At 70.7% G+C, this 55745-nt stretch carries 53 protein-coding genes and 1 riboswitch; of the genes, 24 read left to right on the forward strand and 29 right to left on the reverse strand.

Going from position 1 to position 55745, the window contains the following annotated elements; all coding sequences use genetic code 11:
* Positions 1-150: 150 nt before the first annotated feature.
* The gene (locus tag ABD714_RS21020; RefSeq protein WP_344814418.1) at positions 151-516 is read right to left on the reverse strand and encodes a hypothetical protein; all 366 of its coding nucleotides are present in this window, start codon (positions 514-516) and stop codon (positions 151-153) included.
* A 584-nt stretch (positions 517-1100) separates the two neighbouring features.
* The gene (locus ABD714_RS21025; RefSeq protein ID WP_344814419.1) at positions 1101-2843 is read right to left on the reverse strand and encodes a DUF2207 family protein; all 1743 of its coding nucleotides are present in this window, start codon (positions 2841-2843) and stop codon (positions 1101-1103) included.
* Between the two features lie 132 nt (positions 2844-2975).
* On the opposite strand from ABD714_RS21025, the gene ABD714_RS21030 reads away from it, so the two are divergent.
* Positions 2976-4085: a neutral zinc metallopeptidase gene (locus tag ABD714_RS21030; protein ID WP_344814420.1), complete on the forward strand. Its 1110-nt coding sequence runs from the start codon at positions 2976-2978 to the stop codon at positions 4083-4085.
* A gap of 24 nt (positions 4086-4109) precedes the next feature.
* Here ABD714_RS21030 and ispF read toward each other — a convergent pair whose 3' ends face one another.
* Both ispF and ABD714_RS21040 read right to left on the reverse strand, forming a co-directional pair.
* A complete protein-coding gene (gene ispF, locus ABD714_RS21035) occupies positions 4110-4610 on the reverse strand; it encodes a 2-C-methyl-D-erythritol 2,4-cyclodiphosphate synthase (protein WP_425562436.1) in 501 nt (166 codons plus the stop codon).
* Positions 4607-5092: a CarD family transcriptional regulator gene (locus ABD714_RS21040; protein WP_344814421.1), complete on the reverse strand. Its 486-nt coding sequence runs from the start codon at positions 5090-5092 to the stop codon at positions 4607-4609. The genes ispF and ABD714_RS21040 overlap by 4 nt, the downstream gene beginning before the upstream one ends.
* A 269-nt stretch (positions 5093-5361) precedes the next feature.
* On the opposite strand from ABD714_RS21040, the gene ABD714_RS21045 reads away from it, so the two are divergent.
* On the forward strand, positions 5362-5892 hold the full coding sequence (locus ABD714_RS21045; RefSeq protein WP_344814422.1) for a hypothetical protein: 531 nt from the start codon (positions 5362-5364) through the stop codon (positions 5890-5892).
* A gap of 49 nt (positions 5893-5941) precedes the next feature.
* Here ABD714_RS21045 and ABD714_RS21050 read toward each other — a convergent pair whose 3' ends face one another.
* The 3 genes from ABD714_RS21050 to ABD714_RS21060 all read right to left on the reverse strand — a co-directional run bounded on the left by ABD714_RS21050 (position 5942) and on the right by ABD714_RS21060 (position 9000).
* Positions 5942-6895 (reverse strand): ribose-phosphate diphosphokinase, encoded by a 954-nt coding sequence (locus ABD714_RS21050; protein ID WP_344814547.1) that lies wholly within the window; start codon positions 6893-6895, stop codon positions 5942-5944.
* A gap of 183 nt (positions 6896-7078) precedes the next feature.
* Positions 7079-7756, reverse strand: a complete 678-nt coding sequence (locus tag ABD714_RS21055; protein WP_344814423.1) for a response regulator transcription factor — start codon at positions 7754-7756, stop codon at positions 7079-7081.
* 5 nt (positions 7757-7761) lie between these two features.
* On the reverse strand, positions 7762-9000 hold the full coding sequence (locus ABD714_RS21060; RefSeq protein WP_344814424.1) for a sensor histidine kinase: 1239 nt from the start codon (positions 8998-9000) through the stop codon (positions 7762-7764).
* Positions 9001-9231: 231 nt separating this feature from the next.
* Here ABD714_RS21060 and phoU point away from each other — a divergent pair, with 231 nt between their 5' ends.
* On the forward strand, positions 9232-9897 hold the full coding sequence (gene phoU / locus ABD714_RS21065) for a phosphate signaling complex protein PhoU (RefSeq protein ID WP_344814425.1): 666 nt from the start codon (positions 9232-9234) through the stop codon (positions 9895-9897).
* A gap of 185 nt (positions 9898-10082) precedes the next feature.
* Here phoU and ABD714_RS21070 read toward each other — a convergent pair whose 3' ends face one another.
* The 5 genes from ABD714_RS21070 to ABD714_RS21090 form a co-directional block, all read right to left on the reverse strand.
* Positions 10083-10835: a phosphoglyceromutase gene (locus ABD714_RS21070; protein WP_344814426.1), complete on the reverse strand. Its 753-nt coding sequence runs from the start codon at positions 10833-10835 to the stop codon at positions 10083-10085.
* Between the two features lie 147 nt (positions 10836-10982).
* Positions 10983-11519, reverse strand: a complete 537-nt coding sequence (locus ABD714_RS21075) for a type III secretion system chaperone family protein (RefSeq protein ID WP_425562434.1) — start codon at positions 11517-11519, stop codon at positions 10983-10985.
* Positions 11498-13399 carry an alpha-amylase family protein gene (locus ABD714_RS21080; protein ID WP_344814427.1) on the reverse strand — a complete coding sequence of 634 codons (1902 nt, stop codon included), beginning with the start codon at positions 13397-13399 and terminating at the stop codon, positions 11498-11500. The genes ABD714_RS21075 and ABD714_RS21080 overlap by 22 nt, the downstream gene beginning before the upstream one ends.
* 83 nt (positions 13400-13482) lie before the next feature.
* Entirely contained in the window at positions 13483-14634 is a 1152-nt protein-coding gene (locus ABD714_RS21085) for a GTPase family protein (RefSeq protein ID WP_344814428.1), read from the reverse strand.
* Between the two features lie 117 nt (positions 14635-14751).
* A complete protein-coding gene (locus ABD714_RS21090) occupies positions 14752-15051 on the reverse strand; it encodes a hypothetical protein (protein WP_344814429.1) in 300 nt (99 codons plus the stop codon).
* 238 nt (positions 15052-15289) lie between these two features.
* On the opposite strand from ABD714_RS21090, the gene typA reads away from it, so the two are divergent.
* Complete coding sequence (gene typA / locus ABD714_RS21095) at positions 15290-17152, forward strand: translational GTPase TypA (RefSeq protein WP_344814430.1); 1863 nt, start codon at positions 15290-15292, stop codon at positions 17150-17152.
* A 200-nt stretch (positions 17153-17352) separates the two neighbouring features.
* A complete protein-coding gene (locus tag ABD714_RS21100; protein ID WP_344814431.1) occupies positions 17353-18099 on the forward strand; it encodes a L,D-transpeptidase family protein in 747 nt (248 codons plus the stop codon).
* A gap of 156 nt (positions 18100-18255) precedes the next feature.
* On the opposite strand, the gene ABD714_RS21105 is transcribed toward ABD714_RS21100, so the two are convergent.
* Both ABD714_RS21105 and ABD714_RS21110 read right to left on the reverse strand, forming a co-directional pair.
* Positions 18256-18960: a hypothetical protein gene (locus ABD714_RS21105; RefSeq protein ID WP_344814432.1), complete on the reverse strand. Its 705-nt coding sequence runs from the start codon at positions 18958-18960 to the stop codon at positions 18256-18258.
* Positions 18961-18962: 2 nt separating this feature from the next.
* Entirely contained in the window at positions 18963-19427 is a 465-nt protein-coding gene (locus ABD714_RS21110) for a helix-turn-helix domain-containing protein (RefSeq protein ID WP_344814433.1), read from the reverse strand.
* A gap of 413 nt (positions 19428-19840) precedes the next feature.
* On the opposite strand from ABD714_RS21110, the gene ABD714_RS21115 reads away from it, so the two are divergent.
* Positions 19841-21295 carry an APC family permease gene (locus ABD714_RS21115; RefSeq protein WP_344814434.1) on the forward strand — a complete coding sequence of 485 codons (1455 nt, stop codon included), beginning with the start codon at positions 19841-19843 and terminating at the stop codon, positions 21293-21295.
* Between the two features lie 247 nt (positions 21296-21542).
* On the opposite strand, the gene ABD714_RS21120 is transcribed toward ABD714_RS21115, so the two are convergent.
* The 4 genes from ABD714_RS21120 to ygfZ all read right to left on the reverse strand — a co-directional run bounded on the left by ABD714_RS21120 (position 21543) and on the right by ygfZ (position 26911).
* Positions 21543-24062, reverse strand: coding sequence for a glycoside hydrolase family 65 protein (locus tag ABD714_RS21120; protein WP_344814435.1), 2520 nt, complete (start codon positions 24060-24062; stop codon positions 21543-21545).
* Positions 24059-24790, reverse strand: coding sequence for an HAD family hydrolase (locus ABD714_RS21125; protein WP_344814436.1), 732 nt, complete (start codon positions 24788-24790; stop codon positions 24059-24061). The genes ABD714_RS21120 and ABD714_RS21125 overlap by 4 nt, the downstream gene beginning before the upstream one ends.
* Before the next feature lie 66 nt (positions 24791-24856).
* Positions 24857-25864 (reverse strand): asparaginase, encoded by a 1008-nt coding sequence (locus tag ABD714_RS21130; RefSeq protein ID WP_344814437.1) that lies wholly within the window; start codon positions 25862-25864, stop codon positions 24857-24859.
* Between the two features lie 54 nt (positions 25865-25918).
* Complete coding sequence (gene ygfZ, locus ABD714_RS21135) at positions 25919-26911, reverse strand: CAF17-like 4Fe-4S cluster assembly/insertion protein YgfZ (protein ID WP_344814438.1); 993 nt, start codon at positions 26909-26911, stop codon at positions 25919-25921.
* 192 nt (positions 26912-27103) lie between these two features.
* Between ygfZ and ABD714_RS21140 the strand changes: the two genes are divergently transcribed.
* The gene (locus tag ABD714_RS21140) at positions 27104-28102 is read left to right on the forward strand and encodes an ERCC4 domain-containing protein (RefSeq protein WP_344814439.1); all 999 of its coding nucleotides are present in this window, start codon (positions 27104-27106) and stop codon (positions 28100-28102) included.
* Positions 28103-28126: 24 nt separating this feature from the next.
* On the opposite strand, the gene ABD714_RS21145 is transcribed toward ABD714_RS21140, so the two are convergent.
* Together ABD714_RS21145 and ABD714_RS21150 are read right to left on the reverse strand one after the other, a co-directional pair.
* A complete protein-coding gene (locus tag ABD714_RS21145; protein ID WP_344814440.1) occupies positions 28127-28627 on the reverse strand; it encodes a heme-binding beta-barrel domain-containing protein in 501 nt (166 codons plus the stop codon).
* Positions 28628-28844: 217 nt separating this feature from the next.
* Entirely contained in the window at positions 28845-29321 is a 477-nt protein-coding gene (locus tag ABD714_RS21150) for a GNAT family N-acetyltransferase (RefSeq protein WP_344814441.1), read from the reverse strand.
* 48 nt (positions 29322-29369) lie between these two features.
* On the opposite strand from ABD714_RS21150, the gene ABD714_RS21155 reads away from it, so the two are divergent.
* The 3 genes from ABD714_RS21155 to dtd are packed head-to-tail and all read left to right on the forward strand — an operon-like array spanning position 29370 to position 31256.
* Positions 29370-30440 (forward strand): ketopantoate reductase family protein, encoded by a 1071-nt coding sequence (locus ABD714_RS21155; protein WP_344814442.1) that lies wholly within the window; start codon positions 29370-29372, stop codon positions 30438-30440.
* Positions 30437-30799 (forward strand): VOC family protein, encoded by a 363-nt coding sequence (locus ABD714_RS21160; RefSeq protein WP_344814443.1) that lies wholly within the window; start codon positions 30437-30439, stop codon positions 30797-30799. The genes ABD714_RS21155 and ABD714_RS21160 overlap by 4 nt, the downstream gene beginning before the upstream one ends.
* Positions 30800-30827: 28 nt before the next feature.
* Complete coding sequence (dtd, locus tag ABD714_RS21165) at positions 30828-31256, forward strand: D-aminoacyl-tRNA deacylase (protein ID WP_344814444.1); 429 nt, start codon at positions 30828-30830, stop codon at positions 31254-31256.
* 142 nt (positions 31257-31398) lie between these two features.
* Here the strand turns inward: dtd and ABD714_RS21170 are convergent, their stop codons facing one another.
* Positions 31399-31707, reverse strand: a complete 309-nt coding sequence (locus ABD714_RS21170) for a DUF1416 domain-containing protein (protein WP_344814445.1) — start codon at positions 31705-31707, stop codon at positions 31399-31401.
* 73 nt (positions 31708-31780) lie between these two features.
* Positions 31781-32629 carry a sulfurtransferase gene (locus tag ABD714_RS21175; RefSeq protein WP_344814446.1) on the reverse strand — a complete coding sequence of 283 codons (849 nt, stop codon included), beginning with the start codon at positions 32627-32629 and terminating at the stop codon, positions 31781-31783.
* Positions 32630-33424: 795 nt separating this feature from the next.
* Here ABD714_RS21175 and ABD714_RS21180 point away from each other — a divergent pair.
* Complete coding sequence (locus ABD714_RS21180; protein WP_344814447.1) at positions 33425-34105, forward strand: winged helix-turn-helix transcriptional regulator; 681 nt, start codon at positions 33425-33427, stop codon at positions 34103-34105.
* 78 nt (positions 34106-34183) lie between these two features.
* On the opposite strand, the gene ABD714_RS21185 is transcribed toward ABD714_RS21180, so the two are convergent.
* A complete protein-coding gene (locus ABD714_RS21185; protein ID WP_344814448.1) occupies positions 34184-34711 on the reverse strand; it encodes a hypothetical protein in 528 nt (175 codons plus the stop codon).
* Positions 34712-34822: 111 nt separating this feature from the next.
* Here ABD714_RS21185 and mshD point away from each other — a divergent pair, with 111 nt between their 5' ends.
* The 9 genes from mshD (at position 34823) to ABD714_RS21230 (ending at position 45805) form a co-directional block, all read left to right on the forward strand.
* Positions 34823-35818, forward strand: coding sequence for a mycothiol synthase (gene mshD / locus ABD714_RS21190; protein ID WP_344814449.1), 996 nt, complete (start codon positions 34823-34825; stop codon positions 35816-35818).
* 41 nt (positions 35819-35859) lie between these two features.
* Complete coding sequence (locus ABD714_RS21195; protein ID WP_344814450.1) at positions 35860-38004, forward strand: RNA degradosome polyphosphate kinase; 2145 nt, start codon at positions 35860-35862, stop codon at positions 38002-38004.
* 45 nt (positions 38005-38049) lie between these two features.
* Positions 38050-38940, forward strand: coding sequence for an NUDIX hydrolase (locus ABD714_RS21200; RefSeq protein ID WP_344814451.1), 891 nt, complete (start codon positions 38050-38052; stop codon positions 38938-38940).
* Positions 38941-39182: 242 nt separating this feature from the next.
* A complete protein-coding gene (pstS, locus tag ABD714_RS21205) occupies positions 39183-40292 on the forward strand; it encodes a phosphate ABC transporter substrate-binding protein PstS (protein WP_344814452.1) in 1110 nt (369 codons plus the stop codon).
* Between the two features lie 85 nt (positions 40293-40377).
* Entirely contained in the window at positions 40378-41388 is a 1011-nt protein-coding gene (gene pstC / locus ABD714_RS21210) for a phosphate ABC transporter permease subunit PstC (RefSeq protein ID WP_344814453.1), read from the forward strand.
* Positions 41388-42449 (forward strand): phosphate ABC transporter permease PstA, encoded by a 1062-nt coding sequence (gene pstA, locus ABD714_RS21215; RefSeq protein WP_344814454.1) that lies wholly within the window; start codon positions 41388-41390, stop codon positions 42447-42449. Before pstC ends, pstA begins: the two co-directional genes overlap by 1 nt.
* Positions 42450-42477: 28 nt before the next feature.
* Positions 42478-43257, forward strand: coding sequence for a phosphate ABC transporter ATP-binding protein PstB (gene pstB, locus ABD714_RS21220; protein WP_344814455.1), 780 nt, complete (start codon positions 42478-42480; stop codon positions 43255-43257).
* A gap of 125 nt (positions 43258-43382) precedes the next feature.
* The gene (locus ABD714_RS21225) at positions 43383-44645 is read left to right on the forward strand and encodes an MFS transporter (RefSeq protein WP_344814456.1); all 1263 of its coding nucleotides are present in this window, start codon (positions 43383-43385) and stop codon (positions 44643-44645) included.
* A 104-nt stretch (positions 44646-44749) separates the two neighbouring features.
* The gene (locus ABD714_RS21230) at positions 44750-45805 is read left to right on the forward strand and encodes a DUF2510 domain-containing protein (protein WP_344814457.1); all 1056 of its coding nucleotides are present in this window, start codon (positions 44750-44752) and stop codon (positions 45803-45805) included.
* A 126-nt stretch (positions 45806-45931) separates the two neighbouring features.
* On the opposite strand, the gene ABD714_RS21235 is transcribed toward ABD714_RS21230, so the two are convergent.
* The gene (locus ABD714_RS21235; protein ID WP_344814458.1) at positions 45932-47278 is read right to left on the reverse strand and encodes a glycoside hydrolase family 3 N-terminal domain-containing protein; all 1347 of its coding nucleotides are present in this window, start codon (positions 47276-47278) and stop codon (positions 45932-45934) included.
* Entirely contained in the window at positions 47275-48672 is a 1398-nt protein-coding gene (locus ABD714_RS21240) for a mycothione reductase (protein WP_344814459.1), read from the reverse strand. The genes ABD714_RS21235 and ABD714_RS21240 overlap by 4 nt, the downstream gene beginning before the upstream one ends.
* A 103-nt stretch (positions 48673-48775) precedes the next feature.
* Positions 48776-48887: riboswitch (SAM riboswitch) on the forward strand.
* A 13-nt stretch (positions 48888-48900) separates the two neighbouring features.
* On the opposite strand from ABD714_RS21240, the gene ABD714_RS23120 reads away from it, so the two are divergent.
* Genes ABD714_RS23120 through ABD714_RS21250 form a run of 3 tightly spaced genes read left to right on the forward strand, consistent with a single transcriptional unit; the run spans position 48901 to position 50015 of the window.
* Positions 48901-48984, forward strand: coding sequence for a putative leader peptide (locus ABD714_RS23120; RefSeq protein WP_425562437.1), 84 nt, complete (start codon positions 48901-48903; stop codon positions 48982-48984).
* 57 nt (positions 48985-49041) lie between these two features.
* Positions 49042-49554 carry a cysteine dioxygenase gene (locus ABD714_RS21245; protein ID WP_344814460.1) on the forward strand — a complete coding sequence of 171 codons (513 nt, stop codon included), beginning with the start codon at positions 49042-49044 and terminating at the stop codon, positions 49552-49554.
* Positions 49555-49556: 2 nt separating this feature from the next.
* Positions 49557-50015: a rhodanese-like domain-containing protein gene (locus ABD714_RS21250; protein ID WP_344814461.1), complete on the forward strand. Its 459-nt coding sequence runs from the start codon at positions 49557-49559 to the stop codon at positions 50013-50015.
* Here ABD714_RS21250 and ABD714_RS21255 read toward each other — a convergent pair whose 3' ends face one another.
* The gene (locus ABD714_RS21255) at positions 50016-51113 is read right to left on the reverse strand and encodes a HoxN/HupN/NixA family nickel/cobalt transporter (RefSeq protein ID WP_344814462.1); all 1098 of its coding nucleotides are present in this window, start codon (positions 51111-51113) and stop codon (positions 50016-50018) included.
* A gap of 128 nt (positions 51114-51241) precedes the next feature.
* Here ABD714_RS21255 and ABD714_RS21260 point away from each other — a divergent pair, with 128 nt between their 5' ends.
* Positions 51242-51586: an ArsR/SmtB family transcription factor gene (locus ABD714_RS21260; protein WP_344814463.1), complete on the forward strand. Its 345-nt coding sequence runs from the start codon at positions 51242-51244 to the stop codon at positions 51584-51586.
* Positions 51587-52193: 607 nt separating this feature from the next.
* On the opposite strand, the gene ccsB is transcribed toward ABD714_RS21260, so the two are convergent.
* Genes ccsB through ABD714_RS21275 form a run of 3 tightly spaced genes read right to left on the reverse strand, consistent with a single transcriptional unit; the run spans position 52194 to position 55699 of the window.
* A complete protein-coding gene (ccsB, locus tag ABD714_RS21265; protein WP_344814464.1) occupies positions 52194-53204 on the reverse strand; it encodes a c-type cytochrome biogenesis protein CcsB in 1011 nt (336 codons plus the stop codon).
* Positions 53201-54979 (reverse strand): cytochrome c biogenesis protein ResB, encoded by a 1779-nt coding sequence (gene resB / locus ABD714_RS21270; RefSeq protein WP_344814465.1) that lies wholly within the window; start codon positions 54977-54979, stop codon positions 53201-53203. The genes ccsB and resB overlap by 4 nt, the downstream gene beginning before the upstream one ends.
* A 9-nt stretch (positions 54980-54988) precedes the next feature.
* On the reverse strand, positions 54989-55699 hold the full coding sequence (locus ABD714_RS21275; protein WP_344814549.1) for a cytochrome c biogenesis CcdA family protein: 711 nt from the start codon (positions 55697-55699) through the stop codon (positions 54989-54991).
* Between the last annotated feature and the right edge of the window lie 46 nt (positions 55700-55745).

Raw genomic sequence — 55745 nt, forward strand, 5'->3', positions numbered from 1 at the left:
ACAAAGACCGTGGTCCACATCTCAACGAGCGAACCTGGTCCACTCCTGAACGAGCGTCGACAGTGAGAAAGCCCCACTCAGTGGTGCTGGCGTCCTCGGGGCTCTGGCGTCCTCGGGGTTCTGGCGACCGGCTCGTTCCGGTGACCTGGGTCAGGCGCTGGCCGGGCTCTTCGGGCTCACCGGGGACTTCGCGCTCACCGGGCTGGCCGGGGTCTTCGGGCTCACCGGGGACTTGGCGCTGACCGGGCTGGCCGGGCTGGCCGGGCTGGCCGGGGTGTTGGGCGTGTTGGGCGTCACCGCCGTGTTCGGGGTGTTGGGCGTGACCGCGGTCGGGTCGACCGCCGGGAGCACGCCCGCCGTGGCGTCGGCGGCCAGCGAACCGGCCTGCACGCTGCTCACCGAGCTCGAGGTCTGCTGGGTGGAGGTGGCGTCGAAGCCACTCGCGAACGCCGCTACCGGGGTCAGCGCCACTGCCGCCGCGCCGCCGGCCAGGATCCACTTGGTCTTGGTGAACATCGTCATCACTTCTCTCGGTTCGGGTCAGCGGCCCCTTGCTGCTGACAAGAACTAGGAAACCAACAGCAGATGAGGTGAACAGGAGCCGGCGATGAGAGCACTCTCACCCGCCGTACGGGCTCGCAAGACGCTCCAGAAACTGCCGAGAAGGAGGAACAGTCACGCTGGTGACACCCCCAGCGTGCCGGAACCTCCTTCTCGGCGCCGTGACCGGCGGGTCAGCTCACTGACGACGGTCGGAGCTGTCGGAGTCCTGGGATCACACTGTCCATCCACTGACGACTGTTCGGGCCCCCGAGCCGCGTCCGGCCGGGACTTTCCATCCACGGACGACTACTGAGCCCCCAAGCCGCGTCCTACCGGCACTTTCCATCCACGGACGACTACTCGGCCCCCCGAGCCGCTCTGCCCGGCACTCTCCATCCACAGGCGGAAATTCCGCCCCGAGCCGTGCTTCGTCCCGGAACTCCCCGGAGGCGCCGACGAGCCGCGTACGCCGAGGGGCACTTGTGGCAGCCGCCGGCCCGGCAGGGTGCCGTGACCTCGCACGCGCGATCGCGACCAGAGGCCGACAACCAGAAGTGCTAGCGGGAGAAGAGCTGACCCGAGACCGTGGTGATGAAGTTCTTGAGGGAGGCCGGGAGGTCGCGCAGGTGCCAGCCGGCCGGCCCGTGGTACCAGCCGAGGTCATAGCGGTCCTCGTCGGCGTCGTCGTCGCTGGCCACCATCGCGTCCAGCCAGCGCTGGTGCCCACCGAGCACGACCGCGTACGGCAGCAGCTCGGAGATCTCGCTCAGCTCCCGGCCGGGGGGCATCTGGTCGGTCGGGTGCGACATCAGGTCCGAGCGCAGCGCGCCGAGGCCGGCCAGCAGGGCCGCACCGTTCTTGGTTCGGGCGGGCATCTCCTGGGCCACGAACATCAGACCGAGGGCGAGGGCGATCAGAGCCAGACCGACCAGCCCGAACGTGGTGAAGGCGGCCAGCAGCGCCGTGAGCACGACAGCGCCGATCAGGGCACCGATGGCGGTCTGCGTCCAGCGGTTGCGGATGGCGTCGGGCCGCCGCTCGAACCAGCCGTTGGCCACGACCTCGTCGTAGAGCTTGTCCTGCACGCTGCCGACCGACTCGTAGACGCGGGACGACAGCTCGGAGACCTTGACCTGCTCGGGCCCGACCACGCCGTCCAGCAGCACGGTCTCGAAGGGATGCAGGTCGTCGGCGGAGCTGTCGGTGCGGGCCAGGGACCAGTCGGTGGCCGCGAAATCGCCCTCCCGCGGCAGCTCGGTGATGCGCAGGTGCCCGTGCACCGCCAGGTCGATCAAGGTGGCGGTGATGTCGATCGGATCGACCCGCTCGTCGGCCACCGTGCCGACGTGGCCCGGTCGCACGTCGCCGAGCACCCGGAACTCGCTCTGCCCGGCCCCGACCGGCACGAACTCGGCGGCGCGGGTCACCTCCGACCCGGTGCCCGCGTCCACGCCGGCCCGCCGGTGCAGAGCTACCAGCGCCGCGGCGCCGAGGATCAGCAGACCCAGGGCCAGCGCCAGCGGCAACGGCTTGGCCGAGAAGGCCCGGGCCAAGGTCCAGACCTCCTCGATCTGCTCGTTGGCGGCCAGCGCCCCGGCGGGGAAGCCGATGTGGACCTGGACGAACTCGCCCGGTCCGCGCGGGCCGTCCCGGAACGTCGGCTGCTGCGCGTCGTCGGTGCCCGCCGCGGCGAACTGGCACGGCACCTCGGAGTTCGGGGACCCCGCGTTGCACTCGATGAAGGAGAACGGCACCGGGATGGCCACGGTCGCGGAGAAGTCGGTCACCGTCGACTCGAAGCCCTGCAGCAGCGGCCACTCCAGCGCCGTGCCCTCCGGGGTGGCGATGACGGCCCCGACCACCGAGTACTCCAACGTCACCTGGTTCTGGCCGTTCGTCGGGAACGTCACCGCGGCGAAGCGGTCCTCGGTGGTCTGCACGTCCGGGGCGAACGGCTGGCCGCCGTTGGTGGCCTGGAAGCCGCCGATGTCGTACACGTAGCGCCGGTCGCCCAGCAGCTGCTTCTTGAGCTCGAAGGTCTGCTTGACCTCGGCCGGGGGTGTACCGGAGAAGGTGATGTCCTCACGGACCTTGAGCGTGCCGTCGAGCCCGAGGCTGGCCGTCACCACGAAGGTCGACGCCGTCCCCTCGGCGCGGGCGGTCAGGGCGTTGGGTCCGGCGCTCAGTCCCACCAGCACCAGCAGGGCGGTGAGGGCCAGCAGGACCGCCCGGGTGAGGGTCGGGAGCGCAGCGGCGCGACCAGTGACGCGGCGGCGGTCGGCGGTGAAGGTCTCCGGCACGGGCTAAGCCTCCCACAGGGGTGTGTCGTGCGGGCCGAGCCCGCGCCACGGCGATCGGAGGTGCTGTGAAGGGTCGTCATCCTCGGCAGCCGCCACCTCCGCCGGACACCCCCGCCGGTTAGGCTTCCGCTCGTGACGCAGCAGCAGTGGGGTGCGCCGAGCGGCCAGCGCCCGTACGGCAACCAGCCCCCGCCCGGCTGGGGTGGTCAGGGTTTCGGGCAACCTGCGTACGGCTTCGGTGGCCAGTCCCCGCAGCGACAGAACCCGCCCGGCGGCTTCGGCGGACCGCAGCCCGGGGTGCCGCACTACGGTCCCCCGACCCAGCGGCCCCGGAAGCGCAGCCCGCTGATGTCCCTGCTGCTCGGTCTGGTGTCGCTGAGCCTGCTGGCCATTGTCGGGCTGGTGCTGGTCAACGCGCTGACCAGCTCGTCGGACACCGCGTACCAGAACGACAACTACCAGGTGCCGCCGCCGGACAGCACCCCGCCGGAGATCCCGCTGCCGAAGACGTACGGCGAGGCCGAGGACCTGCTGGTCAACAACAGGTTCTACGCCCAGACCGCACCCATCCCGGTGCGCTGCGACAACCCGCCGATCAACGTGGCGAACGCCTCCGACTCCGACCTCGAGACCCACTTCAACGGCCAGGTCGAGTGCCTGATGCGGGTCTGGGACCCGCCGGTCACGGCCGCGGAGTTCCTGCTGCCCCGCCCTTCGGTGACGATCTACGGCGAGAAGATCACCACCAAGTGCGGCGAGTCCGGCGTGAACGCCTTCTACTGCAGCGCCGACCAGCAGATCTACTTCTCCAACCTGCTGCCCCAGGCGGTGCCGATCGTGCGGACCAACAAGTGGGCGGCCGACGTGGTGATGGCGCACGAGTTCGGGCACGCCCTGCAGGGACGGACCGGTCTGCTGATCAGCGCCCACGCGTTGGCCCAGAACGCCGGGTCCGAGCGGGAGTCGAACCAGCTCATCCGCCGGCTGGAGACCCAGGCCGACTGCTTCGCGGGGGTCTACATGCGGTCGGTGTCCCGGTCGTTGGGTGTGCAGCAGTCCGATCTGCGCGGCATCCAGGACACGTTCGTGGCGGTGGGCGACGACACCATCACCGGCGAGCCCAACGTCGAAGGCAACCACGGTCTGGCGCGGACCCGGGAGTTCTGGGGCACCACCGGCCTCGGCACCAGCGACATCGGCCGGTGCAACACCTTCACCGCGCCGGCCAACCAGGTGCGCTAGCGCCTGGTTGGCCACAAGCGGCTGTCAGTAAGCCGCGACCCGGTGGAGGAGCGCGGTGGCCAGCGCGGCCACACCCTCGCCCCGACCGGTGAGCCCGAGCCCGTCCGTCGTGGTGGCCGACACCGACACCGGGGCGCCCAGCACGCCGGACAACAGGCTCTCAGCCTCCGCCCGACGCGGCGCGAAGCGCGGCCGGTTGCCTATCAGCTGGACGGCCACGTTCGCGATCTCGTAGCCGGCCGCCCGGACGCGCACGGAGGTCTCGCGGAGAAAGGCGACCCCGCTGGCCCCCCGCCACTCCGGGCGGTCGGTGCCGTAGTTGCTGCCCAGGTCACCGAGCCCGGCCGCCGACAGGAGCGCGTCGCAGGCGGCGTGGGCGACGACGTCACCGTCGGAGTGTCCCTCCAGGCCCGCGGGCTCGTCGGAGAACAACAACCCGGCCACCCACAAGGGGTGGCCGGGTGTCAGTCGATGCACGTCGACGCCGATCCCGGTGCGGAACGGTGCCGGCTGGAACTGGCTCAGGAGGCGAGAACCTCGTCGAGCAGCACCTCGGCCTTGTCCTCCGCCACGCGCTCAGCCAGAGCCAGCTCGGAGACGAGGATCTGTCGTGCCTTGGCCAGCATCCGCTTCTCTCCTGCGGACAGGCCTCGCTCACGCTCACGTCGCCACAGGTCACGGACGACCTCGGCGACCTTCATGACGTTCCCGGAGTGCAGCTTCTCCAGGTTGGCCTTGTAACGGCGCGACCAGTTGGTCGGCTCCTCGGTGTGCGGAGCCCGCAGCACGCTGAACACGCGCTCGAGGCCCTCCGCGTCGACGACGTCGCGCACGCCGACGAGGTCGAGGTTGCAGGCCGGGACCCGAACGATGAGATCGGTCTGGCCCACGATCCTCAAGACGAGATAGAGCTTGTCCTCGCCCTTGATCTGACGGGTTTCGATGTCCTCGATCACGGCGGCCCCATGATTCGGGTAGACCACTGTTTCGCCGACTGTGAAGGTCATATTTTCTTGTACCCCTTTCGCGGGATCCCAGTCTACCACGCTGAGAATCCACAGAATCCGGCGTTTGCGCTAGCCAGAGGGCACATCGAGACGCTGACGGGCCTTGACAAACATGGCCGCGCTATGCCTTTCGGGGCGTCTCGGCGCCGTCGCGGCGCAGCGTCCGACGACCGACGCGCCCCCTCGAGGGTACGCGGCTCCACGGTCAGGCGCCGGATCGCTAGAGTTGGCGCCACTTGCCCCCGCACGCCCCATCAGGAGTCGAGACCGTGACCCAGCCCTCGCGAGCCCGCGCGAACCGTACGCTCGTCGCGACCCTGCTCAGCGCCCTGCTGCTCCTGGTCTCCGCCTGCGGCATGGACGCGCAGACCACCCAGCCGTACACCCCTGCCGAGGGCGTGAACGCCGACGCCGGCCCGGCGGGCAAGGCGGTGCAGGTCCGCAACCTGATGATCCTCAGCCGGGAGGACGGCACGGGCTACCTGTCCGCCAGCATCGTGGCCCAGGATCGGGATGCCATGACCGCGGTCTCGGGGCACCCGTTCGCGCTGGACGGCACCGCGGGCACACCGTTCACCGTGACGCTGCCCGACCCGGTCGGGCTGAGCGAGGACGCCCTGGTGGTCCTCACCGACCGGTCCCTCATCGAGCTGAAGAGCCCCGAGCTCGTGGTGGGCACCGACGCCGAGCTGACCCTGACCTTCAGCACCGCCGGCGAGCTGACCATCCGGGTGCCGATCGTCGACGCCGACCAGCCGGACTACGCCAGCATCACCCCGTCACCGACCCCCAGCAGCTGATCCCGCCCCGTCGACCGGCCCTCAGCGATCCGGCCGGGCCGCCCGAGCTCTAACGGCCGTACGTCTCGCGGTCGCTGAACAGGCTCGAGACGGACTCGCCCAGATGGATCCGGCGGGCCGCCTCGGCGAACAGCGGCGCCACCGAACGCACCTCGATGTTCGGCAGCTGCTTCTCCGGCGGCAGCGGCAGGGTGCTGGTGATCACGATCTCGTCCACGTCGGTCTGCGCCCGCAGCCGCTCGATGGCGGAACCGGTGAAGAGCCCGTGGGTGCAGGCGATCCGGATCCGGCGGACGTGCTGCTGCCGCAGCTTGGCCAGCAGCTCCACGATGGACCCGGCGGTGGCGATCTCGTCGTCCAGCACGATCACGTCGCGGCCGGCCACGTCCCCGACGATCCGGTCGATCACCACGGTGTCGTCGGCCAGCCGCTGCTTCGAGCCGGCCGCCACCGGGACGTCCAGGATCCGGGCCAGCTGGCTGGCCACCTTGGCGTTGCCGAGGTCCGGGGAGACCACCACCGTGTTGCTGAGGTCGTCGCCGACGAAGTGCTCGGCCAGCACCGAGACGGCGTTCAGGTGGTCGACCGGGATGGAGAAGAACCCGTGCACCTGCGGGGAGTGCAGGTCCATGGTCAGCACCCTGGTGGCGCCTGCCTCCGCCAGCATGTCCGCCACCAGCCGGGCCCCGATCGAGATCCGCGGCGCGTCCTTCTTGTCCGAGCGCGCGTACGCGAAGTGCGGGATGACCGCCGTGACACTGGTGGCCGACGCCCCGCGGGCGGCGTCCAGCATCAGCAGCAGCTCGAACAGGTGGTCCTGCACCGGCGACGCCAGGGTCTGGACGATGTAGACGTCCCGCCGCCGGCAGTTGGCCCGCAGCTGCACCTGGAGGCAGTCGTTGCTGAACCGGGTGGTCCGCGAGGGCGACAGCTCGACCCCGAGGAGGTCGCACATCTCGGCCGCGAAAGCCGGATGGGCCGAGCCCGAGAAGACCGAGATCATCGCCGTCACGGCGTCACTGTAGTGGCGGTGAATTGCTACGCCGACCAGTCTCCGTCGCGAGCGGCCGAGAGCGGAGCGCCCGACTCTGTCTGGACCGACGAGAGAGCAAACACGCTCTTCCGTTTGCGAGCGATGAGGGAAGACAGAGTCAGTAGGCGCGCAGCGAACAGCGAGTGACGATCATCAGCCGTCGAACTTGTAGCCGAGGCCGCGCACGGTGAGCAGCACCTTGGGCCGGCCCGGGTCCGCCTCGATCTTGGTCCGGAGCCGCTTCACGTGCACGTCGAGGGTCTTGGTGTCCCCCACGTAGTCAGCACCCCAGATGCGGTCGATGAGCTGACCGCGGGTCATCACCCGGCCGGCGTTGCGGAGCAGCATCTCCAGCAGCTCGAACTCCTTGAGCGCGAGCCGCACCGTCCGTCCGTCGACGGAGACCTCGTGCCGTTCGATGTCCATCCGGACACCGTGCGACTCCACGACATCAGGCATCAGCTCGACGTCCTGGCCCCGGCGCAGCACCGCACGGATGCGGGCCACCAGCTCACGCTGGCTGAACGGCTTGGTCACGTAGTCGTCGGCGCCGAGCTCCAGCCCCACCACCTTGTCGATCTCGCTGTCCCGGGCGGTCACCATGATCACGGGCACGGGGCCCCGCTGCCGCAGCTGGCGGCAGACCTCGGTTCCGGGCACGCCGGGCATCATCAGGTCGAGGAGCACGATGTCGGCACCGACCTTGTCGTACGCCGCCAGCCCCTCCGTCCCGTCGGCGGCCTCGACCACGTCGAAGCCCTCCTTGCGCAGCATGTAGGCCAGCGCGTCGCGGTAGGACTCCTCGTCCTCGACGACAAGCACGCGGGTCATCTCAGTCAACTCCTGGTCTGGGTTCGGGTCAGCAGGGGCACGACGTCGCCGCCGGGGTCGTCGACGGCTGCGTCGTCGTCCAGCTCCTGCCGGGTCGGTAGGTGGATGGGGAGGCGCAGGGTGAACGTGGAGCCGCGGCCGGGCTGGCTCCACACGGTGACGTCACCGTTGTGGGCGGCGGCGATGTGCTTCACGATCGACAGCCCGAGCCCGCTGCCGCCGTTGGCCCGGCTGCGGGCGTAGTCGACGCGGTAGAAGCGCTCGAAGATGCGCTCCAGCTGGTCGCCGGGGATCCCCACGCCGTTGTCGGACACGGTGATGTCGACGTAGTCGTCGTCGCTGCGGACCCGCCGCCGGGCGGCGACCACGACCCGAGCCCCGGGATCGGAGTAGACGAGGGCGTTCTCCACCAGGTTGCCGATGGCGGTGCTCAGCTGCAGGTGGTTCCCCATCACCCGCAGCCCGCTCTCGCCGGCGATGGTGATGCTCACCTGGTGCTGCTCGGCGTCGACGCGGCAGCGGTCCACGGCCTCGATCAGGACGTCGTCGACCTCGATGCTCTCGGCCTGACCCATCAGGTCGTCACCCTGCAGCCGGGAGAGGTCGATGATCTGCGCGACCAGGTCGGCCAGGCGAGCCGACTCGATACCCATCCGCGCGGCGAACCGGCGCACCGCCACCGGGTCGTCCGCCGCTTCCTCCACGGCCTCGGCCAGCAGCGAGATGGCTCCGATCGGCGTCTTCAGCTCGTGGCTCACGTTGGCCACGAAGTCCCGGCGGGTGGCCTCGACCCGACGCGCGTGCGTGAGGTCGTCGGCCAGCACGAGCACCAGGCCCTCGGGCAGCGGGGCCACCCGGATCCCGAGCAGGAGGTCGGCGTCGCGGACGTCACGTGACCCTCGCCGGACCTCCACCTCCTCGGCCAGCAACCGGGCCTCGCGGCGGGACTCCCGAGCCAGCTCGAGCACGCGGGGCACCACCAACCGGCTGCCGCGGGACAGGCCGAGGTTCAACGCGTGCGGCGTGGACTCCAGGACCTCGTCGTGCGGTCCGACCACCACGCCGGCCGACCGGATCACCCCGAGCACGTCGCGGACGCCAGGAGGCACGGTCACCTCACGGACCTGCGGAACCGTCAGCCCGTCGACGTGGCGGCTGCGCCGCACCAGCGCGGCGATGGCGAGCCCGAGGCCCAGACCGACGAGCAGGCCGATCCCGCCGAGCAGCACACCCACCCAGTTCACACTCGGGATCCTAGGACGTCGACCTGCAGTCACCCGCCAGACGCCCGGCGGGCCACGCTCCGCGCGACGCGGATGTTCGAGCGGAGTTCACCCCCCGTTCACGCGGGTCACGTCTGATCGAAAGTGCCGGGCATAGGCTCGACCTGGCGAGGTGCGTACCGAGCGCGGCCCCGGCCCGCCACCACGCGACCCGATGCATCGCCCCTGACGAATCACAGCAAGGACACCTTCATGCGCGACTCCTACCACGAACAGCTCGACGACATCCTCGCCGACCTGGTGCAGATGTGCCAGAAGGTCGCCATCGCGGTGCGTTCCAGCACGACGGCCCTGCTGGAGGCCGAGATCCACCTCGCCGAGCAGGTGATCGGGGACGACGCCGATCTCGACCGGATGCAGGCCGACATCGAGGAGCGGGCGTTCCACCTGCTCGCGCGGCAGTCCCCCGTGGCCGGCGAGCTCCGTACGGTGGTCGCGTCGTTGCGGATGGTGAGCGAGCTGGAGCGGATGGGCGATCTCGCTGCTCACGTCGCCAAGATCGCCCGGCTGCGCTACCCCGAGGTGGCGGTCCCGGCACTGCTGCGGCCCAACTTCGTCCGGATGGGTGACGTCGCCGAGAAGATGGTCATCACCGCCGGACAGACGCTCAACAACCGCAGCATCGAGAGCGCCGAGGAGCTGCGCTCCCGCGACGAGGAGATGGACGACCTCCGGCTCAGCCAGTTCCGGGTCATGCTCAGCGACTCCTGGGAGTTCGGGGTCGAGGCCGCGATCGACGTGGCTCTGCTGGGCCGCTACTACGAGCGGATCGCCGACCACGCCGCCTCGATGGGCCGCCGCATCATCTACGTCGTGACCGGCGAGTTCCCCGAGACGGAGTTCTGGCCCCAGCCGTGACAGTGTTGTCGTCACTCGCTGTTCACTGCGCGCTGAGGGTTCTGTCTTCCCTCGTCGCGTGCCGACGGTAGAGCGTGTCCGCACGCTTCCTCAGTCCAGACAGAACCGGCGCTTCGTTCTCGGCCGCTCGCGACGGGAAGCCGGTCGAGCATCTGTTCGACCGGCTTTCGCCGTCTCCGCACTGATTACTTCTTCTTGCCCTGGTTCTTGACCGCTTCGATGGCGGCAGCGGCCGCAGCCGGATCGAGGTAGCGGCCGCCCGGCGTGACCGGGGTGTAGTCGTCGTTCAGCTGGTAGAGCAGCGGGATGCCGGTGGGGATGTTCAGCCCGACCACCTCGGCGTCGCCCATCTGGTCCAGGTGCTTGACGATGGCCCGCAACGAGTTGCCGTGCGCCGCCACGAGGACGGTCTTGCCGGCGCCGAGATCGGGCACGATCTCGTCGTACCAGTACGGCAGGGCGCGGTTCAGCACGTCCTTGAGGCACTCGGTCTGCGGCCGGAGCTCGGGCGGCAGCGCCGCGTAGCGCGGGTCGTGGAAGTTCGCGAACTCGTCGTCGTTGTCGATGGGCGGGGGCGGGGTGTCGTACGACCGTCGCCAGGTCATGAACTGCTCCTCGCCGTACTCGGCGAGCGTGGCCGCCTTGTCCTTGCCCTGCAGCGCGCCGTAGTGGCGCTCGTTCAGGCGCCAGTGGCGCTTGGTCGGGATCCAGTGCCGGTCGGCGACCTGGAGGGCGATCTGCGAGGTGCGGATCGCCCGCTTCAGCAGCGAGGTGTGCAGCACGTCGGGCAGCAGGTCGTTCTCGACCAGCAGCTCGCCACCACGCTGCGCCTCGGCTTCCCCCTTCGCGTTCAGATCGACGTCCACCCAGCCGGTGAACAGGTTCTTCGCGTTCCATTCGCTCTCGCCGTGGCGGAGCAGGATCAACGTCAAGGACATGGGCGGAACTCTAGTGATGCCGGGTTTCCGGCAGGTATCGGCCCGTCCACCCGGAGGCCCGACCGTCGGGGCCCCTCCCCTGGTCCAGCACCGGTCAAAGGCTTCACGAGCAGCCCAGGAACGCAGCGGCTCAGGCGGTGGGCCGGTTCAGGAGGTGGGGCCGGGGTCGAGGTGGGTGAAGGCGGCCAGGTTGGCCGTGGACTCCCCCCGCGACCGCCGCCAGGCCCACTCGCGCCGGATGCTGTCGGCGAAACCGAGCTCGAGGATCGTGTTGAAGCTGTCGTCGGCGGTCTGGGCGACGGCACCGAGCAGCCGGTCGACCTCAGCGGCCGACACCGCGGCCAGGGACACCCGCCCGCTCAGGTAGACATCACCCAGGGCGTCGACGGCGAACGCGACGCCGTAGAGAGTCAGGTTCTTCTGCAGCAGCCACCGGTAGACGCGCTCGTGGTCGTCGTCGGGGTTGCGCGCCACGAAGGCCCGGACGGACAGTCCGTGGTGCCCGACCTGCAGGGCGCACTCGGTGGTCAGCTTGCGGGTGCCCGGCAGGGTGACACCGAACAGACCCGGTGCCGTCTCCGTCCAGTCCAGGTCGAGCTCGGTGAGGGCGGCCCGGACGACGGCGGACGCCCGCACCGCTCCCTCCCCGCGCTCGTCGGCGGTCACACCGACTGGACCAGCCACCGGGTCTGGTAGGGCTCCAGCACGATCTCACCGTCGTCGAGGGGTGTCTCCTCGGTCAGCGCGTCCCGGCACCAGTTCCCCAGCGCGACCACCCACCGCGGCAGCTTCTGCACCTCGGGCGTCATGTTGTAGAGCCCGACCATGGTCTGGGTGGAGGCGCGTCGCTGGAGCACCAGCACCCCGGGGTTCACCGGGTCCATCACCTCCGACTCGACCGACGCGTCCATGCTCGGCAGACCGGACCGCACCGAGACCGCCTGGCGCAGACCGTGCCAGACCCGGTGCTCGAGGGTGCCGGCCACGTGCCGCCGCTCGGCCGCCTCCCAGTCCATCGGCGGTCGGTGCACCCAGCGGTTGTCGTCGGCGTGCGCCGGGTCGTCGACGAAGTCGTAGAAGTTGCGCTGGGCGATCTCGTCGCCCATGTAGAGCAGCGGCAGCCCGCCGAACCCCAGCACGATCTCGTAGGCGAGCAGCAGCCGCCGGATGGCCAGGTCGAGGTGCGCCTCGTCGCCGCTGGCCAGGGCGGCCTCGATGCCGACCAGCGAGGCCGCGCTGCCGCTGATCCGGCGGTCCCCGGTCTGCAGGTTCTCCTGGAACACCAGCCCGCGGGCGTCGCTCATCGGGTAGGTGCCGGCGTAGAAGTCGGCCAGGAAGCGCCGGTGCTCGAACCCGTTGAGCCCGACCGAGGCAGCGTCACCGTCGTCGATGGCCCACCCGATGTCGTCGTGGCAGCGCAGGTAGGTGCCCCACACCGTGCTCGGCGGCTTGGCCGGGAAGCGGTTCATCGCCGCGCAGAACAGGCGGGTGTCCTTCGCGGCCAGGGACGACCAGATCTGCACCATCAGCGAGTTCTGGTAGGCCAGGTCGCTGACCCGACCCGCGTGCTTGCCCACGCCGAGGTAGGGGGGCAGGTCGGTCGGGCCGACGATCGCCTCCGCCTTGAAGATCAGCGCCGGTGCGGCGATCCGGGCGACCGCCCGCAGGGCCTGGGTGATCGCGTGCACCTCCGGCTGGTTCTGGCAGTTGGTGCCGAGCCGCTTGAAGATGAAGGCGATGGCGTCGAGCCGTACGCACTCCACGCCCAGGTTGGCCAGCCAGCAGATGATGTCGGCGAACTCGAAGAAGACCTCCGGGTTGCGCCAGTTGAGGTCCCACTGCCAGGTGTTGAAGGTGGTCCAGACCCACGACTGCGACTCGTCGTCGAAGGTGAAGTTGCCCGGCGCGAAGTCCGGGAAGACCTCGGGCAGGGTGCGCTCGTACGCGTCCGGGATGTCCCGGTCGGCGAACATGAAGAAGTAGTCGCGGTAGAAGGAGTCGCCGCCGGCCGCGGCCCGCGCCCACGAGTGCTCGGTGGCCACGTGGTTGAGCACCAGGTCGACGGTCAAGGAGATGCCGGACCGGCGCAGGTCGGTGGCCAGGTCCCGCAGGTCGTCCACCGAGCCGAGGTCGTCCCGAACGGCGCGGTAGTCCATCACCGCGTAGCCGCCGTCGTTGGCCCCCGGCCGCGGCTTGAGCAGCGGCATCAGGTGGAGGTAGGTGACCCCCAGCTCGGCCAGGTAGTCGATCTTGTCCCGCATCCCACGGAGGTCACCGGCGAACATGTCGGTGTACGCGGCGTAGCCCAGCATCCGGGGGTGCTGGTGCCACTGCGGGTCGGCGTGCCGGCGCAGGTCCAGCAGGCGGAGGTCCTCCGGCCGCTGCCGGAAGTTGTGTGCCGCGATCTCGGCGGCACGACCCGCCATCTCCACCGCGTGCTCGGGGTAGGCACCGGCCAGCCCGGCGAGCAGATCGGGCCAGTACCGCTGGAGGCGGGTGGCGAACACGACTTGGTCGTGGGCCGGCTCGCCCTCGAGCAGACCGGCGACGTCAGGAGTACTCATCGCGGGTCAATCTAGTGGCTGTGACCGGACGGTCGTCCAGGGTCTGCGCGACGTCGGTCGCGACCGTCGCCCGGCCCCGGAGGTCAGCCGCCGGCCGCCTTGCGGACCGCACCGGTGTCCTTGCGGCCGAGGCGCTTCTTGAACTCGGTCAGGAACGCGTCGCGCAGCTGCTCGTTGTCCAGGGCACCGTCCAGACCGCCGAGCTTTCCGGCGTTGACCTGCTGGCAGACGCGCAGCCAGGCCTGGCCCATCGCGTACGTGAAGGTGCCGGCCACCCCTGCCCCGATGGCCCCACCGATCAGCGTGCCCGCGCCCGGGACGAGCTTGATCAGACCGGTGAAGGTGGCCCGACCGACCTGGGTGGCGGCGGTGGTCGAGACGATCGCCATCAACGCGGCCCGGTCGAACTTGATCTTGTAGAGGTGGGCGATCTTGGCCATCATGCCGAGCTGGATCGGCACCAGCAGGGTGGCGTCGGAGAACGGGATGGGGATCGCTGCGGCCCCGCCGGCGCTGGCGACCGCTGCGCCGATCACCTTCTGGGCTTCGGCTGCCTTGCGGGAAAGATCGATCTCCTGCGCGGCGGTGAGGGCTCCGTGGACGCCTTCCGGCGCGACGCGAAAGGTGGCATCGAGGACTTCCTGCAGACCGTACGACTCCTGGCCGGCGAACTCGTCCGCCTTGGCGTACGTCATGAACGGCCGCCCGCCCTCCATCGGCAGCCGCCGGGCGATGATCTGCTCCGCCAGCAGCACGGCGTCCGGATGGAACTGGCCGTTGCGGCGAGGCACCTGGGTGAGCACCATGATCACCGGCAGTCCCAGCTCGTCGAGCCGGCGGACGAAGTCAGCCTCGGTGTCCTCGAACCGGCGGTCCATGCCGCGGACGCAGTACCAGGCGACGTGGATCTGCTCCGAGAGCGGCAGCTTGCGGCTCTCCTTGACCACCTTCTCGAGGTCGCGGAGGATCTCCCGGTCGTCCTTGCCGATCTCGACACCCTGGGTGTCGACGATGCCGAGGTGACCGACCTTGTCCAGGTAGAGGTGGCTGCCCCGGGTGACCGGGGCCCCGATGCCGGTGCGCGCGACCTCCTCGCCGAAGATCGCGTTCAGCAGCGTCGACTTGCCCACCCCGGTCTTGCCGAACAGGGCCAGGTTGAACCGGCCGAGTGACTCGTTCTGCTGGTCGTACTCGCTGCGGAACGACTCGTTGAACCAGTCGTCGGGCTTGGCCACATCAACCTCGTCTCGTCAGCGGACAGAGTGGTCGTCGGACCGGGTGTCGTCGGCGGACGCCGCCCCGGCGGACGGCACCGGGGTCAGCCTACGGCCGGACCCCAGCGCCCCCGTTGATCAGTTGTCCTTCTCCTCCAGCTTGAGCGCGATGCCCAGCGCGAAGAAGGTCGGCGCCCAGTGACCGATGAAGATCCCCCAGCGGTCCGACTGCGCCTTGGAGTCGCCGCTCTTGCCGCGGCTGATGAAGTAGCTGGCGTAGCTGAGGCCGATCGAGGCCACGCCGGCGGCGTAGGCGTACTCGCTGCGGATGCCGAGGTTGTGCAGCGCGTTGACCACGCCGCTGCTCTGCTTCGCCAGGTCCTTGGCGGCACCCTTGGCCTGCTTCGCGGTGTCCTCGGCCTTGTCACTGAAACTCATGGTTCTCCTCCCGGGAGCGGCCGGTCGACCGCTCACCCCTGCGACTTTACGTCGTAAACATCTGGGAGCGCGGATGGGCTCCCGTGCACGCTCCCGACGGACGACCGACCCGCCGCCGTCGGGAGCTCGCTCGAGCGGTTCGAGTGAGGTCGCTCACGCGCACGCCCACGGGTACGGCGGTGGCGGCGGTCGACCACTAGACTCGACAAGTTGTCCCGATGTCCACAGAGAGCAACTCATGCCTATTCGTCAGGATCTGCGCAACGTCGCGATCGTCGCCCACGTCGACCACGGCAAGACCACGCTGGTCGACGCCATGCTCTGGCAGTCCGGTGCCTTCCGCGTCGGACAGGACGTCGAGAAGCGGGTGATGGACTCGATGGACCTGGAGCGGGAGAAGGGCATCACCATCCTGGCCAAGAACACGGCCGTGAAGCACACGATCCCCGGTGGCGAAGAGCTCACCATCAACATCATCGACACCCCCGGCCACGCCGACTTCGGTGGTGAGGTCGAGCGCGGGCTGGAGATGGTCGACGGCGTGCTGCTGCTGGTCGACGCGTCCGAGGGCCCACTCCCCCAGACCCGGTTCGTGCTGCGCAAGGCGCTGGCCAAGAACCTGCCGATCATCGTGGTGGTCAACAAGGTCGACCGCCCAGACGCCCGGATCGCGGAGGTCGTCGAGGAGACGTACGAGCTGTTCCTCGACCTGCTGGACGACGACGAGACCCACGTGCTGGACTTCCCGGTCATCTACGCCTCGGCCAAGGCCGGCCGGGCGTCGTTGACGCAGCCGGAGAACGGCTCCATGCCCGAGGCGGGCGACCTCGAGCCGCTGTTCCAGGCGATCCTGGAGCACATCCCGGCCCCCTCCTACACCGAGGGCGCGGTGCTGCAGGCGCACGTCACCAACCTCGACGCCTCGCCGTATCTCGGCCGGCTCGCCCTGTGCCGCATCATCGAGGGCACGCTGACCCGCAACCAGCTCGTGGCCTGGTGCCGCTCCGACGGCACCGTCAAGACGGTCAAGCTGTCCGAGATGCTGATGACCAACGCGCTGGAGCGGGAGCCCGCCGAGTCCGCGGGCCCGGGCGACATCGTGGCCATCGCCGGCATCCCCGACATCACCATCGGCGAGACGCTGTCCGATCCCGAGAACCCCAAGCCGCTGCCGTTGATCACCGTCGACGAGCCGTCGATCTCGATGACCATCGGCATCAACACCTCCCCGCTGGCCGGCAAGTCGGGCAAGAACCTGACCGCGCGCCTGGTCAAGGCCCGGCTGGACACCGAGCTGATCGGCAACGTGTCCATCCGGGTGCTGCCGACCGAGCGGCCGGACACCTGGGAGGTCCAGGGCCGGGGCGAGCTCCAGCTGGCCATCCTGGTCGAGATGATGCGCCGGGAGAGCTTCGAGCTGACCGTCGGCAAGCCCCAGGTGGTCACCCGGGAGATCGACGGCAAGGTGCACGAGCCGGTCGAGCGACTGACCATCGACATCCCCGAGGACTTCGTCGGCGTCGTCACCCAGCTGATGGGGCTGCGCCGCGGGCGGCTCGAGATGATGGTCAACCACGGCACCGGCTGGGTGCGGATCGAGTACCTGGTGCCGGCCCGCGGCCTGATCGGCTTCCGGACCGAGTTCTTGACCGAGACCCGCGGCACCGGTCTGATGCACCACGTGTTCGAGGCGTACGAGCCCTGGCACGGTGAGCTGCGGACCCGTCCGACCGGCTCGCTGGTCTCCGACCGGATGGGTGCGGTCACCTCGTACGCGCTGTTCAGCCTGCAGGAGCGCGGCACCCTGTTCGTCGGCCCGGGCACCGAGGTGTACGAGGGCATGATCGTCGGCGAGAACGCCCGGTCCGAGGACATGGACGTCAACGCCACCCGGGAGAAGAAGCTGACCAACGTGCGCTCCTCCACCGGTGACGAGCTGGAGCGGCTGATCCCGCCGAAGCTGATGCAGATGGAGCAGGCGCTGGAGTTCTGCCGGGGTGACGAGTGCATCGAGGTGACCCCGGGCGCCGTCCGGATCCGCAAGGTCACCCTGTCCGCCGGCGAGCGCAGCAGGACCAGATCCCGCGCGAAGAAGGCCTGAGCCCGACCCGCCGGCGACGCGGCGGCCCTCCGGGGCCGATGCCCGTCGTCCGCAGCGCTTTCGTTGAACTTCGCCGGAACGGCCCGCAGGGTGTCCGGGTGTATCAGGATGTGATGAGCAGCCTCTGAACATCGGGCCCTTCCCCGCCCGTCTCGTCGCGCACACCTCGTGCGTGACGTCACTCGGCAAGGGGGAAGACCGTGAGACGGCGCATCATCTCGATCCTGGTGTCGGTGGGGGTGGCGATCGCCCTGATCGGCACGGTCACCGTCGGTACGGCGCCGTCAGCGGCGGCCGCGACGTACGTGTCCAAGACCTACACCGCGCCGAAGAAGGGTCAGAGCTCCGGCGGGGTCACCGCTCTGCAGCGACGGCTGGTCAAGGCCGAGGTGCTGAGCAGCGCGTACGTCACGGGCTTCTTCGGCGACAAGACCGAGGCCGCGGTGAAGAAGTTCCAGCGTCGCCAGGGGCTCAGCGCCTCCGGGCGGGTCAACCGGACGACCTGGAACAGGCTGGTCAAGAAGACCGGCACCATCAAGATCACGTCGCGCGCGTCATCCAGCGGCAAGAAGATCGACAGGCGCTGCAAGGTCTCCGGGCGGGCACTGTGCATCGACAAGACCCGGGACAAGCTCTACTACATGAAGAACTCGAAGATCATCAGGACCTTCGACGCGCGCTTCGGCTGCTCGAGCACCCGGACCCGGGAGGGCCGGTTCACGGTGAACTGGAAGAGCCGGAACCACTACTCGACGATCTACCACACGCCGATGCCGTACGCGATGTTCTTCTCCGGCGGCCAGGCTGTGCACTACTCCGCCGACTTCGCCGCCCGCGGCTACAACGGCTGCAGCCACGGCTGCGTCAACATCCGGAACAAGTCGGGCATCCGCTGGGTCTTCGACCGGGTGCGCGTCGGGGACCGGGTGGTCGTCTACCGCAGCTGAGCTCCTTTGTCGTCAGTCACTGCTCCGCTGCGCGCCGGTTGGCTCTGTCTTCCCTCCTGACAGAGCCGAGCGCTCCGCTGCGCGGCCGCTCGCGACGGGCAAAACACAGACCCCCGAGCTGATGGCTCGAGGGTCTGTGTTTCGTGAGTTCTACCGTCAGGCGTTGGCCTTCTCGGCGGCCTTCTTGGCGGCGTTGGCCTTGCGGGTCGCGGCCGCCTTCTGACCGGCGGCGGAGCGCTTGGCGCTGGACGCCTCGCGGGTGGCCGATGCCTTGGCGGCGCTGGCCTGGCGGGCGGCGGAGGCCTTGGCCGCGCTCTTCGGGGTGACGGTCTCGGTGGCCGTCTTGCCCGACACCGACTGGCGGGCCTTGGTGACACCCTCCTGCACGGCCTCGAACGCGGGATCGACGGTCTCGACGACGTCCTCGCGGACCTCCTCCAGCTTCACCTCGACGTCGGCCTTCACGTCGGCAGTGGTCTTGCGGGCCGCGATGAGGGAGTCGTCGACGACCTTCTTGCCCCGGCCGGCCAGGTCGGCGTACGTGGTGTTCGCCTCGGCCAGCAGCTCCTTGCTCTGCTTCTCCAGGTCAGCGATCCGGGCCTTGGTGGTCTCCGGCAGGGCCTTCAGCTGCTCGGGCAGGGTCCGGATCAGCTCGGTGGTCTGCTTGGCCTGCTCCGTGCTCCTGGTCTGCAGGTCGGCGATCCGCTGGGTGGCCCGCTCCTGCGTGGTGACCACGATGTTCTTGATCGACTCGGCGACCAGGTCGGTGAGACCGGCGGCGGCGTACAGGGGGGTGTAGTCGGACTCGACGGCGGCCTTGCGGGCCTGCGCGGGGGTCGGGCGACGGGTGGTGGTGGCCATGCTCATGCTCCTTGTTTCGTCTTCTTCTTCTGCTTGCTCGTGGACTCGGCGGCCTCGGAGGCCGACTCGGCGGCCTCGGGGGCCGGCTCGGCGACACCGTCCTTCTCGTTCTCCTTGACGAAGGACTGGTACACGTCGATGAGGACGCGCTTCTGCCGCTCGGTGATGGCGACGTCGGACAGCACAGCGGTCTCGACCGTCGTCGCCGGGTGATCGTCGGGGTCGAGGATCCCGGCCTTGACGTAAAGCGTCTCGGCCGAGACCCGCAGCGCCTTGGACAGCTGCTGCAGGACCTCTGCGGACGGCCGACGCAGCCCGCGCTCGATCTGGCTCAGGTAGGGGTTGGAGACACCGGTCTGCTCCGCCAGCTGGCGGAGTGAGAGCTCGGCGGCCCGGCGCTGCGAGGCGATGAACTCGCCCAGCGTCCCGAGCTGCTCCCCCAGGTTGGGGGTCTTCATCCTGGCCATGACTCCATGGTGCGCGCCAGTGCTTGCAATTGCAAGCAACTGCGAACTCCAGCTAGCGTGAGGTCGATCACAGTGTGTTCGTCACTCGCTGTTCACTGCGCTCCACCGCCTCCGACTTCACTCCTCGATCGCAAACGGAGAAGCGTGTTTGCTCCCTCGTCGCTCCAGACGGAGTCCGTCGCTCCGCTCTCGGCCGCTCGCGACGGGGTCGTGACCGGCACTCGCGACGGGGGTCACTCGCTGGTGGCGGGCCGCACGCGGCGGGCGTCAGTGGCTGTGGTCCATCGCGGTCCGGGCGCTCGTCGACACCCCGCCCTTGTGCCAGGGGGGCCGGTGGGCCAGAGTGACACCACGGTGAACACGCTCCCCGCGAGCCCCGACCCCCGCACGCAGCCTGACGACGGAGGCCTCCCATGACGGACACCAGCACGACCGGCACCGAGACCGGCGAGCACCAGCCCGAGCTCAAGCGGGTCCTCGGACCGAAGCTGCTGCTGTTGTTCATCGTCGGCGACATCCTGGGCACCGGCATCTACGCGATCACCGGCAGTGTCGCCAAGGAGGTCGGCGGAGCGGTCTGGCTGCCGTTCCTCGTGGCCTTCGTGGTGGCTACCCTGACCGCGTTCTCCTACCTCGAGCTGGTCACCAAGTACCCGCAGGCCGCCGGCGCCGCCCTCTACGTGCACAAGGCGTTCGGGGTGCACTTCTTCACCTTCCTGGTCTGCTTCACCGTGATGTGCTCCGGCATCACCTCGGCGGCCACCGCGTCCCGCGCCTTCGCCGCCAACCTCGAGGCGATGGTCAACGTGGTGCGCGCGGACTGGCTGGGGCTGACCGAGGTCGACGCGTCCGCCGGGCTGACCACGTTCCTCGCGATCTGCTTCATCGCCCTGGTCGCCCTGGTCAACCTCCGCGGAGTGGCCGAGAGCGTCTACGCCAACGTGGTGCTGACCTGCGTGGAGCTCTCGGGTCTGCTGCTGGTGATCATGATCGGCATCTTCGCCATCGGCCAGGGCAAGGCCGACCTCGGTCGGGTGGTCATGTTCGACACCGCCGAGGACAAGGGCATCTTCCTCGCCGTCACCGCCGGCACCACCCTGGCCTTCTTCGCCATGGTCGGCTTCGAGGACTCGGTCAACATGGCCGAGGAGGTGAAGAACCCGTCGGAGATCTTCCCCAAGATCATGCTCACCGGGCTGGGCATCACCGGCACGATCTACGTGCTGGTGTCGATCTCGGCGGTCGCCCTGGTGTCCCCCGGTGAGCTGGGTGAGGGCGAGGCCCCGTTGCTCAAGGTCGTCCAGGCCGGTGCCCCCAACCTGCCGGTCGACCAGATCTTCCCGCTGATCTCCATGTTCGCGGTGGCCAACTCGGCTCTGATCAACATGCTGATGGCCAGCCGGCTGCTCTACGGCATGGCCAAGCAGCGGGTACTGCCCCCGGTGCTGGGCAAGGTGCTCCCGGGTCGCCGCACCCCGTGGGTGGCGATCCTGTTCACCACCGTGCTGGCCACCGGGCTGTTGATCTTCGCCGGCGGGGTCAGCCAGCTGGGCGGCACCACCGCCCTGCTGCTGCTGGCGGTGTTCGCCGTCGTCAACATCACCTGCCTGGTGCTGCGCAAGGACAGCAAGTCGCACAAGCACTTCGTGGCACCCACGGTGATCCCGATCATCGGTGGCCTCTGCTGCGCGTTCCTGGTCGGCCCGTGGACCGGGCGGAACCCGGTCCAGTACCAGATCGCTGGCGTGCTGATCGCCGTCGGCATCGGTCTGTGGCTGATCACCTGGCTCGTCAACCGGGCCATCTACGCCCGCAAGACCTACCTGAAGGACCCCAGCGACCTGGACGGCGGCGGTCCGGACCGCTAGTCGGTGGTCTCGGATCACCGCTGGCATGCTCCGGCTACGCCGTTCGGGGGCAGGTTGTCTGGGTGCGCCCACCCGCCGGCGTGACGATCGCGTACGGATAACGGGCGGGCCGCCGCAGGCCGACCCCGGTCGGACATCGCGCGCGCGACGGTCCGTCTCCGGCACCGACCCCGCCCAACGGCCGGACAACGCAGCCAACCCGGTCACCAGGACCCCTGGCCGCCCACCCCGGCCCCCGGAACAGGCGTCAGCGGTGCTGGCGGCGGCTCACGGCCTGCGGCACGCTGGCGATGATCAGGGTCCCGTCCTGACGACGCTCACCGGAGTGCAGGGTGGGCTCTCCGTCGATCAGCGGTCCCTGACCATCCAGCGGCACGGTCACCGGCGCTCCGGCGCGGACGGTGACGTGCTCGCCGCGTACGGACATCTCGGCGTACTCCCCGTCCTCGACCTCGAACGAGATCGAGTCCCGCACCACCGAGACCTTGACCCGGGTGCCGCGGAGCATGAACCGGAAGCTCAGCCGATCCCAGTCGGCCGGCAGCCGTGGGTCGAAGGTGATCACGCCGTTGTAGTCGCGCATCCCGCCGAAGCCGAAGACCAACGCGTTCCAGACGCCCCCGGTGGAGGCGACGTGCACGCCGTCGCTGGTGTTGCCGTGCAGGTCGGCCAGGTCGACGAACAGCGAGCTGTAGAAGTAGCGCAGGGCCAGCGAGCGGTAGCCGACCTCGGCCGCGATGATCGACTGGACCACCCCGGACAGGGTCGAGTCGCCGGTGGTGATCGGGTCGTAGTAGTCGAAGTCGGCCCGCTTCTCCTCCAGCGTGAAGTGATCACCCTGGAGGAACAGGGCCAGCACGACGTCGGCCTGCTTGATCACCTGGAACCGGTAGATCACCAGCGGGTGGTAGTGCAGCAGCAGCGGACGCCGGTCCGCCGGGGTGGCCTTGAGGTCCCACACCTCACGGTCCAGGAAGCGCGAGTCCTGCGGGTGGATCCCGGTGCCCTTGTCGTACGGGATCGACATCGCCTCGGCCGCCGCGGCCCAGTCGTCGACCTCGCGCTGCTCCAGACCGAGCCGGTCCACCAGCTGGTCGAACAGCACGCCGTCGTGCTCGGCCAGCCGACGCACCACCTCCGCCGCCTTGGCCAGGTTGAAGCGGGCCATCACGTTGGTGAAGAGGTTGTCGTTCACCACGGTGGTGTACTCGTCGGGCCCGGTGACCCCGTGGATGTGGAACGAACTGGCCGCGCCGTCGTCGTCGCTCCGTTCCCGCCAGAAACCGAGATCGGCCCACAGCCGTGCGGTCTCGACCAGGATGTCGACACCCTCCCGACGCAGGAAGTCCTCGTCACCGGTAGCGGTCACGTACTTCATCAGCGCGTAGGAGATGTCGGCGTCGATGTGGTACTGCGCGGTGCCGGCGGCGTAGTAGGCGCTCGCCTCCTCGCCGTTGATGGTGCGCCAGGGGAAGAGCGCGCCCTGCTGGGCCAGGTCCTCCGCGCGCGAGTGCGCGGCCGGCAGCATGTTGTAGCGGAAGCGCAGCGCGCTGTGCGCCATCCACGGGGAGGTGTAGGTGAGGAAGGGCAGCACGTAGATCTCGGTGTCCCAGAAGTAGTGGCCGCCGTAGCCGGAGCCGGACACCCCCTTGGCCGGGACGCCGGACTGCTCCGCCCGGCCGGTGGCCTGGGCCAGCTGGAACAGGTTCCAGCGGATGGCCTGCTGGACCTCCGGCTGCCCGGCGACCTCCACGTCGGCGCGGGCCCAGAACTCGTCCAGCCACCGTCGCTGCTCGCTGTACTGCAGCTCGACGCCCTGCCGCTCGACCCGGTCCAGCGTCCGGCGGCAGCGGTCGACCAGCTCGCGGACCGGCACCCCCCGGGACGAGTGGTACGAGACGATCTTGGTCACCGTGATCGTCCGGCCGGGCTCGGCGTCCACCCGGTAGACCATCTTCCCGGTGTCCTCGTCAGCGCTGATGTGCTGCGTGTACGGGTTGTCGGTGACGATCGAGTGGTCGACACCGACCGCCAGGGTCATCTTGGAGTTGTGGCAGCGGTAGCCCAGGACGATCCGTTCGTCCTCGGCCTGGTGCAGCTGAGGATCCAGCACCCGGTCCTCGAACGACTCCGCCTTGCGCGGGTCGACACCGGCTCCCATCGCGGCGGCCTTGACGTGGTACTCGTCGCGGCCGTCCTGGCGGTTGAGGGTCTGGGACGAGATCACCACCGGGGCACCGAAGTCGAGCATGGTGACCTCGAAGGTCATGATCGCGAGGTGCCGCTGCGGGAACGAGACCATCCGGGTCGACTTCACGTGCACCGACTTGCCACCCGGCGTCCGCCAGGTGATCTCCCGGGTGAGCACCCCGCTGCGGAAGTCCAGGGCCCGCTCGTACGACCGCAGGTCGGCGACGGCGAGCAGCAGCGGCTCGTCGTCGACGTACAGCTTGATCGTCTTGTTGTCCGGGACGTTGACGATGGTCTGCCCGACCCGGGCGAAGCCGAACGCCTCCTCGGCGTGCCGGATCGGCCAGATCTCGTGGAAGCCGTTGATGAACGTGCCGTGCGCGTGGGTCTCGCGCCCCTCCTCCACGTTGCCGCGGAGCCCCAGGTAGCCGTTGCCGACCGCGAACAAGGTCTCGGTGACCCCGAGGTCCTTGCCCCCGTACGCCCGCTCGACGAAGCGCCAGTCCTCGACCGGGAACCGATGCCGGTCCAGGGGGTCCGCCGCATCGGGCGGGGTGTCCCCGCTCGAGCCCCTCATGCGGCGTCGTCCGATCCGGGCAGGAGCTCCGCGAGATCGGCGACCACCACGTCGGCGCCGGCCTGGAGCAGCCGGTCGGCCCCCACCCCGCGGTCGACGCCGATCACCAGACCGAAGGCACCGGAGTGCCCGGCCGCGACGCCGGAGAGAGCGTCCTCGACCACCACCGCCCGGTCGGCCGGCACCCCGAGCTTCTCGGCCGCGAACAGGAAGGTCTGTGGCGACGGCTTGCCCGCCAGGTGCGCGGCAGCAGCCACCACGCCGTCGACGACGACCTCGAACCGGTCGGCCAGACCGGCGGCGGCGAGCACGGCTGGGGCGTTGCGGGACGACGAGACCACCGCGACCTGGGTGTCGGTGGTCAGCAGGTGATCGAGGAAGGCGACCGATCCGGCGTACGGAGTGACCCCGTCGGTCTCCAGCACCGCGGCGAAGACGTCGTTCTTGCGGTTGCCCAGTCCGGACACGGTCTCGGCGTCGGCCGGGTCGTCGGAGGAACCCTCCGGCAGCGTGATCTCCCGCGAAGCCAGGAAGGACCGCACCCCGTCGTAGCGGGGCTTGCCGTCGATGTAGTCGAAGTAGTCGCTCTCGGTGTAGGGCTCGGCGATGCCGCGGCTGCCCAGGTACTCCGAGAACATCTTCTGCCAGGCCATCATGTGCACCTCGGCCGTCGGCGTCAGCACGCCGTCGAGGTCGAAGAGGACGGCGTCGAAGTCGTCGGTGTTCACGCGAGAACACTAGGGGAGAAGTGTTACGAGTCGCCGCGCGCGGTAGCCCGGGCGGGACCGGTGACCCTACAGCCGGGCGAACGCCCCGGCCACGGGCCTGATCTCCCCCACCCGGTCACCGTGCCCGAGCACCGGTGTGGCGACCTGCTCGTCCAGCGTCGGTGCGCTGAGGCCGAGGCGCTGCAGCGTGGCGGCCATCGCGGCCGCCCGGGCCCGGGGCGAGCCGTCGCTGATCTTGATCGCCACCCCGGTCCCGTCGGCCAGACCCACCGCGTAGACGGCCTCGGCGCCGGCCTTGCCCACCAGCCCGGGGATCGCGCGGTGGAGGGCGAGCTCGTCGCGGCGCGTGCCGGAGACGTTCTGCGGGTGGCTCCGGATCGCCTCGGCCACGCGGGCCTCGGGGCCCTCGGTGGCGCCCGCGATCCGGCCGAAGGAGCGGGCCAGGCCGTACAGGCTGACGGCGTAGAGCGGGGCCCCGCACCCGTCGACGGCCAGCAGACCCGCCTGTTCGCCGGCGAGGTCGTCGATGGTCTGCAGGATGGCCAGCTGCACCGGGTGGTCCGGATCGCGGTAGGTGGCCGTCGGCCAGCCGTTGAGCGCAGCCGTCGCGAGCATCCCGGCGTGCTTGCCGGAGCAGTTCATGGTGATCGCCGACTTCTCCCCGCCCGCCCGGATCAGGTCGTGGGTCGCCTGCTCGTCGGCCGGCCAGTCCGGCGGGGTCTGCAGGTCGGACTCGCCCAACCCGGCGTGCTCGAGGATGCGGCGGACCGCGTCGACGTGGAACGGCTCGCCGGAGTGCGAGGCGCAGACCAGGGCGAGCAGGTCGGGCGGCAGGTCCAGTCCGGCCCGGACCAGGCCGACCGCCTGCAGCGGCTTGCTCGAGCTCCGGGGGTACATCGGGGCCAGCGCGGCTCCCAGGGACCGCACCAGGCGACCGTCGGGGTCGGTCACGGCCACCCGGCCGTGGTGCACGCTCTCGACGGTGCCGTTGCGGACCACCTCCACCAGGATCGGGTCGCTCTCGAACGGTCCCGGCGGGGAGCTCGACTGGGGTGCGGCGGCGAGGTCGGTCACGGTGTCGGAGGGTACTCCCCCGTGGGGATGGCAGTCAGACGACGGGGTGGCAGGTCAGAGGCGGGCGCGGACGTGCAACCCGACCTCCGGATCGACCAGGACCTCCTGAGCCGCCGCGACGGCAGGCTCGCCGCTCTCTCCCGGACCGGCAGCCAGCAGGTCCCGGGCGGGGTCGGTGCTGCGCTTGATCAGTCCGAGGGCGATCGGGCCCAGCTCGTAGTGCCGCGCCGAGGTGCCGACGAAGCCGACCGGACGTCCCTCGAGGGTCAGCGGCGCTCCGACCGGCGGCAGGGTGTCGGTCGAGCCGTCCAGGTGCAGCCGGACCAGCCGCCGGGGAGGTCGCCCTAGGGTGTGCACCCGCGCGATCGTCTCCTGTCCCCGGTAGCAGCCCTTGTCCAGGTGGACGGCCGGACCGAGCAGACCGAGCTCGTTGGGGATGGTGCGGTGGTCGCTGTCCAGACCGATCCGGGGCACCCCCGCGGCGATCCGCCGCGCCTCGTACGCCCACAGCCCGGCGGGTGACCGCTCGGCCAGTGTCGCGGCCAACTCGGTGCGCGGCACCAGCAGCTCGTGACCGTCGAGGGAGTCCGGGCCGGATCGGCTCAGCCGGTCACCGTCGGAGCTCCCGGCCCGCCAGACGACCGCGTAGTCCGACGTCCGGTCGACGACCTCGACCCGCATCATGAACCGCATCCGGTCCAGCCAGGCCGCCGCCGCCGTGGCAGCCCCGGGCTCGGTGTGCGCCCAGAAGGTCTCGCCGTCGTCGACACCGTAGAGGGCGTGCTCGATGTGGCCCTGCGGGGAGAGCACCAGGGTGGTCACACCCACCCCGGGGGCCAGGTCGGTGAGGTGCTGGGTGGTGAGCGAGTGCAGCCAGCTCAGCCGGTCGGGGCCGGACACGGTCAGCACCCCACGGTGCGACAGGTCGACGGCGCCGTCCCCGGCCTCCAGCCGCCGCTGTTCACGCAGCGGGTCCCCGTAGTGCCAGGGCTGTCCGGCGTCGGGTCCCGACTCGGCGAGGACGGCGGAGGGCACGGTGCTGGACATGCCTCCCAGGTTAGTCCGGCATCTGCCGCGCCGGCCCGGCCTGCGTCGTCGCGGTCGTCTCCGTCCGGCCCTCGCGCCCCCGCAGGCGCCGACGGCCAACGCGTCGACAAGGAGGTTCGGGCACGATCCAGGTCTCGTCCGCGTGACCGAACCTCCTTGTCGCTCTGCCGGTGGGCTCGGCAGACTGGACCTGTGCCCGACGACCTGCTGATCGCGCGCAACCCGGAGCCGGACTCGAGCCTGCCCTACCTCATCCGGATCCCGCTCGGCGAGGACGGGATCGTGGTCAAGGCCCGGGAGACCTGGCCGCGGACCAACAAGATCTACTGCCACCGGGCCGAGGCGTGGCCGACCGATGCCGAGATCGTCGAGCGGCTCGCGGTCCGGTCCGTCGGGCGGCGGGGCGCGGCCATCGACCTCGTCCTCACCCGCGGTCGGGAGAGCCGGTCCCAGTTCGTGCTGACCCGGGCGCGTGGTCGCGAGGTGATCTTCTGGCAGTCAGCCCGGACGGCGAAGCAGGCGCGGCCGCGGGTGAACCTCCCCACCGCTCGCGCCCACGGCCAGGTGCTCGACATCGTGGTGGACGTGCACGAGCGGTACGCGTACGGCTTCCGCCACCAGCAGGCCTCGACCCGGAAGGCCCCGCTGCGCGCCGGTGACTACGCGGTCGCCGAGGGTGACGAGGTCATCGCTGCCGTCGAGCGCAAGTCGGTGGAGGACCTGTCCGGCACGCTGCTGTCGGGGAGGATGACGTACCTGCTGGCGGACCTGGCACACCTGCCGCGGGCCGCCGTGGTGGTCGAGGCCGGCTACAGCGCCGTGTTCAAGCTGACCCACGCCACGGGATCCAGCGTCGCGGAGGCGCTGGCCGAGGCGCAGGCGCGCTTCCCCACCGTGCCCATCGTGTTCTGCGACAACCGGTCACTGGCTCAGGAGTGGGTCTACCGCTGGCTGGGGGCCTGCCGGCGCGAGCACGAGCTCGCCGCCGCCACCGCCGGGGTGGAGGACACGTTCGCCCCAGGCGGTCCCCTACCGGAGCCCGCCCCGTCGATTCCCCGCCGCCGTTCGACGGGCGAGGAGGCGACGATCCGCGCCTGGGCCCGAGAACAGGGCCTCGAGGTGTCCGCTCGGGGCCGGGTGCCCGGCGCGATCCGCCGAGCGTGGGAGCAGCGGGAGCCCGGGGACGGCTGAGGTCCCGGCGCGCGGCGGCCTTGGTCAGGCCCGGGTGCGCTGCAACCGACCCCACTGGTGGTTCTGCAGCGGGTGGCCGCCGGCCGCCTTGTCGAAGGTCCACAGCAGGTCGCCCTCGACGTTGCCGTACAGGCGCTGACCGGCGGTGTACTCCTCGGCGGAGGCGCTCCGCAGGATGGCGTCGGTGGCCAGCTCGATCTTCGCTCCGGCGATCTGGCCGTACCAGACCTCGGCGTAGCCACCCGGCTGACAGAGCACGACCTCGAGGCCGCCGTCGGGCTGCGGGCGCCAGAACCCGGTCTCCATCGAGAGCGGCTTGCTCGCCTTGCCCTCGTCGTCCAGCGTGAAGGTCTGGGAGAGGTAGTGCAGGTACGCGCCGCCGTTGTCGGCGAAGTCGATCTGCTGGCCGAACTCGAGGTCGTCGGTGTCGGGATAGGAGGCACGACCCGTGCCCTCCCAACGGCCGAGCAGCCAGGCCAGCGGGGTGAGAGCGGGATTCAGGTCGGGCGAGATCTCGAAAGGCACCCGTTCAGGATTCCACGGAACGACCGCGAACCAGCAACAGCACCAGCGCGACGACCGCCGCGACTCCCACCGCAACGATGCCGGCGATCAGCAGGACGGCGAACACGGCGGCGAGCGACATGACCGCGAGTGTAGGTCGGCGTGCCGCCCGCCGGCGGGCGGCACGCAGGCCCGGTGTCCTTCTGCAGCACGTACGCCGCACGCGTGCGCCGCGCGGTCAGGGCCTCGTCGTCAGCGGTCTGCGCAGCACGGTGGTCACCGTCACGTAGCGCCGCCCGTCGGCCACCGGCCAGGACTCCACCGCCGACCCGTGCTCGCGGTAGCCCAGCCGCCGGTAGAGCCGGTGGGCCGCGGGGTTGTCGTGCTCGACGCTCAGTCGCGCCTCGGTCCGGCCCCGGCGACGGGCCCGGTCCTCCAGCTCGGCCACCAGGGCGGTGCCGATCCCCAGGCCCTGCAGCAGCGGGTGCACCGCGAGCTGCCAGAGCACCCCCGCCTCCGGCACCGGCCGCAGATCCGCGCCCCCCGCGGCCACCAGGTGCCCGTTGGGCAGCTCGCCGACCACGTACTCCGCCTCGTCGGCCACCATCAGCGGCAGCACCTCGGCGATCGCGGTCAGGTGCTCCGGACCTCCCGACCACTCCAGCTCGGCCAGGTCGGCCGGCTCCAGGGCCCGGAACGTCACGTCGATGGTCACGCCTCGATCCTCTCCGACACCGACCGGTCGCGCACATAGGGTCGGTGGATGCGCAGGTACGTGATCATCGGGGCCGGGGCGATCGGCGGCGGGCTGGGAGCCAGGTTGGTGCAGGCGGGGGTGCCGACGGTGCTGGTCGCCCGCGGCGACCACCTGACCGCCTTGCAGCGGCACGGCCTGCGGTTGCGGACCCCGGCCGAGGACATCACCCTGCCGGTCACCGCCGTGGCCTCGATCACCGATGTCGAGCTCACTGTCGACGACGTGATCGTGCTGTCGGTCAAGACGCAGCAGCTGCTGGACGTGCTACCCGAGGCCGCCGACGCCCCAGTGCGCGACCGCGACGGCGTGCTGCAGGGGACCGCCGGCGACCTGCTGCCCGTGTTCCTGGCCACCAACGGGGTGAGCGCGGAGCGGCTGGCCGCCCGCTACGCCCGCCGGGTGTTCGGGATCTGCCTGTGGATGCCCGCCGTGCACCTGGAACCGGGCGAGGTGGTCATCCGCGGCGTCCCCATCTCCGGTGTGCTGCACCTCGGCCGGGTGCCGACGGAGCGAACCGAAGCGGCCGACCGGGCGCTGCTCGAGGAGGTGGCCGCGGACTGGCGGCGGGCCACCTTCGGCGTCGAGCTGCCCGGCGACGTGATGGCCTGGAAGCACCGCAAGCTGATCAGCAACCTGGCCAACGTGCTGGACGCCCTGGTCGACGACCAGCAAGCGGTTCGCCCGGTCCGGGTGGCGGCCGACCAGGAGGCTCGGACGGTGCTCGCGGCCGCCGGCGTCGCCGTCATCGACGACGCCACCGAGGCCGCAGCGCGGGCCGAGGGGTTCACCGTCGAACCCGTACCGGGTCTGGAGGACACCCGGTTGGGCGGGTCGAGCTGGCAGTCGCTGACCCGCGGCACCGGGTCGATCGAGACCGACTACCTGAACGGCGAGATCGTCCGGATCGCCCATGAGAACGGGCTGGCGGCCCCAGTCAACGCGCGCCTCGCCCGACTGGCCCGCACGGCGATCCGGCGGGGGGAAGGGGCCGGCAGCGTGTCCGCGACGGACCTCGTGACCGCCGTGGGCGGGACGACCCCGAGTGTCCCTGGTGACCGGCAGGATGACCGGCCATGAGCATCGGACGCCTGCACGGCATCGTGATCGACTGTCGCGACCCTCAGTCCCTGGCGGAGTTCTACCAGGAGCTGCTCGGGATGGTCAGAGTGCAGGACGACCCGGACTGGGTGGTGATCGGCGACGCGGCCGACCGCCCCGGAGTGGCCTTCCAGCGTGTGCCGGACCTGCCATCGGCCACCTGGCCCGAGGGTGAGCGCCCGCAGTACCGCCACGTCGATGTCGCCGTGGCCGACCTCGACGCAGCCGAGACGGCAGTGGTGGCCGCCGGCGGGCGGCGGTTGGCGGGCGGTGGCGGAAACTTTCGCGTGTGCGCCGATCCCGCCGGCCATCCCTTCTGCCTGGTCGTGCTCGGCTGATGACCGGCTCCCGTGGTCAGGTGCGCTGATGCGCGCCGTCGTCCAGCGCGCCCGCTCGGCGTCGGTCACGGTCGGCGGCGAGATTGTCGGTGCCCTCCCGCGACCCGGGCTGCTGGTCCTGGTCGGCGCGACGCACACCGACACCCCCGCCCTGGCCGCGAAGCTGGCGGCCAAGATCTGGACGCTGCGGATCCTGGCTGATGAGCTGTCGGCCTTCGACACGCGCGCACCGCTGCTGGTCGTCAGCCAGTTCACCCTGTACGCCGACACGGTCAAGGGACGGCGGCCCTCCTGGAGCGCGGCCGCGCCGCGGCCGGTCAGCGAACCGCTGGTGAACGCGTTCGTCGCTGCGCTGCGCGAGCTCGGGGCCGAGGTGGCCACCGGCGTCTTCGGCGCCGACATGCAGGTGAGCCTGGTCAACGACGGACCGGTCACCCTGATCCTCGACGTCGACTGACGCGACAGAGGGCTCCACAGGCCGCTCGACGGCCGGTGTCCGGACGCGAACGAGGCGCCGTCCACCGCAGGGGGACAGCGCCTCGATCGGCGATCAGGACCCGCTCACCCGATGCCCGGGCGGGCGAGCGGAGTGGAGCGGCTCAGGCGGCGACGGCGTCGAGGAGGACGTCCACCTCGAGCACGTTGCCGCGCGCGGCCACCACCTGGCGGTCGGTCTGCGCGCCCGGAGCCAGCGTGCGCAGGGTCCACGACCCGTCGCCGGCGAAGAAGCGGAAGTGACCGGTGGCCGACGTGGGCACCTCGGCGGTGAACTCACCGGTCGAGTCGAGCAGCCGCACGTAGGCGTTGGAGACCGGCTCGCCGCTGCGCAGCACGCGGCCCTGGATCACCGCCTCCTTGGTGACGTCGATGCCCTGCACGCTGAGTCCGCCCTGGGTGGCTCCGCACATGTCCTGCTCCTTGCTGGTCGGGGGTCGAGGTGGTGCTGCCCGTCCCGGGCGGTCGCCCAAGACGGGATGGGACTCAGGCCTGGCCGGGCTCGTCGCCGACGGCGACGGGCACGCCCACGAGCGAGCCGTACTCCGTCCAGGAACCGTCGTAGTTCTTCACGTTCTCCTTGCCGAGCAGCTCGTGCAGGACGAACCAGGTGTGCGCGCTGCGCTCACCGATGCGGCAGTAGGCGATGATGTCGCGGTCGAAATCGAGACCGGCGCTGCCGTACAGCTCGGTCAGGGCCTCGTCGGACTTGAAGGTGCCGTCGTCGTTGGCCGCCTTGCTCCACGGGACGTTGATGGCCGTCGGGATGTGCCCACCGCGCTGCGCCTGCTCCTGCGGCAGGTGGGCCGGGGCGAGCAGCCGGCCGGCGAACTCGTCGGGGCTGCGGACGTCGACCAGGCTCTTCTCGCCGATCGCCGCGATGGCCTCGTCGCGGAAGGCGCGGATCTCCAGGTTGGGTTCGGCGGCCTTGTACTGCGTGGCCGGCCGGGTGACCGTCTCCGAGGTCAGCTCGCGCGCATCGAGCTCCCACTTCTTGCGGCCGCCGTCGAGCAGCCGCGCGTCGCTGTGACCGTAGAGCTTGAAGTACCAGTACGCGTAGGCGGCGAACCAGTTGTTGTTGCCGCCGTAGAGCACGACGGTGTCCTCGTTCTTGATCCCGCGCTCGGACAGGAGAGCCTCGAACTGCTCCTTGTTGACGAAGTCGCGGCGGACCGGGTCCTGCAGGTCGGTCTTCCAGTCGATCTTCACCGCGCCGGCGATGTGGCCACCGTCGTAGGCGGTGGTGTCCTCGTCGACCTCGACGAGCACCACGTTCGGGTCGCTGGCGTGCTCCGCGACCCAGTCGGCGTCGACGAGTACCTCTGGCCTGCTCATGTCCTGGCTCCTGTGGTGTGGGTGATGGTGATCGTGCGATCTTCGGGCGCGCCGACACGGCGAGACGCCGAGGGTGCGCAGGGTAGGACGGCCGCTGAGAAGGCGGCTGTCACATGGAACGACACAACGACGAGCGCATCCGACCGTGGTCCACGGCCAGACGGCGGGTGAGCGGAAGCGCCCACGCTGTCGTCGTGATCATGCAACCAGGCTAGGGGCGCCGGCTCGCACGGCCAAGGGTCTTCTCACCCAACGAGACGGGTATCCAGAATATGGACGCAGAGGCGCCTGAGCGGCAAATCCGCTGGTCGGGTCCGTCGCCATCCGTAGAGTGAGACCCGTGGTTGTGAGTTGGACCACCCGCAACCGGTTTTGGTAGGCCGTTCACGCGCCTGACATGACCGGTTCACCCGGGTGTCTCAGAACGCACCACCCGCGTACGGAGGCAGGATCTCGGCCCGCACGGACCCGGTCAGCGGGTCATCCCATCGCTCGGATCGGACCACCACCCCGTCCACCAGCACGGTGCAGACCGCAAGCAGGCGGTCGAAACGGGGGTCGGAGCCTCGGCTCGCGGAAGCCGCCCGGAAGGCCTCCCCCAGTGACCCCGCCGACCACCGCTCCGAGGCGGTGCCGGCCACCGCTCTGGCCCCGGCCCAGAAGACCAGGTCGACCGTCGTGCTTGGCGTATTCTCATGCTGCGACGAGGCCCCACGCGGAGTCCGCGATCGTCGGTCGTCACGTGGTTGCTGTGTTGACATCCTGCCTTACCAAACGGAGCCGGAGGAGACCTCGATGGCCACCTTGCTGCTGTTGACCAACGATATGCACGCCTCGTCGGAGATCCTGCCCGCCCTGGAGCTGCTTCCCCACCAGGTGAAGGTCGCCCAGGCCGAGGCGACAGCCCTGCTGGACGCACCGCAGGCCGATGTGATCCTGCTGGACGCGCGTCGCGACCTCGTCGGCGCCCGGTCGCTGTGTCGACTGATCGAGACCACCGGCAAGGAGTCGCCGCTGCTGGTCGTGGTCAGCGAGGGCGGCCTGGCCGCGTTGTCGGCGGACTGGGGCTTCGACGACATCCTGCTGAACACCGCCGGGCCGGCCGAGGTCGATGTCCGGATCCGACTCGCCACCTCGCCGTCGGCCAGCAACACGGGCGAGCCGCTGATCCAGACCGGCAACATCACCATCGACGAGGCCGGCTACTCCGCGAAGCTCAACGGGACCCAGCTCGACCTGACCTACACCGAGTTCGAGCTGCTGAAGTACCTGGCCCAGCACCCGGGCCGGGTGTTCAGCCGCCAGCAGCTGCTCAGCGACGTCTGGGGCTACGACTACTTCGGCGGCACCCGGACCGTCGACGTGCACGTGCGGCGGCTGCGGGCCAAGCTCGGTCCCGAGTACGAGTCGGTCATCGGCACCGTCCGCAACGTCGGTTACCGCTTCGTCGCCCAGTCGGAGGACAGCAGAGTCTGACGGTGAGGGCTGGGTCGTCGGCCCAGCCCCACGCTGCTCGGAAGTGTCCCCATCCGCGTGCGAGCGGGGCGAGCGCCATCAGAACTGCACGGTTCCCGGCGGGCCCTCGGCTCGCACGTACTGGACGCCGGCGAGGATCTGGGCGGCGAGCACGGCGAGCAGCGAGAGCACCAGGAAGACGGCGGTCGTGGCGAACCGTCCGACCTCGATCAAGGCGATGGCGCAGACCACCAGCGCGAGCACCGAGATCGCGTACGAGACCAGCTGCAGGATCCACGAGACGGCCACGACGGCAGCCAGGTCGCTGTTCCTCTCGCCGTGCCACACAGCGATCGCCCGTCGCCACGACAGGTGCTGCCACAGGCAGAGCACGAGCATCGCCGCGCTGACCGCCACCAGGGCCTGCGCCCAGCCGCGGCCCTGGAAGACGCCGTCGAGATCGGGGTAGCTCACCAGGCCCGCCACGGAGGAGGCGACACCGAGGGCCGCCACGACGGTGCCGAGCAGGGTCTTGCGCAGCTGACCGTGGGTGCGGGACACCAGAGCCGGCTGCTCGTGCGCCCCGTACGAGGGAAGGTCCTGGGCGGCGTACTGCTCGTCTCGCATGGCTGCGAGCATAAAGTGCTCAGGCCGGTCGACCGAGCGGAGCCGTCGCCCGACCGCCCCCGTCGCACCTCCCGGTCCGGGACGAGCGACCGTGAGCACTACATTGGCCGGATGGCTGCCCCCCTCCCGGCCACCCTCACCGTCACCGCCGATCCCTCCCCCACGCAGCAGCAGCAGGTGCTGACCCTGGTCGCCCGCGCCGCCGAACGGGACGGACACCCAGCGGTCAACGAAGCCGGGCTGCTCGCCCTCCGCCGGCCGCCGGAGCGCAGCGCGGTCGCTGCGGCCGCCCTCCCCCGCCACGTCCTCGCCCACGACCTCCAGTCCGGCGAGCTGATCGGCTACGCCCAGGCGATCGCGGAGGAGGCCGGACCGGTGGCCGCCGTGGTCGTCGACCCCGACCACCGTCGGCGCGGTGTCGGCGGGGACCTCTTGCGCCGACTCGCGTCCGAGACCCCGGGCCCGCTGCGGGTGTGGGCCACCGGGGACACCGCGGCGGCGCGCGCACTGGCGGACTCGGTGGGTCTGCGACCCGTGCGCACCCTGCAGGTGCTGGGCCGTTCCCTCAGCGGTGACCTGCCACCGGTGCAGCCGCCGGCGGGGACCAGCATCCGCACCTTCCGGCCGGGCCAGGACGAGGACGGCTGGCTGAGCGTCAACGCCCGCGCCTTCGCCCACCACCCGGAGCAGGGGTCGCTGACCCGCGCCGACCTGGAGCAGCGGATGGGTGAGCCGTGGTTCGATCCCGACGGCTTCTTCCTCGCGGTGCGCGACGCGTCGTCCGACACCGAGCCCGCCCCGGTGCCCGGTTCCGAGTCGACACCCTCGACACCGATCGTCGGGTTCCACTGGACCAAGCACGAGGCCGGCGCCACGACCGGTGAGGTGTACGTGATCGGGGTCGACCCGGCGGCGGGGGTCCGCGGTCTCGGCACCCCGCTGCTGGGGGCCGGGCTCCGGCACCTGCGGGAGGTCGGTGCCAGCGAGGTCGACCTCTACGTCGAGGCCGACAACGAGCGCGCTCTGGCGCTCTACCACCGCTACGGTTTCACCCTCGTCAGCGCCGACGTCATGTACGCCGCCCCGGCTCCGGCCGGTCCCGGCTGACTACGATGCACCTGATCCGGCGACCCACAGGAGCTACGACCATGAACGCACCCGACCTGGCCAACGACCTCCTCGAGAGCGGGGCGGCCGGGGACGCCGGCGTGGTGGACGGTGACGGTCTGCCCGACGACCGGTTCTACGACCGCGAGCTGTCCTGGTTGGCCTTCAACAACCGGGTCCTCGACCTGGCCAAGGACGCCCAGCGGGTGCCGCTGCTGGAGCGGGCCAAGTTCCTGGCCATCTTCGCCAACAACCTGGACGAGTTCTTCATGGTCCGGGTCGCCGGTCTGAAGCGGAGGATCGCGGCCGGCGTGGCCGTGCGCTCGGTCAGCGGGCTGATGCCGCGCGAGGTGCACCAGGCGATCCTGACCCGCACCCGGGAGCTGGTGGAGGAGCACTCGCGGCTGTTCGAGGAGGACATCCGACCCGCGCTGGCGGCCGAGGGGATCGAGATCCTGCGCTGGCACGAGCTGGCCACCTCGGAGAAGGAGCGGATGCGCGAGCTGTTCGCCGAGCGCATCTTCCCCGTGCTCACCCCGCTCGCCGTGGACCCGTCGCACCCGTTCCCGTACATCTCCGGCCTGTCGATCAACCTGGCCGTGCTGGTGAAGAACCCGGTCACCGGGATCCGGCAGTTCGCCCGGGTCAAGGTGCCCAGCGTGCTGCCGCGGTTCGTCAAGCTGGACGAGGGCCGGTTCGTCGCCCTGGAGGACGTGATCGCCCGCCACCTGGACCAGCTCTTCACCGGCATGCAGGTGGTCCAGCACCACGTGTTCCGGGTGACCCGCAACGAGGACGTCGAGGTCGAGGAGGACGACGCGGAGAACCTGCTCGTCGCCCTGGAGCGGGAGCTGTTGCGGCGCAAGGTCGGCCGCCCACCGGTCCGGCTGGAGGTCGAGGACGACATCGACCCCAAGATGCTCGAGCTGCTGACCACCGAGCTCGACATCAGCGAGAAGGAGGTCTTCGCGCTGCCGGGTCCGTTGGACCTGCGCGGGCTGTTCTCGCTGACCGACCTGGACCGGGCGGAGCTGAAGTACCCGGCCTTCCTGCCCGCCACCCACCCGCACCTGGCCGAGGTGGAGACCGCGCAGCCGGCCGACATGTTCGCCGCGCTCAAGCAGCGCGACGTGCTGCTGCACCACCCGTACGACTCGTTCGCGACCAGCGTCACGCGGTTCATCGAGCAGGCGGCCGACGACCCGCAGGTGCTGGCCATCAAGCAGACCCTCTACCGCACGTCGGGCGACTCCCCCATCATCGACGCCCTGATCGAGGCGGCCGAGCAGGGCAAGCAGGTGCTGGCCCTGGTGGAGATCAAGGCCCGCTTCGACGAGCAGGCCAACATCGCCTGGGCCCGCCGGCTGGAGCAGCACGGCTGCCACGTGGTCTACGGGCTGCTCGGCCTGAAGACCCACTGCAAGCTGTCCATGGTGGTCCGCGACGAGCCGGACGGGCTGCGCCGCTACGCCCACATCGGCACGGGCAACTACAACCCGAAGACGGCCCGGCTCTACGAGGACATGGGCCTGCTGACCGCCAACCCGATCATCACCGACGACATCGGACGGTTGTTCAACCACATGTCGGGGATGAGCCAGGAGACCCAGTACCGCCGGCTGCTGGTGGCCCCGCACGGGATCCGCACGGGTCTGCTGGACCGGATCAACAACGAGATCGCCAACCACGAGGACGGCCGGCCGGCGGGGATCCGGATCAAGGTCAACTCCCTGGTCGACGAGACGATCTCCGACGCCCTCTACCGCGCGTCCCGCGCCGGGGTCTCGGTCGATCTGTGGGTCCGGGGCATCTGCACGATCCGACCGGGTGTCCCCGGGCTGAGCGACAACATCCGCGTCCGCAGCATCCTCGGCCGGTTCCTGGAGCACAGCCGGCTGTTCTGGTTCGCCAACGACGGCCATCCCTCGGTGGGCATCGGCTCGGCCGACCTGATGCACCGCAACCTGGACCGGCGGGTCGAGGTCCTGGCCTCGATCACCAACCCGGCCCACGTGGCCGAGATCGAGGGGCTGTTCGACCTGGCCTTCGATGCCGGCACCGCGGCCTGGTGGCTCAACGCCGACGGCACCTGGACCCAGCGCACGACCGACGCCGAGGGTGAACCCCTGGTCGACATGCAGGAGCACCTGATCAGCGTGAAGAGCCGACGTCGAGCGGCGAAGTGAGCGTTCGACGGTGATCCTCGTCAGCCCACGGCGCCGGAGGGCGACATGAGCCGCAAGGACAAGAAGACGGTGCTCGCCGGCGGGGCGGTCGTGCGGCGGGTGCGGCCGGGCAGGGACCCGGAGGTCCTGGTCATCCACCGCGAGCGGTACCGGGACTGGACGCTGCCCAAGGGCAAGGTCGAGGCCGGGGAGTCGGTCGTGGCGGCAGCGGCCCGCGAGGTCCGGGAGGAGACGGGGGTGACCATCCGGCTCGGGTCACCCCTCGACACGGTGCTCTACCCGCTCAGCTCGGGCGCCACCAAGGAGGTCCGTTACTGGGCGGGCTCTCCCCTGGAGGTGACCAAGCGCGCCCCCGACGACGAGGTCGACGTGGTGTCCTGGCTGCCGGTGAAGGCGGCGCTGCACCGGCTGAGCTTCGACCACGACAAGGAGCTGGTCCGACAGCACCTGGAGCAGCCGGCGACCACGACGTTGATCCTGGTCCGGCACGGCAAGGCGATGGAACGCAAGGACTGGTCGAAGAAGGACACCCTCCGCCCCCTCGGTGCGCGCGGCCGCAAGCAGGCCCGTCAGCTGGTCCCGTTCCTGACCGCGTACGGGGTCGAGAACCTGATCAGCTCGACCGCCAGCCGGTGCCTGAGCACCCTGGAGCCGTACGCCTCCGCCGCCAAGATCGGGATCGAGACGCACGACACCCTGACCGAGGAGATCGGCACCGCCGACCCCGACGGCGTCGTCCGGCTGGTCGGCAAGATCCGGGAAGGGGTGGTCGCCGCGGGGCTGCCGACAGCGATCTGCGTCCACCGACCGGTGCTCCCCTCGATCCTGGAGGCCCTCGATCTCGCCCCGGCCACCCTGGCCACTGGTGAGATGTTGATCACCCACCTGACCGCCGACGACGTGCACGCGATCGAGCGCTACCGCCCGCAGGCCTGATCGCCCAGGCCGGCGCGGCCCTCCGGCGTGCTGAGGAGGAGCGAGGAGAGGCGTTCTTCTCCTCTTCGAGAGATGACGAAGGAGCCTGGCCTGGGGGCGGTCCAGCGAGTGCGGGAGACACCGTTTGTCTGTTGTTCATTCAACCGTCCCCGACCGGTCACTGGACCTGCTTAGCGTCCGCGACGGAGCCACCGTGGCTCCCATGCTCACCAGACTGAGTCAGAGTCTGACAAGGGGAACGAGTGAAGATCTCTCGCAAGGGCGCCGCGTTGGCGCTCGCCACCGCCACCGTGCTGGCCATGTCCTCCTGCGCGGCCAACGAGGGCGGCGCAGCCCCGGGCGGCTCGACCGAGTCGGGAGCGAGTCTGTCCGGCACGCTCACCGGCATCGGAGCCTCCTCCGCCGCCACCGCCCAGGAGACCTGGGCCGCCAGCTTCCAGACCAAGAACCCCGACGTCACGGTCAACTACTCCCCGGACGGCTCGGGGGCCGGCCGGGAGGCGTTCGCCGGGGGCGGCGCCGACTTCGCCGGCTCCGACCGGGCCATGAAGCCCGAGGAGATCACCGCCGAGGCGTTGACCGCGTCGCGCTGCGACGCCAGCCAGACCGCCATCAACCTGCCGATCTACATCAGCCCGATCGCGGTCATCTACAACGTCGACGGCGTCAGCGACCTGAAGCTGGACGCCACCACGCTGGCCAGCGTCTTCGCGGGCAAGATCACCAAGTGGAACGACCCGGCGATCGCCGCGCTGAACGACGGCACCACGCTGCCGGACCTGACCATCACCGCCGTGCACCGCGCGGACGACTCGGGCACCACCGAGAACTTCACCGAGTACCTGCACGAGGCCGCACCGAAGGTGTGGACCTCGGAGCCGGACGGCGAGTGGCCGCTGCCGGGTGGCGAGGCCGCCCCGCAGACCTCCGGTGTGGTCGACACCGTGACCAACGGCAAGGGGACCATCGGCTACGCCGACGCCTCCAAGGCCGGCGAGCTCGGGGTCGCCTCGGTCAAGGTGGGCGACAAGTTCCAGAAGCCGACCGCCGAGGCCGCGGCCGCGATCGTCGACGCCTCCGAGCGGGTCACCGGTGACGGCCGCTCGGCGAACGACTGGACGATCGAGCTCAACCGCACCGCGGAGGGCGAGGTCTACCCGATCGTGCTGCTGTCCTACGCGATCGCCTGCCAGAAGTACAAGGACCCGGCCACCGCCGAGCTCGTCAAGTCCTACCTGAGCTACGTCGCCTCGGCGACCGGCCAGCAGGACGCGGTCAAGACCGCCAAGATGGCGCCGCTGTCGTCGAAGCTGTCGGCCGACGTCGAAGCCGCCGCCGCGACGATCTCCTGATCTCGTTCGCACCGTCGGTCGCGGCCCGTCGCCGCGGGACGTGACCGACGGTGCGCACGATCCACCATCTGGACCCGGAGAGACCATGACGCAGCTCAAGCCCGACCAGGCCACCAACTCCGCCGTCGACCGCAGCCCCGTACCCTCTGAGCAGAGGAACGGCCGCGGAGGGGGCACCATCAAGAAGGGCACGGTCCGGCGACTCGGGGATCGGGTCTTCCAGGGCCTCTCCACCGGGTCCGGCGCACTGATCCTGATCATCCTGGCGCTGGTGGCGGCCTTCCTGCTCTGGCAGGGTCTGCCCGCCCTCACCGCACCGGCCGCCGACCTGCCGTACGGTCCGTTCCCGCAGTTCGTGGCGCCGCTGATCTTCGGCACCGTCTGGGCCGCCACCCTGGCGCTGATCATGGGCGTGCCGGTGGCCATCGCCATCGCGCTGTTCATCTCCCACTTCGCGCCCCGTCGGCTGGCCGCGGGTCTCGGCTACGTGATCGACCTCCTGGCCGCCGTGCCGTCCGTGGTCTACGGCCTGTGGGGCATCGGTGTGCTGGCCCCGGCCCTGCAGCCGGTGTTCGTCTGGCTGACCGAGAACCTCGGCTTCATCCCCTTGTTCGCCGGCACGGCCTCGGGCACGGGCCGCACCATCCTCACCGTGGCCGTGGTGCTGGCGGTGATGATCCTGCCGATCGTCACCGCGCTGAGCCGGGAGGTCTTCCTCCAGGTCCCGCGGCTGCACGAGGAGGCTGCCCTCGCCCTGGGAGCCACCCGCTGGGAGATGATCCGGATGGCGGTGCTGCCGTTCGCCCGACCCGGCATCGTGTCCGCGTCCATGCTCGGCCTCGGCCGCGCCCTGGGCGAGACGATGGCCGTCGCGATGGTGCTGTCGCCGTCGGCGATCGTCTCCTTCGCCCTGCTGACCTCGCAGAACCCCAGCACGATCGCCGCCAACATCGCGCTCAGCTTCCCGGAGTCGTACGGCCTCGGGGTCAACCAGCTGATCGCCACCGGTCTGGTGCTGTTCGTGATCACCCTCGGGGTGAACATGATCGCCCGGGCGATCGTCAACCGGCGCAAAGAGTTCTCGGGAGCCAACTGATGACCACCACCACCCCCACCCTCACACCGGTCCGGCTGACCGCCGGCCGGCTGCCGTCCTGGACGACGGGGATCGTGCTCACGCTCGCCCTGCTGGCCTCGGCGACGCTGTTCTTCACGACCGGCTCGCCCGGTCTGGTCCGCATCCTGCTGGTCGGCGCCCTGATCTTCACCGCGGTGATGGTGGTGGCCTCGCTCGCCGTGGAGGGCAGCCGCAAGGCCAAGGACCGGCTGGCCACCATCACGGTGACCAACGCGTTCGGGCTGGCCCTGCTGCCGCTGGTCTCGCTCGTGATCTCGGTGATCCAGAAGGGGTCGACCCGGTTCGACCCCCAGTTCTTCACCTACTCCATGCGCAGCGTGGTGGGCGAGGGCGGTGGCGCCGTCCACGCCATCACCGGCACCTTGTGGGTGACCGGCATCGCGACGCTGATCTCGGTGCCGATCGGCATCCTGGCCGCCATCTACCTGGTCGAGTACGGGACCGGCACCCTGGCCCGCTCGATCACGTTCTTCGTCGACGTCATGACGGGCATCCCCTCGATCGTGGCCGGCCTGTTCGCGTACGCGCTGTTCGTGCTGTTCTTCGGTCCCGGCACCAAGTCGGGTCTGGCCGGCGCGGTCGCCCTGACCGTGCTGATGATCCCGGTCGTGGTGCGCTCCATCGAGGAGCTGCTCAAGATCGTGCCCAACGAGCTGCGCGAGGCCTCGTACGCCCTCGGCGTGCCGAAGTGGCTGACCATCGTCAAGGTGGTGCTGCCGACCGCGCTGGCCGGGATCGTGACCGGCGTGATGCTGGCGGTGGCCCGGGTGATCGGCGAGACCGCGCCCCTGCTGATCGCGGCCGGCTTCACCCAGAGCCTCAACAACAACCCCGTCAGCGGGCCGATGATGACGCTGCCGGTGTTCGTCTACCGGTCCTACATCGACCAGGGCAACCCGGCCTCGGCCTACCTCGACCGCGCCTGGGCCGGCGCACTGACCCTGATCCTGATCGTGATGGTCCTGAACCTTGCGGGGCGGCTGGTTGCGGCCAGGTTCGCCCCCAAGGCCGGGCGCTGAGCGACGAACGAAAGGCAACGCACAGATCATGTCGAAGCGCATCGAGGTCAACGACCTCAACGTCTACTACGGCAACTTCAAGGCGGTCGAGGACGTCTCCCTGACCGTCGAGCCGCGCACCGTGATGGCCTTCATCGGCCCGTCCGGTTGCGGCAAGTCGACCTTCCTGCGGACACTGAACCGGATGCACGAGGTGATCCCCAAGGCGTACGTGGAGGGCTCGGTGAAGCTCGACGGCGACGACCTCTACGGCCCCGGCGTCGACCCGGTCCGGGTCCGGCGCCAGGTGGGCATGGTGTTCCAGCGGCCCAACCCGTTCCCCACCATGTCGATCGGCGACAACGTGCTGGCCGGGGTGAAGCTGAACAACCAGCGGATGTCGACCTCCAAGAGCAAGGAGCTGCTGGAGGGCTCGCTGCGCAGCGCCAACCTCTGGAACGAGGTCAAGGACCGGCTGGACAAGCCGGGCTCCGGTCTGTCCGGCGGTCAGCAGCAGCGCCTCTGCATCGCCCGGGCGATCGCGGTGCAGCCCGAGGTGATCTTGATGGACGAGCCGTGCTCGGCCCTCGACCCCATCTCCACGCTGGCCATCGAGGACCTGATCGGTGAGCTCAAGGAGAACTACACGGTGGTCATCGTGACCCACAACATGCAGCAGGCCGCCCGGGTCAGCGACATGACGGCGTTCTTCAACCTGTCGGCGCAGGGCAAGCCGGGTCGCCTGATCGAGATGGGCACCACGGACAAGATCTTCTCCAACCCCGACCAGAAGGCCACCGAGGACTACATCAGCGGCCGCTTCGGCTGAGCGACCGGGCCCGGGTCGGACGCGGACGGTCGGGCTGCGCGCGCAGGCTCTGCGTGTGCCGGCCCGGACCTCGCCTCGTCCTCGAGGTGCGCCCCTCCTGGTTCGTCGGCGGATAGCGTGCCCGGGTGCCGTCGTTGCCGCGTGCGTCCAGCCGGTCGGGCCGGGTCGGGGTCCGCTGGTTCGTGCCGTTCACCCTGGCCTGGGTGGCGCTCTGGACGGTGCAGCTGACGCCGTTGCAGCTCCTGATCCCCCTGCAGCTCAACACCCCGGGTGACGCCGACGGCTGGATCCGCGGAGTGGTGCAGTCCGGTCTCGTGCTCGGTGTCGGCGGACTGGCGGGGATCGTCGCCGGACCCCTCGCGGGTGCGCTGTCCGACCGTACGCGTTCGCGCCTGGGCCGCCGCCGACCGTGGGCCCTGGCCGGCACCGCGCTCGCCACCGGGTCCCTCGCCGCTCTGGCCCTCGCCGCCGGCCCGCTGGCGGTGGGCGGCGCCTGGGTAGGGGTGATGGTCGGCTGCGCCGTCGCGTCGTCGGCGTTCACCGCCCTGATCGCCGACCAGCTCACGGGTCAGCGCGGGGCCGCCTCAGCCGCGGTCGGGTCGGCGCAGGCCGTCGGCATCGTGCTGGGGGTCGGGGTGGTCGTGGTGTCCGGGGTGGGTCTGCTCGGCGGCTACCTGCTGCTCGCCGGGCTGATGGCCGTCGGCGGCACGCTCGGCGCCCTGGTGCTGCCCGACCCCAAGCCCGACGAGCCCGCCCGGCGCTCCGCACCCGCCGCCCTCAGCGTGACCTCGGACGTGCTGGGTGACCGCAACTTCGTCCAGATGCTGCTCGGCCGGCTCGCCGGCAACCTCGGCAACGCGCTGGGCACCGGACTGCTGCTGTTCTTCCTGATGTTCGGGATCGGTCAGCCACCGGCGGACGCGGAGGACAACCTGCTGCTGCTGATCGTGGTGTACACGGTGTTCGTGGTGGCCGCGTCCGTGATCGGCGGCCTCGTCTCGGATCGCACGGGCCGACGGAAGTCGATGGTGGTCGTCTCCGCCCTGGTCCAGGCGGTGGCCGCCATGATCATCGCGGTAGCGCCGACCCTGCCGGTGACGCTGGTCGCCGCCGCGCTGATCGGTGTCGGCTACGGGATCTTCAACGCGGGCGGCCTGGCCCTGGCCACCGATCTGCTGCCCGGTGACGACGCCAACGCCCAGGACCTCGGCCTCGTGAACGTGTCGGCCAACCTCGGTCAGCTGCTGGGTCCGGTGGTGGGCGCCGGTCTGATCGCGGCCGTCGGGGGCTTCTGGCTGCTGTTCGCCGCCGCCGCGGTGTTCTCGGCACTGGGAGCGGCGCTGACCGCGACCGTCCGGGTGCCGGCGCCCCTCGCACCCCCGCGCTGACGCACTCCTCCGGTCGCTCGCGCACCCCCTGCACCGCCCGCCTGAGTGCACGGACGCGTGCGTCAGCCGACGAGGTGGCCGGGGGGCCCACCTAAACTGCCTGCGTGAGTACGCAGGCAGGCTGGTATCCCGATCCGGGCGGTGTCGCGCACCTGTACCGCTACTGGGACGGTCAGGCGTGGTCGGCGGCCACCTCCCCGAACCCGCAGGCCCCGCCCCCCGCCCAGGGGCTGGTCCAGGGCATGCAGGGCGGCAGCCCGGCGGGCGGGCAGACCGGGGGCGGCCCGTCGTCCGGTCCAGGTCCGTACGGCCAGCAGGGTTCCTACGGCCAGCAGGGTTCCTACGGTCAGCAGGGTTCCTACGGTCAGCAGGGCACACCGGGTCAGCAGCCGTACGGGCAGAGCGCGTACGGCCAGGGCCAACCCGGCGCGTACGCGAGCTTCCAGGCCGCCCAGCGGCGCCGGTCGCCGGTCGGGTGGTGGATCGCCGCCGCCGCCCTGCTGGTGGTGATCGTGGTCGTCGGGGTGATCGCCGTCCGGGCGATCGGCGGCGCCGGCGGAGGCACGACCGGCGGACCCGGCCAGTCGTCCCAGGACGTCTGCCCGACCAGCTCGGCCGAGCCGAGCACCGACCAGCCCAGCGCCGACCCCGCCGACGGACGGGTGCACGGCGGCCCGATCTCCTACCCGCGGCTCGGCTCGCCGTGGTCGGCCCCCCTCGACGACAACCGGGTGCCGTTCGGGCGCGATGTGCAGAAGCAGCAGGTCAACGACCAGAGCAACTACGACGGCAAGGGAAGCGGCTGGGTCGCGTCCATCCTGGTGGCCGAGCTGATGGCCGGCGACGGCTTCTACACCCCCGAGCAGGGGGCGCAGATCGTGGTGCGCTGCATCCTCGGGAAGTTCTACGGCAACAACCCGGTGACCAGCGACGTCCAGGTCAGCAAGGCCCTCACCGTGGACGGCCGCGAGGGCTGGCTGGTGGAGTCGCAGCTGTCCTTCGACATCCCCGGGCTGACTGCCAAGGGGGAGCTGCTGATCGTCGCCGTGGTCAACGCCGGCGCGACGTCCGGTCTGTACTACGCCTCGATCCCCGACACCAAGCCCGAGCTGGTCAAGCCGGCCCGGGACACGCTGGCCGCGCTCAGCGTGGACATCTGAACAGGGTCGTGCCCACCCGGGCTGATCCCCGCCACCCACCCCTGATCCTGCGCACCTGAGCGGATCGAGCCCGCTGAGCTGGTCACCTGAGCTGGTCCAGGGGCAGCGACGGTCGCCGGCGGCAGCTCAGCAGTCGGCCAGGCCGCGCCGGTCCTTGAGCTGCAGGACGCGCCGGGTCGACGCCTCGACGGCGGCGGCCAGCTCGGGGTCGTCTCCCGCCTCGTCGACGAGGGCGTCGGCCATCCTCGCGGCCAGGGCCGGATCACCCACGATCGCCAGGTCGCCGCCCGCCCGGACGAACCGCAGCATCCGCTGGCCCGGACTCACGTCCTGCATGGCCACCGCGGCCAGGTCGTCGGAGATCACCACCCCGGTGAAGCCGAGGTCGCCCCGCAGCATGCCCGTGATCACAGCCGGTGAGAACGCGGCCCGCCGCGAGCGGTCGATCCTGGGGTAGAAGGCCGAGGACACCATCACCATGTCAGTCCCGGCGTCGATCCCGGCCGCGAACGGCTTCAGAGAGGGGTCGCGACGGGTGGTGGTGTCGTCGACCACCTGGCTGGTGACATCGGTGTTGCCGAGCACCCGGCCCAGACCGGGGAAGTGCTTCAGTGACGTGGCCATCCCGGCGTCGTCCATCCCGCGGACGAACGCGCTCACGTGAGACGCCACCGCTGACGGATCCGACCCGTACCCCCGACGCAGCACCCCGACCGGCTGGTTGCGGTTCTGCAGGTTCTTCGGCACCACGTCGGCGACCGGGGCCAGGTCGGCGTCGACGCCGGCCCGCTTCAGCTGCCGACCCCAGCGGGCCGCGTCGCTCTCGAGCTCGGCGGGCGGGTCCTGCGCCTGCCGCTGCGCGGACGGGATGCGGTCGAAGCCCTTCCCCTGCAGTCGCTGCACCTGACCGCCCTCCTGATCGGCGGCCACCAGGGTCTCGATGTCCCCCGGCGTGCGCGCCGCCCGCCGGGCCCGATCGATCACCGACGCCACCCGGTCGACCCCGGCCGTGGTGTTGCCCAGCAGCAGCACCGAGCCGGCCCGGCTGTCGTCGATCGCGTTCGCGGCACCGGAGCTCACGCCGCCGGACGAGACGGCCACCATCAGCAGCTGGCCGACCTGGTTCCGCAGGCTCAGCGACCGCGCCAGGTCGGCGCAACGGACCGTCGCCGGTGTGGGGGTGGCGGTCGGCCTCGGGGTGCCGGGCTCCGGGGTCGAGGGGCGGGCCGGCGTCGGGGAGGCGAGGGCGGACGGCGAGACCGGAGCCGCGCTCGCGCTGACCGCCGACGAGGGCGGGCGGGGCTCGGCGGGCGTGGTCGGGGTCGGTCCTGCGCCGGGTACGGTGCCGCAGGCGGCCGCGGTCAGACAGGCGGCGAGAGCCAGGACCAGCGGTCCGGTGCGCTCGGGACGACCGGGACGAAGGACGCCGGTGGGGCGGGTGCCCGAGTGCGGCGTCCGCCGACCGGTCCTCACTCGGCGGACCGGCCGTCCAGCGGCAGGGCCAGCAGCGCGTTCTCCACCACCTCGGCCATCGCCGGGTGGATCCAGTACTGGCCGCGGGCCACGTCGGGGGCCGCCTGCCCGAAGCTCATCGCCTGGATCAGCGGCTGGATCAGGGACGACGCGTCCGGGCCGATCAGGTGCGCCCCGAGCAGCAGACCGGTGGCCGGGTCGGCCAGCAGCTTGACCACATGCTCACCGGTCTCCCCCAGCGCCCAGCCGTAGGCGGTCGACGCGTACGCGGTCTGGCCGACCACGTAGCCGATCCCCTGCTCGAACGCCTGCTCCTCGGTGAGCCCGACGGAGGCCACCTGCGGGGAGGAGAAGACGGCGTGCGGCACGTAGCGGTGGTCGGAGGCGATCATCGCGTCGGGGTGCAGCAGGTTGTGCTGGACCACCCGGGCCTCGTGGTTGGCCACGTGCTTGAGCTGGTGGTGGGAGCTGACGTCGCCCAGGGCGAAGATGCCGGGGTGCCCCGTCTGCTGGTGCTCGTCGACGACCACGTAGCCGTCGTCGTCCAGCGTGACACCGGTCCGGTCGAGGTCCAGCCGGTCCCCGTTGGGGATCCGACCGGTGGCCAGCAGCAGCACGTCGGCGGTCAGCGTGGCGGGTCCGTCCGGACCGTCGACGTCGACCTCGACACCCCGCTCGGCGCGACGGGTCGCACGCAGGGTGTGCTGCAGCCGGAGGTCGACCCGCCGGCCCATGGCCTCGGTGAACCGGGACGAGATCTCCGCGTCCTCCTGGCGGAGCAACGCCTTGCCCCGCGCCACCAGGGTGACCTCGGTGCCGTACGCGGAGAAGACGTGGGCGAACTCCGCAGCCACGTAGCCGCCGCCGACGATGATCATCGACCGCGGCAGCTCGGGCAGCCGCATCACCGTGTCAGAGGTCTCGTAGGGGGTGTCGGCCAGCCCGTCCGCCGAGGCGATCCGCACCCGCGAACCGGCGGCGATCACGAACCGGTCGGCGGTGATCTCGGTGCCGTCGTCGAGCCGCAGCCGCGCGTCGCCGACGAAGCGGGCCTGCTGGCGGAACAGGCGGATGTTGCGGCTCTCCGCCCGGTAGCGCTCGCCGGCCGCGGAGATCGGGTCGATCCGGCCGAACACGCGGTCCCGGACGTCCGCCCAGCGCACCCGGTCGAGGGTCAGATCGACCCCGAGCGGGCCGGCGTGCTCGGGTGTGCGGGCCAGGTCGGCTGGGTGGACGTACATCTTGGTGGGGATGCAGCCGACGTTGAGGCAGGTGCCGCCGAACGTCCCGCCCTCGACCAGCGCGATGCTCCAGTCGTCGAAGCGGTCGTCGGGGATGGAGTTGGCCGAGCCGCTGCCGATCAGGCAGAGGTCGACGTGGGAGGACTCGGGCACGCCCCCATCGTGCCAGCCGCGGCGACGGCGTCGTTATCCCTGTATTTCCTATGGTGAGAAAGGGGATTGTGCGTTGTGGACGAACCGGCTACCTTCTGAGTCAGGTCATGAGTGCCAGCGTCAAGCCCCGGCTCGCTGGCCGGCAACCCTCCTGCACGGTGGGGTGCCCCGGGTGAGGACCGGGCCGATCGGACGTCGATCGGCAAGCGTCGCACGAGGAGAACCACGATGATCCCGACCCTGCACTCTCGACGGCACGTCGATCTGCTCCGGGTGTCGAGCGCGGCCTGTCGCTGCGTCCGCGCAGCCTGACAGCCCGTACGACCGTCCGCGGCCCGCGTGCCGCACACCGAGAGAGAACGCATCGTCATGACCCGTCATCCCCTGTCCCCGAGCCCGTCGACCCGCAAGAACCGCCCCCGCCGCAACCTGGTCGAGATCGCCACCCGGCTGTCCGGTCAGCGCGAGCTGTGGGAGCCGCTGGTCCGCTACGACCCCATCTCGCGCTACTACGCCCGGCTGGCCAAGGAGCCCGACTTCGAGGCCTGGCTGTTGACCTGGGTGCCCGGCCAGGGCACCGAGTGGCACGACCACGGCGGCAGCGCCGGCGCGTTCGTCGTGGTCCGCGGCGAGCTCACCGAGCGATCAGCCACCGTGGCCCAGGACGGGCCGCCGTCGGTCGTCGACGAGCCTCGGGTGCTGAGCGACGGATCCCTCCGGGCCTTCGGCACCAAGCACATCCACCGGGTGACGAACAACGGGCTGGAGCCGGCGGTCAGCGTGCACGTCTACGCCCCCGCCCTGGTGGAGATGACCAGCTACGCCGAGGACGGCCCGCGCCTGTGGCAGACCGGGTCGCAGCTCATCGGGGTGAACTGGTGAGCGTGGCTGCGCCCGCGGATCACCATGGGGTGCCGGTCCGACCGGCCTGGCCGATCTGGTCGGACCCGCCCGCGTCCCGGCGGCCCGCCCGGTCGATCGACGACGTGCTGGCGGAGGCCCGATCCCGCCTGGTCCGGTTGACGGTCGGCCAGGCCCGCCGGGCGTCCACCGAGCACGGGGCGGTCCTGGTCGACATCCGGCCCGCGGCCCAGCGCGTGGCCGAGGGCGAGCTGGCGGAGGCGGTGGTGATCGAGCGCAACGTGCTGGAGTGGCGGTTCGACCCGGCCAGCGACGCGCGGCTGCCGTACGCGGCGTACGACCTCGAGGTCATCGTGGTCTGCCAGGAGGGCTACACCTCGAGCCTGGCGGCGGCTGCCCTGCAGGAGCTCGGGATCTGGCGGGCGACCGACCTGATCGGCGGCTACGCGGCCTGGCGCGCCGCCACCGAGGACCGGGCCTGATCAGAGCGCGGGCTCGGCCCGTCGCCACAGCAGCCAGGCCGACATCCCGATCACGGCGAACAGCGCCGCGAGCAGGTAGCCCGCGTACTGGGTGTTCGCCTCGGCGATCGAGGTGAGGAAGCCGACGTCGAGCCCACTCTGCTCGGTGAGCAGAGTGGCCACGGCGATGGCCCCCACGATCAAACCGGAGGCGATACCGATACCGGTGATCAACAGGTTGTAGTTGATCTTGCGTCGCGGGTCCTCCTGAGCAGTGGTGTACATCCGCAGCATCATCAACCCGTTGAGGGTGTCCCCGAGCGTCATGGCGGCGGTGAACAGGATCGGCAGGCAGAGCAGCGAGATCGTCGGGGCGCCGGCCAGGGCGGCGCCGGCGGTCAGGATCATCAGACCGATCTGGCTGCTGGTGTCGAACCCCAGGGAGAAGAGGAACCCGATCACGTAGACGTGGCGGGGGTGCCGGATCCGGCGCAGCGGCGCCGTCAGCACCCGCGCCGCGGGCCCGCGCGGCGTGAGCGCAGCCGGGTCGATCTCGAGGTCGGGGTCGGCGGCCAGCGCGCGCTTCAGACGGAGGGCTTGACCGAAGGTGGCCAGGTTGGCGACGGCCACCAGGATCAGGTAGAGGCCCGAGATGCTGAGTCCGATGATGCCGAGGGTCCGGGCCAGGCCGGAGCTCTCGTCCAGGGCGGTGCGGACGATGCCCGCCCCGGCGATCACCAGGACCCCACTCAGGACCACGACGGTCGAGTGGCCGGCCGAGAACGCCAGCCCGACCGAGGCCGGGTCCCGACCCTCGGAGACGAACTTGCGGGTCGAGTTGTCGATCATGGACACGTGGTCGAAGTCGTAGGAGTGCACCAGGCCGCGGAAGTAGGCGATGGCGGCCACACCGACCGTCACCGCGCCCGCAGCGCCCGAAGCGACGCCCAGACTGAGCAGCCCGAGACCGAGCACGTGCAACGCGATGATCACCGCGAAGGCGGCACCGACCCGGAACCGGAAGGAGCGCGAAGCGCGACCCTGCGTGGTGAGCAGCGAGCGCCAGCCGGTGGACGGCGCGGATGGCGCCGGTTGCTGAGTCGTGGCAGCCTTGCTCATGAGTCGCGCCGGGTGGCCGAGATGCTCATGCTGGGACCCTACGGACAATCCGTGTCCGAGTAAACACACGTTCTGTGGCGGTGGCCGGTCCACATTCGGTGGGCACCAGGGCGAGGAGGAGGTCAGCGGTGGTGGAGTCGGAGGCCGAGCAGGTCGCCCGAGAGGCGGTCGCCTTCGCCGGTGACGACCTGCCGGACGTGATCGACCGGTTGGCCGCGTTCTCCGACCCGACCCGGCTCGAGCTGCTGATCGCCATCCACGCCGCCCCCGGCGCCCCGGTCAAGTCGCTGGCGGCGGCTACCGGGCTCGCCCCCAACACCGTCACGCAGTCCCTGGTGTCCCTGCGCGGTGCGGGCCTGGTCACCAACACCCGCGATGGCCGGCTCAGCCGCTGGCAGCTGTCGGACTCCGCCGCGCATGCTCTCCTGCACCACCTGGGCGCTCCCCACAGCGCCCTGCACCCGCCGCACTGACCCCCGGGAGGGGCGGGCGGGCTGAAGCTGGCGGGCTGAGGCTGGCGGGCTGAGCGGGCTGAGCGGGCCGAGGCTGGCGGGCTGAGGCGGGCGGGCTGAGGCGGGGCTGGGTTCGAGCGCGTACGGGCTCCGAGGGGTGCGGGGCCTGACCGTTCCTGACTCCGCGGCGACATCCGGGCACGGCGGCGGCGTACGAGGCGACCGTTCGTGACTTAGCGGCGACATCCAGGCACGGCGCCGAGGTCCGAGGCAGCCGTCAGTGACTCGCCGGCCACACCCGGGTGCGTCGGAGGCGTACGAGGCGACCGTTCGCGACTCCCCGGCGACACCCGGGCACGACGCAGACGTCCGAAGCAGCCGTCAGTGACTCCCCGGCGACATCCGGCTCGTCCGTGACGACGGCACCCACCCGTTCCCACCGCCGAGTCACCAACGGTCGAACCCACGGCCGTACGGGTCGCACGTTCCTCACCGCCGAGTCACCAACGGTCGAACCCGCAGCCGTACGGGGTCACCGTTCCTCACCGCCGAGTCACCGACGGTCAATCCGGCGACGTACACGCGCGCAGCCGCAGGAGTGCAGGGGCAGGAGCCCTGCCCGAGGATCTCAGACGCCCGCGTACGAGTGCAGACCCGAGACCAGCAGGTTGATGCCGACGAAGTTGAACCAGAAGGACGCGACGCCGATCAGGGCGATCACGGCCGCCCGGGTGCCACGCCACCCGGCCGTCGAGCGGGCGTGCAGGTAGCAGGCGTAGACGACCCAGGTCACCAGGGCCCAGGTCTCCTTCGGGTCCCAGCCCCAGTAACGGCCCCAGGCGTACTCGGCCCAGATGGCACCGGCGGCCACGGTGAACGTCCAGAGGGGGAAGGCGAAGGCCATGAACCGGTACGCGTAGAGGTCGAGCTTGCGGGCGGTCGGGATCCGGCTGAGGTAGCCGCCCACCGTGCCGCGCTTCTCCACCCGCTGCCGGATCAGGAACAGCACGGTCAGCAACCCGCCCACGTTGAACGCGGCCCCGGAGACGGCCGCCGCGCAGATGTGGATGACGAACCAGACCGAGTGCAGCGCCGGCACCAGCGGCGCCACGGCCACGTAGAACACGGTCACGGCCAGACCGTTGCCGACGGCGGCGAGCAGGGTGACCGGCAGACCGAGCCAACGGGCTCCGGTCCGCCACACCATCACCAGGTAGACCGCGACGATCAGCACCATCGCGGTGATGGTGAACTCGAACATGTTGCCCCAGGGCGGCCGTCCGGCGCCGATGCCGCGGAGCGCGGTGCCGAGGATGCTGCAGAGGAAGCCGACGACGGTCAGGGCGACCCCGATCCGGCCCCACAGCTCGACCTTCATCTCGGCCATCCGCTGCTCGACGGCGGCCTCGGCCGAGGTCTCGACCCCGTCCGCCCCAGCCCCCTTCGCCCCAGCACCGCTCGCTCCGGCACCGCGGGAGGACGACCGGGACCCGGCTCCGACCAGCTCGCGCGCCTCGACCTGCTCCTCGGCCGGCGCCTTGCGGGCCGCAGCCCACTCGGCGGCGTGCGCCGTCATGGCCAGCAGGTAGACCACCACGGAGGTGACCAGGGCTGCACTGGAGTAGTACTCGAGGTTCACGTGTTCTCCTTCGACCCACCCGTGGACGACCCGTCCACGGCATCCAGCTCCGCCGTCGGCGGGCCGAGCTCGTCGGCCAGCTCGGCGACGTCCTCGGTGAGCCCGGCTCGGGCGTCGGCCCGGTCGAGTCCACCCACCTCGATCAGCCTAGGTCCACCTTCAGCAGCGCGCACCCGCACCCAGACCCGCCGGGGGCGGACGAACAGCGACAGGCAGAGCCCGAGCACAGCCGTCGCGATCGACCCGAGCACGATCGCGACGCCCGGGGTGTCGCTCAGCTGCAGCTTCACCCAGCGAGCGACACCGGTCATCTCGATCGTGCCCTGCCCGTCGGGCAGCGTGTAGCTGGTCCCGGGCTTCAGCAGCACCCGGAGCGGATCGCCCTTGGCGTCCTTCAGCTGGGTCAGCCCGGCGGTGTCCAGGGAGTAGACGTTCTCGGGCAGCCCGGTCTCGGTCTTCGGTGGACCCGTCCAGACGTTGACGTAGAGCGCCGGGTCCAGGGCGTCGGGGAAGATCGACCGCGGTCCCTGTTCGTCGACCTTCGCGGTCGGTGCGAAGATGCCCTCGAAGGCGAGCCGCCGGGGCCGCCCGTCGGGGGCCTTGATGACGCCGGCCGAGGTGAAGTTGCCGTCCTGGGGCAGGAACACCACCGGACCCGAAAAGGCGACGTCGCCTGCTGCGTCCTTGACGGTCACCACGGGGGCGTACCCGTGCCCGATCAGGTGGACGGTGGTGCCGTCCACGTTGAGCGGGTGGTTCACCTCGATGGTCTTGCGGTACGGCGTCGCTCCGGGCCGGTCCGTCACGAGGGTGTCGAGCTCGAACAGGCGGGCGGCGCCGGTCTGCACCGGGCCGGTCTCGAAGGCCACCCGGAACTGCTCCACCCCGATCGTGAACGGCTGCAGCTGGTCGTCGGAGAACCAGGCCCCGGTCGTCAGGTCGTCGTACTGGGTGATGTTGTTGGCGAACCCCTGGCCCACGATGACCACGCTCGTCCCCCGGAAGCCGTAGAGACCGCCGACCGCCACCCCCACCAGCAGGGTCAGCAGGCTGAGGTGGAAGACCAGGTTGCCGGCCTCCCGCAGGTAGCCCCGCTCCGCCGAGACCGACCCGTCGTGCCGAGCCACCCGGTAGCGGGCGCCGCGCAGCTTGAGCGCGGCGAGCTCCAGCAGCTCCTCGTCGGTCTCGTCGACCGGTGCCGGCGCCGTCGCGTACGCGGGCAGCCGGGACAGGTTCCGCGGCGTCCGCGGCGGCGGCGACCGGAGGGCCTTGGCGTAGACCATCACCCGGGGGACGATGCAGCCGACCAGGGAGACGAACAGCAGCAAATAGATCGCGGAGAACCAGGCCGACGTGAAGACGTTGAAGAGCCCGACCTTGTCGTAGATCGGCCCGAGGGTCGGGTGCTGGGTGATGAAGTCGCTGACCCGGATGGGGCTGACGTCACGCTGCGGGATCAGCGAGCCGGGCACCGCGGCGACCGCCAGCGCGAACAGCAGCACCAGCGCCGTGCGCATCGAGGTGAGCTGGGTCCAGAGCCAGCGGAGCCCGCCGAGCGGGCCCAACGTCGGCGCCAGGTCACGACCGCCCCGGTCGTCCCCGCGGACACCCCCGCCGATCACGCCGTCGCGGCCCCCGCCGCCATCGGCTCCGGCCTGGGTCGGCGGCGCCCCGCCGGCTACCGTCCCCGACGCCTCACCGGCCGCCACCACGTCGTCCTCGGACCGCGTCCGCGGCCGGTCGTCGGTCTCCGACTGCGTGTCGGTCTGCGTCACGTCCACCACTCAGATCACCGTCTCGAAGCTGCCGACCCAGACGGTCAGGCGGGCCATCAGCTGGTCCCACAGCCCGGTCACCAGCATCAGACCCACCGCCACCATCATCAGTCCACCGACCCGCATCACGGCGACCTGGTGCCGCCGCAGAACACCGACCGTACGTGTCATCGCCCCGAAGGCCAGGCCCGCGACCACGAACGGGATCCCCAGCCCGAGCGCGTACGCGAAGCCGAGGGTCCCTCCCCGCAGGGCCGTCCCCTCGTTGAGGCCGAGGTTGAGGACCACCGCCAGCGCCGGACCGATGCAGGGCGTCCAGCCGAAGGCGAACACCGCACCGAGGACCGGGGCCGCGGCGAGACCGGCCGCCGGCAGCCGCTGGATCCGCAGGTCGGCACTGCCCAGGCTGACCACACCGGCGAAGGCGAGGCCGAGCACGATGATCACCACTCCGAGCACGCGGGTGATCACGGTCTGGTACGCCAGCAGCAGGCTGCCCAGGGAACCCACAGCGACACCGGTGATCACGAACACCAGCGCGAGGCCCAGCACGAACAGGCCCGTGCCCAGCAGCATCCGGCCGCGCCGGTGGCCGGCGGCCACGTCCGCGGCCCCCACCCCGGTCATGTAGGACAGGTAGCCCGGCAGCAGCGGCACCACGCACGGCGAGAAGAACGAGACCAGGCCGGCGAGCAGCGCGACGGGGACGGCCAGCGCCATCGACCCGCCCAGCGCCTCGGACACCCATCCGGCCAGGTCCACGGTC

It is taken from the genome of Microlunatus aurantiacus (assembly GCF_039536605.1).
In the GTDB taxonomy this organism is placed as follows: domain Bacteria; phylum Actinomycetota; class Actinomycetes; order Propionibacteriales; family Propionibacteriaceae; genus Microlunatus; species Microlunatus aurantiacus.

What these genes read in the sequence shown, in the direction of transcription:
- ABD714_RS21020 (WP_344814418.1), bottom strand. Translation starts at nt 516, where the DNA reads ATGTTCACCAAGACCAAGTGGATCCTGGCCGGCGGCGCGGCGGCAGTG.
- ABD714_RS21160 (WP_344814443.1), top strand. Translation starts at nt 30,437, where the DNA reads ATGAGCATCGGACGCCTGCACGGCATCGTGATCGACTGTCGCGACCCT.
- ABD714_RS21080 (WP_344814427.1), bottom strand. Translation starts at nt 13,399, where the DNA reads ATGAGTACTCCTGACGTCGCCGGTCTGCTCGAGGGCGAGCCGGCCCAC.
- ABD714_RS23120 (WP_425562437.1), top strand. Translation starts at nt 48,901, where the DNA reads ATGATCCCGACCCTGCACTCTCGACGGCACGTCGATCTGCTCCGGGTG.
- ABD714_RS21275 (WP_344814549.1), bottom strand. Translation starts at nt 55,699, where the DNA reads ATGGCGCTGGCCGTCCCCGTCGCGCTGCTCGCCGGCCTGGTCTCGTTC.
- ABD714_RS21040 (WP_344814421.1), bottom strand. Translation starts at nt 5,092, where the DNA reads ATGACCTTCACAGTCGGCGAAACAGTGGTCTACCCGAATCATGGGGCC.
- ABD714_RS21170 (WP_344814445.1), bottom strand. Translation starts at nt 31,707, where the DNA reads ATGTGCGGAGCCACCCAGGGCGGACTCAGCGTGCAGGGCATCGACGTC.
- ABD714_RS21110 (WP_344814433.1), bottom strand. Translation starts at nt 19,427, where the DNA reads ATGGCCAGGATGAAGACCCCCAACCTGGGGGAGCAGCTCGGGACGCTG.
- pstB (WP_344814455.1), top strand. Translation starts at nt 42,478, where the DNA reads ATGTCGAAGCGCATCGAGGTCAACGACCTCAACGTCTACTACGGCAAC.
- ygfZ (WP_344814438.1), bottom strand. Translation starts at nt 26,911, where the DNA reads ATGTCCAGCACCGTGCCCTCCGCCGTCCTCGCCGAGTCGGGACCCGAC.
- ABD714_RS21050 (WP_344814547.1), bottom strand. Translation starts at nt 6,895, where the DNA reads ATGATCTCGGTCTTCTCGGGCTCGGCCCATCCGGCTTTCGCGGCCGAG.
- mshD (WP_344814449.1), top strand. Translation starts at nt 34,823, where the DNA reads ATGGCTGCCCCCCTCCCGGCCACCCTCACCGTCACCGCCGATCCCTCC.
- dtd (WP_344814444.1), top strand. Translation starts at nt 30,828, where the DNA reads ATGCGCGCCGTCGTCCAGCGCGCCCGCTCGGCGTCGGTCACGGTCGGC.
- ABD714_RS21180 (WP_344814447.1), top strand. Translation starts at nt 33,425, where the DNA reads ATGGCCACCTTGCTGCTGTTGACCAACGATATGCACGCCTCGTCGGAG.
- ABD714_RS21115 (WP_344814434.1), top strand. Translation starts at nt 19,841, where the DNA reads ATGACGGACACCAGCACGACCGGCACCGAGACCGGCGAGCACCAGCCC.
- ABD714_RS21200 (WP_344814451.1), top strand. Translation starts at nt 38,050, where the DNA reads ATGAGCCGCAAGGACAAGAAGACGGTGCTCGCCGGCGGGGCGGTCGTG.
- typA (WP_344814430.1), top strand. Translation starts at nt 15,290, where the DNA reads ATGCCTATTCGTCAGGATCTGCGCAACGTCGCGATCGTCGCCCACGTC.
- pstC (WP_344814453.1), top strand. Translation starts at nt 40,378, where the DNA reads ATGACGCAGCTCAAGCCCGACCAGGCCACCAACTCCGCCGTCGACCGC.
- ABD714_RS21090 (WP_344814429.1), bottom strand. Translation starts at nt 15,051, where the DNA reads ATGAGTTTCAGTGACAAGGCCGAGGACACCGCGAAGCAGGCCAAGGGT.
- ABD714_RS21105 (WP_344814432.1), bottom strand. Translation starts at nt 18,960, where the DNA reads ATGGCCACCACCACCCGTCGCCCGACCCCCGCGCAGGCCCGCAAGGCC.
- ABD714_RS21120 (WP_344814435.1), bottom strand. Translation starts at nt 24,062, where the DNA reads ATGAGGGGCTCGAGCGGGGACACCCCGCCCGATGCGGCGGACCCCCTG.
- ABD714_RS21195 (WP_344814450.1), top strand. Translation starts at nt 35,860, where the DNA reads ATGAACGCACCCGACCTGGCCAACGACCTCCTCGAGAGCGGGGCGGCC.
- ABD714_RS21055 (WP_344814423.1), bottom strand. Translation starts at nt 7,756, where the DNA reads ATGACCCGCGTGCTTGTCGTCGAGGACGAGGAGTCCTACCGCGACGCG.
- ABD714_RS21255 (WP_344814462.1), bottom strand. Translation starts at nt 51,113, where the DNA reads ATGAGCAAGGCTGCCACGACTCAGCAACCGGCGCCATCCGCGCCGTCC.
- ABD714_RS21245 (WP_344814460.1), top strand. Translation starts at nt 49,042, where the DNA reads ATGACCCGTCATCCCCTGTCCCCGAGCCCGTCGACCCGCAAGAACCGC.
- ABD714_RS21070 (WP_344814426.1), bottom strand. Translation starts at nt 10,835, where the DNA reads ATGTCCTTGACGTTGATCCTGCTCCGCCACGGCGAGAGCGAATGGAAC.
- ABD714_RS21185 (WP_344814448.1), bottom strand. Translation starts at nt 34,711, where the DNA reads ATGCGAGACGAGCAGTACGCCGCCCAGGACCTTCCCTCGTACGGGGCG.
- pstA (WP_344814454.1), top strand. Translation starts at nt 41,388, where the DNA reads ATGACCACCACCACCCCCACCCTCACACCGGTCCGGCTGACCGCCGGC.
- ABD714_RS21155 (WP_344814442.1), top strand. Translation starts at nt 29,370, where the DNA reads ATGCGCAGGTACGTGATCATCGGGGCCGGGGCGATCGGCGGCGGGCTG.
- phoU (WP_344814425.1), top strand. Translation starts at nt 9,232, where the DNA reads ATGCGCGACTCCTACCACGAACAGCTCGACGACATCCTCGCCGACCTG.
- ABD714_RS21175 (WP_344814446.1), bottom strand. Translation starts at nt 32,629, where the DNA reads ATGAGCAGGCCAGAGGTACTCGTCGACGCCGACTGGGTCGCGGAGCAC.